Origin of the sequence: Prauserella muralis, from assembly GCF_003202285.1 — a bacterium.
GTDB lineage: Bacteria > Actinomycetota > Actinomycetes > Mycobacteriales > Pseudonocardiaceae > Prauserella_B > Prauserella_B muralis.
Window position 1 is genome coordinate 1 of the sequence record NZ_MASW01000016.1, and the last position, 48,151, is coordinate 48,151.

A 48,151-nucleotide genomic window follows, 5' to 3' on the forward strand; every position below is an offset into this window, starting at 1 on the left:
TTTTGGGACGGGCACATGTTCGTTCGAGCGGAAATGTGCTGCTGCCTGAGGTTTTCCCGTCTGGGTGATCTTCCTTGACTCTCGCGCCGCAGGGCTGATTTGTTAGGCCCCACCTTGATCATTCAGGCGTGAGGAAGGTGTGCGGGTGAGCGCTGGTCGGTTGCAGGTCATCCAGGGTCAGGCCGCGCCGACGGTGCGAACGCTCGATCCGGCCCGGTTCCAGGCCGAGTGCGTGGAGGAGTTCGTCGCGTCGTGGATGGCTCGCGGTTTCTCGGATGTGACCATCACCAAGGACGTCGGCGTGCTGGAGCGGATGCTCGCGGCGCTGGGCCGCCCGGCCTGGGAGGTCACCGCCGAGGACGTTGATCGGGTGGTCGGGTCGCTGGCCTCGCAGGGGCGGGCGTGCTCGACCCGGCGGCACTATGTGCAGGCGTTCAAGGGGTTCCATCGGTTCCTCGAGGTCCGCAAGGCCACCGAGATCGAGGCCGCCTTCGGGATCCGGTTGCGGTGCCCGGTCGATGAGTTCAACGCCGCCCGACATGTCGGCGAGGACAGCACCGCCGAGCTCGCGCCACCGACCCCGGAGCGGGTGACCGGCTTCTTCGACTTCCTCAAGCAGCGCATCGCCACCGCCCGCAAGTACGGCCCGGCCGCGCGGGACTACGCGCTGTTCCGCACCCTGTATCACGCCGGGGTGCGGTCGGAGGAGACGGTGATGCTGGACCGGCCGGACACCCACTTCCACCGCGGACCGTTCGGCAAGCTGCACATCCGTTTCGGCAAGGGCGCCCGGACCTCCGGGCCGCGGCCGAGGTGGGTGCCGATGCTGGACGGGCTGGACCTAGTGCTGCGCTGGTTCCTGACCGACGTGCGCGGCCGGTTCCCCGACTCACCGGTGCTGTTCTGCGACGAGTCCGGCGGCCGGATGGCCGCCGGCACGATCCGCAACCGGCTGCGCCACCTCATGCAGCTGGAAGGACGCCCGGAGGCGGAGTGGTTCAGCCCGCACGGACTACGGCGGGCGTGCGCGACCCACTTGTATGAGCGCGGCGTGGACCTGGTGGCCATCCAGCAGCTACTTGGGCACTGGACGGTGAGTTCAACTCTCCGGTACGTCCGTCCCTCCGAAACGTTCATCGAGGACGCCTACCAGCGCGCGATCTCGGCGACGCTGACCGAGCTGACCGAAGGGGACTGATGCGCATGCGGATCCGATGGAAGCTGCGGATGGCGGCCGCGCAGCGGGAGGTCTGGACCGGAGCCCAGCTCAAACGGCTGCTGGCCGAGAAGGCCGGGCTGGAGATGTCCTCGGCGTCGGTGTCGGCGCTGTTCACCAAGCAGCCGTCGCAGATCAAACTCTCCACGTTGATCGCGTTGTGCACCGCACTGGACTGCACCCCGAACGACCTGTTCGAGGTCGACACCACCCCGATCGAACAACCCACCACCACCGCACCCGAGGCCAAGGCCGTCGGCGACAACCCGAACGCGGGACGCGGCCGGTCGATGCCACCGCTGTGACAGCGGCACAGCCGTGACGGTGCGGGTCAGCGACTGTGTCAAGTGCGGGCGCGGTGTCGCCCGCGCTGATCGAGACCTGTGCGCGCGGTGTCACTGGGCCGCCCGCAATGCGCCGGCGAAACACCCCTGTGGCCGCTGCGGCCGGCAGCGGGTCCTCCGGCCGGAGACCGGCCGCTGTGTGCGGTGCTCGCGCAGCTGCCGCCGCTGCGACGCCCCGGTGCTGTTCAAGGGCCGTGACCTCTGCTCGCGATGTCGCCGCCGCGAGCTACGCGAGCAGGCCAAGTCCGACTGTCCGCGGTGCGGCAAACGCGGAGTTCTGCGGGATGCGACCGGCTGGTGCGGGCCCTGTTCGCGGCCCGGTCGTCCACCCAACCCGGAGGCGGCCTGCCACGACTGCGGCACGGTCACCCGGCTGACCGGCGCCGGTCGATGCCACCGCTGCTGGAGCCGCTCGCCGCACCGCGTGCAGGTGCGGGCGGCGAACCTGGCCGACACCCTCGACGACGCGCCACTCTGGCTGGACGGCTTCGCGAACTACCTCACGCCCCGCCTACACCCGCAGCGCGCCTGCGCCATGCTCACCCGGCTCGGCCGACAACTGACCGCCACGGGCGGGGTGCATCCGCAGGCGCTGCTGGACCGCGCAGCCGACACCGATGCGGCGCTGGCCGGCTGGCTGGAAGACTTCTTCACCCGCAACCGCCTGGCACTGCCGCTGGACTGGGAGGAACGCCGCGCCGCCGGACGGCGTCGCCGCCGCATCGCAGCGATCCCCGAACCGGTGCGTCCGGCCGCCGAGGCCTTCGCCGAACACCTCCTCGCCAAGCGGGAACGAGCCCGCCGGGCCGCCACCCATCCACGCAAGCACGCCACCATCGACGCCCGGCTCAACGCCGTCCGCGACTTCGCGATCTTCCTGCACACCGAGCGCGGCAAGACCGACTGGGCCACCGTCGACGTCACCGACATCGAGGCCTTCCTGCCCGACCGGCCCAGCCGACGCGCCTCGCACCTCGGCGGCCTGCGGCAGTTCTTCGGCTTCGCCGCCCGCACCCGACGGATCCTCGTCGACCCCACCCGTACCCTGACCGCGCCACAGCCCTGGGGATTCCGCGGCCCCACCCTCACCCGGGAACGCGAGCGCTCCCTGTTCCGCCGGTGGAGCACCGACCCAGCGGTGCATCCGCACGAGGCGCTCGTCGGGCTGCTCGCGCTGCTGCACGGCGCCACCACCAGCGAGATCTGCGACCTCACCGACGAAGCGATCGACCACCACGGCCGGACCGTGCGGATCGGCCGCCGCCCCCGGCCGACCCCGCTAGACCCGTGGACCTGGGCCGCGCTGCAGCGTTGCCTCGACCACCGCCAGGACCTGGGCAGCGGCAACCCCCACCTGCTGGTCACCACGCGGACCAAGGCCACCCGAGCGGCGCCATCGGACGGCTACGTCAAACACACCCTCGACCCGGTCGGGATCCAGCCCCGCATCCTGCGCTCCACCCGCCTGGCCGACCTGGTCACCACCGTCGACGCCAAACTCGTCGCCACCGCTTACGGCATGACCAGCGACGGCGTCATCGCCTACCTCGCCGACCACGTCGACACCGCCAGGCTCCCGAACCCATGACACTTCAGCCGCCACCTCGCACACGTTCGCGCGAACATGTGCGCTTCGGCGAAGTTCTGGATGTCGGTGCTCGCGGAGTTGCGTAACCGCGGGGTGCGGGACGTGTGCATCCTGTGCTGCGACGGGCTATCCGGGCTGCCGGAAGCGGCGACCACCGTGTGGCCCCAGGTGACCGTGCAGTTGTGCGTGGTGCACCTGATCCGCGCCTCGCTGCGCTACGCGTCTCGCAAGTACTGGCCGGCGTTGGCCAAGGACCTCAAGGCGATCTACACCGCCAGCGACGAGGCCGCGGCCGCCGCCGCGCTGGAGGCCTTCGCCGAGCAGTGGGAGACCCGCTACCCGGCGATCGTGCGGCTCTGGCGAACCCACTGGCAGGAGTTCACGCCATTCCTGGCGTTCCCGCCCGAGGTCAGGCGGGCGATCTATACGACGAATCTGATCGAGTCGCTCAATGCCCGACTGCGGAAGGTCACCCGCAACCGTGGCCAGTTCCCGTCCGAGCAGGCCGCGCTGAAGGTGCTCTACCTCGCCGTCCGCAACCTCGAGGACTACCGCACGCCGAACATCGGCATCCGAACATCGGGCTGGAAACAAGTACTGCAAGCGTTCACCATCTATTCGAAGGGCGGATCCCCGCCCCATGACCGCCACGATCACTTACACAGGCGGCCGGACGCTCCCGCCGCGCTGCCAACCGAAGCGGCGCAGCACATCATCGACGAGTACGTCTGTCTGGCTTATGTAGGGCCGAACACTGTTCAGAGTAGGGTGGGTCGATGCCGATCTTGGGCTGGAGAGTGCACTTCACGCGTCGGAACTTGCCCGTGCCGCAGGAGCCGCGGGAGGTGCTTCGGGGGTTGCCGCCGGTGGAGGTGCTGGACCGGTGGCTGGATGATGAGGACATTCCGGACCGGGTGCCGTGCCTGATCGCGCCGGACGGTCGCTACGACCTCGCGTTGAACCGGTACTTCCTGCAGGCGGATATGGTGGACGCCTCGGAGCACACCTTGGCGGCGATCGCCTACGACCTGGCGGATTTTCTGACTTTCCTGTGGTGCCACCGGAAACCTGTCGGCAGTCGGACGTGGACGGATGCCACGCCGGAGGATCGGGCGGCGTACAAGCGGTGGCGCCGGACCGATCCGAACGGGCCACGAGTGGCGGGGTCGACGTGGGGGCGGTGCGTGGCCACGGTGAACCAGTTCTACAAGTGGGCGGTGCGCCGGGGGCTGGTCGAGCAGAACCCCGTCGTGCAGCGTCCGGCGCGGTCGCGGCCGGGCCGAGCACGGTCTGGGCAGGAGACGCCAGCGGAGGCACCGCGCGATGGCCGCAAGGCGGAGGCGGGCTGGTTGCCGCCAGCGTCGTATCGACGCTGGCGGGATGTGGGGGTGCGCGGCTATCTGCCGACAGGAGTGCGGGACGGGTCGTTCAAGGGTCGGCTTGCCTCCCGTAATGCGACGTTCTGCGACCTGATGGTGCGCACCGGGCTGCGGTTGTCGGAACAGTCGAGCCTGTCGCTGTTCGAGGTGCCGGAGGTGGATCTGGGGCGGGCGTACGTGCCGACCCGGTTGCCGGTGGCGATCGCCAAGGGCGGGTCGGGCCGCCGGATCTACATCGCGGCTTCGGTGCTGCGGGATGTGTGGGACTACATTCGGTTCGACCGGGCTGAGGTGGTGGAGCGGGCGCGGGAACGCGGGATCTACGACCGGGTGGCCGATCCGCTGGTCGTCGAGGACCCGCAGCGGGCGTCGCTGCCGCCGCGCCGGTCCGGTGGCCGCCGGGTCGCGGTGGAGTCGCTGGGACACCGCGAGCGGCGCCGGTTGTTCATCCGAGGTGAGGACGGGCTGCTGGAACCGGCGGCGTTGTGGCTGACCGAGGACGGCCTGCCGGTCATGCCGGGCACGTGGAAGTCGATGTTCCAGGACGCCAACGACCGGTGCGTGCGGCACGGGGTGGCACTGCGGTGTCATCCGCACCTGCTGCGGCATTCGTTCGCGGTGGTCACGCTGGAGCAGTTGCAGCGAGAGCACATCCGTGAGTTGGCCAGGATGAGTCCCGCCCAGCGAACGTCCTACGAGCAGGTCTTCGGTGACCCGCAGGACTGGGTACGACGCCGGCTCGGGCACCGGTCGTTGGAGTCCACCTTCACCTACCTGCACACGTTGCAGGAGTTGGAGATGGAGACACGGCTGGCGCTGGTGCCCGACGAGTGGGAGCCGGCCGGACTGGATTCCGGCGAACTGGAACGTGAGGCCGCTGACGAGGCATACGCCCAGGCCGGGCTGGTGGTCCGGTGAGCACGAGCCGCCGGCGACCGACCACGGGCCGGAGCCGGTTTGCCGCGCGTCCGGAAGGCGCCTACGAGCCGGAGCCGTTGGTGCGCAGCGCACCCGGCTCGGGGCTGGAGGTGCTGTTCGAGGGCGAGGACGGCCGCAACGACGTGTTCCGGTTCGCCGACTGGCCAATGCCACACCTGCATCCGCCGCTGGCGGAGGCGTTCGCCGTGGTCTGTGGCCCGCAGGGAAGCTGTCGCACGCGGTCCACCGCGGAGGGAGCGTGGAGCGCGCTCAAGCAGTTTCTGCGGTCGCTGAAGCGCATGGCCCAGCCGCCCGCGGCCCTGGCCGAGCTGACCGCGCGGCACCTGGACCGCTACCGGATGGACCGGCTCGGTTCGGTCAACGAGCGGACGCTGACCTTGGAGATCTGGCAGATCCGCAAGGTGCTGCGCGAGGTGCGCCCGCCAGAGCTGATCAGCGAGGAGGTCCACGCCTGGTTGAACCGGCGTCGGCCCTTGACGACCCCGAAACCGCCACCGCCCAGCGGGTATTCCGACCGCGAGTTCGACCTGATCATGGCAACGGCCCGGTCGGACGTCGCGGCCATCCGCGAGCGCCTGGCCACCGGTCGGCGGCTGCTCACCGACTACGAGCACGATCCGGACTCGCTGGACGTCGAGCAACAGAAGCTGGCCGCCACCCTGGCGCAGATCAGGGTTACGGGCGAGGTGCCGATCATCCGGATGCCGCACCCGAATTCCGGGTTGCGGGACCGTGCGGCGATGCTGGAGCTGGCCGGGTACCTGTTCCTGCTCGACCGCGACATCCCGCCGTTGCTGACGCTGGCGGTCGGGTTGTCGGGTCGCAACGCCGAGACCATCAAGGACCTGTCGGCCGACCACGAGGTCCTGGAGGGCAAGGCGGTGCGGGTCGGGCTGGTCAAGCGGCGCCGCGGGCCCAGCCGCATGTTCGACACCGGGCACTGGGAGATCGGCAAGCCCAGCGCGCGGTTGCAGACCTCCGGCGGGCTCTATCTGTTGATCGAGGAGATGACCCGGCTGGGCCGGTCGTTTTCCGGCACCGACTCGTTGTGGTCGATCTGGGTGTGGCGCAACGGCCACATCGGCGCGTACGACCGGCGGCTGCACCGCGGCAACTCGTTCAAGAAATGGCAGGCCCGGCACCAGCACAACCTCATCGACGACAACGGCGACCGCTTGCGGATCAACCTGCCGCTGCTGAAGAAGACGGTGGACGTGCGCAACACCCGCGCCGCCGGCGGCCACCTGCCCTCCTCGACACGCAGCAACACCTTCCCGGTGCTGTTCTCCAACTACCTGCGGGGTGACGCCTCGGTGCGGGAGTGGGCCGGCGAGGTGGTCACCGCGGCGCTGGCCGACGCCGAGCGGGACGCCAGGGCCGCGCACGCCCGTGTGCTGGCCACCGCGCAGGGCCAGTTGCCCGAACCGGCCGAGGCCGCCCACCGATTGGGGGTCTCGCAGGAGACCGCCGAACACCTGCTGGCGGGGCGGCTGGACACCGTGGTCGCGGCCTGCGCGGACATCGAGCACGGCCCGTTCGACGGCGGCAAGCGGTGCTCGGTGTCGTTTCTGACCTGCCTGGCCTGTGAGAACGCGCTGGTCACTCACGCGCACATCCCCCGGCTGAAGGCACTGCTGGACTGGCTGCTGACGCGGCGCGAGGCGATGGAGTTGGCGACCTGGTGGCAGCGGCACGGCCTGACCTGGCTGGCCATCACCCAGCACATCCGCCCCAAGTTCAGCCCCGCCGAATGGGACCAGGCCCCACCCACCGTGGGCCTGGCCGCCCTGCTGGACGTCATCGACGGACCGAAGGAGAACACGTGACCAGCGCCGCAGCCGCGCCCCGTCGCGGCGGGCCGGTGCCCCCGGACGCCCCGGTCCTGGCCACCCGCCCCCTGCGCCCCGGCACCGACCTGGATGGCACGTCCCGGTTCGCCGACGACGTGTGGGACCTCGACGCGGCCAACCATCAGGTCCACACCCGACGGTGGATCCTGAACTTCCCCACTCTGCCGGCGGCGTTCCGCCCGGTCGCCAAGGAACTATTCTACGCCCTGCTGGCCGGCGAACCCCCACCGGGGGAGACCCGCAGCTCGCTGGGCTCGATCCGCGGACGGTTCACCCAGGTGAAGAAGTTCCTCTGGTGGGCCGACCGGCGCGGCATTCGGGCCTTAGCCGACGTCACGGCCGACGACCTGCTCGCCTTCCACCACTGGCTCCAGTCTCAAGACCTCGGTCCCAGCCAGCGCGGCGCGCACCGAGGCGCGGTGCGGGCGTTCTGGCTCTACCGTCATGTCCTGCACAGTGACGCTCTGCCGCTGGATCCATCGCGGATCGAGGAGTGGACCAGCGACAACTCCAAACCGGCCCGTCGCAGCGAGAACCGCACCGACCGTATCCCCGAACAGGTGATCAGCCCGCTGCTGGTGTGGGCGCTGCGGTGGGTCAGCGACTTCGCCCCGGACGTGGTGGCCGCCCGTGCCGAATGGTGGCCGCTGTACATTGAGGGGCGGCGGCGCAGCGCACTGGGACGCCGCGGACAGCCACCGATCATCGACCGGGCCAAGCGGGCCGAGACTCGGGAACGGCTGCGCACGCTGCTGGCCAACTACCGCGCCGCCGGTCGGCCGTTGCCCGGTAACGCCGACGGGCAGGTCAACGAGCACCACCTGGCCCGCCAGATCGGCCGGTACCGGTCCGCGTTTCGCTATCCCACCACCAGCGCGATGATCAGCGAGGCAGTGGCCGAACTCGGGATCGCCGACGACACCTACCTCATCACCCCGGTCCGCGCCCAGGTGCACGGTCGGCCGTGGCTGGCCCGTATCCGGTTCGCCGACGTCCCGACGCTGACCCGGATGCTGGCCGCCGCCTGCTACGTGGTGATCGCCTACCTGTCCGGGATGCGGGACAGCGAGGTCAAGCACATGCGCCGCGGCTGCCTGACCCGCAAACGCGACCGCGACGGCGCTGTCGTGCGCCGCGTGGTCACCAGCCAGGCGTTCAAGGGCGAGGGCACGCCGACCGGGGTCCGGGCGACCTGGGTGGTCTCCGAGACGGTCGAGCACGCTGTCGCCGTGCTCGAACAGCTCCAGCCACCCGAGGTGGACTTTCTGTTCGCGCCGCTGCCCGGCTCCGCCGGGTACCGCTACGGCGACGCCGGCGATCCGCAGACCACGACCGCGACCAACCGGGTGCTCAACGCGTTCGTCGACTGGATCAACACCTACTGCGGCGCCCACGACCTGCCCGACATTATCCCGTTGGTGCGCAAGCAACGGTGGATGCTGTCCACCAGCCAGTTCCGCCGCACCCTGGCGTGGTTCATCGCCCGCCGTCCCGGTGGGTCCATCGCCGGGGCGATCCAGTACCGACACCACAGCATCCAGATGTTCGAGGGCTACGCCGGAACCTCCGACTCCGGGTTCCGCGCCGAGGTCGAGGCCGAGCAGACCCTCGAACGCGGCGAGCGCCTGCTGGCCATGATCGACGGCCACGAACACCACGACCTGCGCGGCCCCGCCGCCGGAGAAGCGCAGGCCCGGCTGGCCGAGTTCGGCCGCAAGGTCGCCTACGCCGGCTCCGTGGTCACCGACCCGAAACGCCTCGCCAAGATCATGAAACGGGACGACCCGAAGATCTATTTCGGAGAGTTCGTCACGTGCGTGCACAACCCCGCCAAGGCGCTGTGCCGACGCAAGCTCGCCCTGGACGGAAGAACCGCGCTGCCGGACCTCGGTGATTGTCAGCCGTTGCGGTGCCGCAACGTCGCGTTGACGCCAGACAACCTGGCCGCCCTCGCCACCCAGTTGTCCACTCTGGACACCATCCTGGAGTCATCTGAGGTTCTGGCGCCCTACGTCGCGCACCGGCTCGAACAGCAGCGTTGCGACCTGGCCGCGCTGCTGGCCGCCGCCGGCCACGATCCCCAGCAGCACCCCGATCAGCGGTGCATTCCGGGGCAGCACAAGGCTGTCGACGCCGTCAGCGGCTCCGAGGAGGTTCGGTGAGCACCAGGTCACTGCCCAGCGAAGACCAGGTCCGCGCAGCGGCCGAGGAACTGCTCGCCGCCCAGCGCGAGGGCGGGGCCTACCCGACGGTCACCGCCCTGGCCAAACGGTTCGACCTCAACCGCACCACCTTCTACCGGCACTTCGCCGCAGCCGCGGAAGCCATGCTGGACGCCGCCCAGCAACAGCACACCGACGAGCGGAAACGACACCGGCCGGTCCGATCCGACGACGACCGAGACCGTGCACTGCGGCGCCTGCGGAACGAGAACGACAACCTGCGCAAGCACGTGGAAATCTACGAAGAGCACCTGCGGATGCTCACCACCGAGAACGCCCGCCTGCGGGACCAACTCCAGCGCCAAGCCGGGGTGACCGACCTCGCTGGCCGACGGCCGCCAACTACCAGAGGTGGAAACACCTAGCGCGGCCGTTGTCTGTTCATGACCGTGCAAATATGCACGGATGCCGACGCCCTGCGCAGAGCAGGATCGTTGCGACCGGCTCCAGCTACATCGAGCGGCGGCTCGGACGTGGGCATCGTCAGAGTCCGACGGGCTGCTGGCCTGATCACAAGGGACTTTGTGCCCTAGCCGATCGGAGCAGCACAGCCGAAAATTGTCGCGATTGCAGAATTTCGCAACTAGCAAGGCATGCAAGTGATGGGCCGCTTGTGGCGTGGCTGTCAGGACAGCGGGAGGTCTGGGTTGGGCCAGGGGATAGCGCGCGATGCCATCGTGGTGCAGACCGTGGGTGAGGTGCTGGATGGTGCGCGTGAGTACGCGCGCAGGCAGATCGCGGCCTTTGCCCGGCGCCTGCGAGAGCCGTTGACGTCCGCCAGGCTCAAGCTCACGGTGTTGACCCGTCCGAGCGTGCCGTGGCCGGCGCTCGTGCAGGCCAACCTGGTGCTGGATGGGCAACCAATCCGGGCCCAGGTGGCGGCAAGGTTTGTCCAGGAAGCGAGCCGGTATGTGCGGGCGCGGTTGGGTGCGCAGGTGGCACGGTTGGCCAGCCCAAATGTGCCGAGGGCGTGGCCTGCGGAGGGCGGGTCGCGCATCGTCCCGGTGCCGCGCCCGGTCGGGCAGCGCGAGATCGCGCGGTGCAAGTGTCATCCGCTGGAGGAGTGCACGCCGGATCGTGCGGCACTGGTGATGGACGTGATGGACTACGACTTCCACCTGTTCGTCGATGCCGAGACCGGGCAGGACAGCGTGATCTACCGGGTCGGCCCGACCGGCTACCGGCTTGCTCGCGTGTCGAGGGTGGCGCCGCCGTCGGCGCCGACGTCGGTGCCGCTGACGATCAATGTGCATCCGGTGCCGGAGTTGACGCCGGAACAGGCGGTGCAGCGACTGGATGCCACGGAGTTGCCATTCCGGTTCTTCCGTGACACCGCCACCGGCCGGGGCGCTGTGCTGTATCGGCGTTACGACGGCCACTACGGCTTGATCGCCCCGGAGCGGGACGGTGGGTAATGAGCCGCGTCAGCTGAAGGAGCTGACGAAGGAGGAGTCGCTTCGGCTGCTGGGCAGCGTGTCCTTCGGCAGGGTGGTGTTCTCACAGAACGCGCTGCCGGCCGCGAGGCCGGTGAACCATCTCGTCGACAACGGCGCGGTCATCATCCGGACGCACCTGGGCGCGGCGGTGCTGTCGGTGGTCGGGCAGGTTGTGGCCTACCAGGCCGACGCGATCGACGAGCGGGAGCATCTGGGGTGGAGCGTGATCGTGACCGGCTACGCCCGACTCATCAGGGACGCGGGCGACGTGGCGCGCTACGAGCGGCTGCTGCGTCCGTGGGTGAGCGGCGAGATGGACCAGGTCATCCGCATCCACCCCGAGCTGGTAACCGGGTACGAGCTGGTGGACGGCGCGGCGGAGTCGCCGAGCCGGGTCAGCGGAGCTGGTGGCGCTCGCAGGTCTCGCACCAGGTGAGCCGGTGCATGGCGCTGGGCGGGGAGTCGGCTTCCTCGACCACGTAGGTGACGATGGCTGCGCAGGCCGCGTCGCAAACCTCACACCAGACGTCGGCCTCGGTATGCAGGACCACGATCCGCAGGCAGATCACCGGAAGCGTCATGTGCCTCACCTCCGCCGCCCGTGCCGATCCCGACGTGCTGACTCCCATGGTGCTCGCGTTGCCGGTGGTGGGGCCTATGTCGCGGCCTGCCACCGGCGTGCGGTTCAGGCGAGACGGTGTTTGAGCGCTTCGAGTTCGTCATGCAGCGAACTGGGCAGCTTGTCACCGATCGTGGCGAACCACTGTTCGATCAGCGGGATCTCGGCCTGCCACTCGTCGTGGTCGACCTTGAGGGCGGCCTGGATGTCCTCGATCGGCGTGTCCAGTCCGTCCAGATCAAGGGCGCTCGCTCCAGGCACGTACCCGATCGCGGTGTGGAACGCGGTGCCGTGGCCTTCGATGCGTTCGATGGCCCACTTGAGCACGCGGGCGTTCTCGCTGAACCCCGGCCAAAGGAAGCGGCCGTCCTCGCCGCGGCGGAACCAGTTGACGTAGAAGATCTTCGGCAGCTTCGCGGTGTCGGCGTGTTTGCCGGTGTCGATCCAGTGCTGGAAGTAATCCCCGGCGTGGTAGCCGATGAACGGCAGCATCGCCATTGGATCCCGCCGTACGACACCGACCTGACCGGTCGCCGCGGCCGTGGTCTCCGACGAGAGGGTGGCGCCCAGGAACACGCCGTGTTGCCAGTCTCGGGACTCGACCACGAGCGGGATAGTGGTGGCCCGCCGGCCGCCGAAGAAGATCGCGGAGATCGGTACACCGTTCGGGTCGTCCCATTCGGGCGCCGTGATGGGGCATTGCGCGATCGGGGTGCAGTAGCGGGAGTTGGGGTGGGAGGTGAACTCGTCGCTGGCCAGCGTCCAGTGTTCACGTTTCCACGTGGTGAGGTGGTCGGGCGGTGCCTCGGAGTAGCCCTCCCACCAGACGTCGCCGTCGTCGGTGAGCGCCACATTGGTGAAGATCGAGTTGCCTTGGTACAGGGTGCGCATCGCGTTGGGGTTGGTCTTCCACCCGGTGCCGGGAGCGACACCGAAGAACCCGTTCTCTGGGTTGACCGCGTAGAGCCGTCCGTCCTCGCCGAAGCGCATCCAGGCGATGTCGTCGCCCAGGGTCTCGACCTTCCAGCCGGGGATGCTGGGCTCCAGCATGGCCAGGTTGGTCTTGCCGCACGAACTGGGGAACGCGGCGGCGATGTAGTGCACCCTCTGCTCGGGCGAGGTGAGTTTGAGGATCAGCATGTGCTCGGCCAGCCAGCCTTCCTGGCGGGCGATGACCGAAGCGATGCGCAGTGAGTAGCACTTCTTGCCGAGCAGGGCGTTGCCGCCGTAGCCGGAGCCGTAGCTCCAGATCATCCGTTCCTCGGGGAACTGGGTGATGTACTTCGTCGTGTCGCACGGCCACGGCACGTCTTTCTGGCCCGGCTTGAGCGGGGCGCCGACCGAGTGCAGGCAGCGCACGAACTCCGCGTCCTCACCGAACAGCGCCAGGGCCTTGGTGCCCATGCGGGTCATGATGTGCATGGACACCACGACGTACTCGGAGTCGGTGATCTCCACCCCGAGCATGGGTTTCTCGGCGGTGAGTGGTCCCATGCAGAACGGGATCACGTACATGGTGCGGCCGGCCATGCTGCCCCTGTAGTGCTCGGTCATGACGACCTTCATGTCGACCGGGTCCATCCAGTTGTTGGTCGGCCCCGCGTCGGCCTCATCGCGCGAGCATATGAACGTGCGCTCCTCGACGCGGGCGACGTCGTTGGGGTCCGAAGCGCACCAGAACGAGTTGAACTTCTTCTCCAGCCGCACGAAGGTCCCGGCATCGACCAGCTTGTCGGTCAACGTCCGCCACTCCTCGGCCGAGCCGTCACACCACACCACCTTCTCCGGGGTAGTCAGCTCGGCGACCTGGCGGACCCAGGTCAGCAGGCGCTGGTGGGTGGTGGGTGCCTGGTCCAAGCCGGGAATGGTGGCTGCGGTCATGGTCGTCTCCCTGCGGATGCTCCGGCGCTGGTGGGCCGGTCAGCCGAAACTGGTGTCGAAAGGGCGGTGAGTGGGCTGGCGGAGTGCCCGAGTCGCGGCGTCGGCGACTTGGTCGGCGAGAGCCGGGTCCGGTCCAGCCGGTAAGCGCTCGTCGGGTGGGGTGGCCATCACCAGCGCGAGCGCACAGGCGTGGTGGACCTCGACGTCCAGGCGCGCGCCAGGGATGTGGGTGAGTGCGCGGAGCAAGCCAGGCAGCGCGAGGAGCGGATCGCGTCCGCTCTCCGGTGCGAGCACCGTCGGTGTGGCATGCGCGGCGAGCGACTCCAGGTCGGCCGTACCGTCGAGGAGGTCGACGACGACATGCGCTCCCGCGGCGACGCGCCGCAACGGGAAGGCGAGCGCGTCGGCAGGGTTCCAGGTGGTGATGTCGCCGACCCCGCAGACCATCAACAGCGGGCCCAGGATCGGCAGGGTGTCCGCACCGGCGATCACGACCTTGCTGGCCCGGGGCACGCGGCTGGCGCGGCTCAGAGTGGTCAGCAGCGCCGCCGTGAGGGCGATCGCGGTGGTGTCCTGATCGGTCAGGACGGGCCGCCCACCCGTCAGCGCCCGCACCTGACACGCGAACTCGGGCCGCGCGTGCGGCAGGAAGATCGCACCGACGTCGGGCGGAAGGTCACGCAGTTCGGCCTCGACGTGCTGCGCGCCACCGGCATCCGGGCTCAGCACGCGGACCGGCAATCCGGCGAGGTGGTCGATCAGCGTCGCGTACCGGCGCACGATCGACTGCGCCGCGGCGCCGTCGGCAACGGCGCCGCCATCGCTCACCACCGCCACCATGCGATCCGATCGTGCGTGAGCGGTCACGAGGCATGCTCCAGGCGCAGTTCCGCCAGCAGCCGACCCTGCCCGAGCGTCCGATGGGCCAAGACCTGCCGTGCTGTCCGCAACAGATCGGTCACCTCGGCGGTACTCAGCGAGTACGCCACGGTGTTGCCGTCGCGTTGCGCGACGACCAGTCCGGTGCGGCGCAGGATCGCCAACTGCTGGGACAGCCGGGATGCCTCGATCGCGATCACATCCAGCAACTGCCGCACCGTCTTGGGGCCGTCGTCGAGCAGTTCGAGCACCCGGATGCGCACCGGGTGCCCCAGCGCGCGAAACAGTTCGGACTTCGCCTGCTCCAGCGGCACGCCCATAGTCAGTCCCCGAGGGTCGCGGATTCCAGCACGGCCGGATCCACCCACTCGCCGGTGTCGATGCCGTGCCGGGCGGCCATGTCGAGCAGGTCCCGGATCCGCGCACCGTGCAGATGGACCTCGTAGTCGTGGCCGGCTCGCCGAGCCTGGTCCAGCGTCTTCAGACCGTCCGCGACCTGGCCGCGCAGCACCGCTTCGAACTCGCTCATCGTCCTCACGTTCCTCGGGCGCGACACGGCACCACTCCAACTCGATGACGAATACATCATCTGCACACTTAAAGAACTTCGCAACTGCTGGATCGTGCGAGAAGGGCCACATGTGGCGGCCGTGTGTCGCTACATGTCGTTGCCGGCGTAGGAGAGGTTGAAGCTCTTGTTGGTCAGCGGGAAGTCCGGGACGATCGTGTCGGCCAGCGCGACCGGGAGCGCGGGCCAGTTGAAGAAGCTCGGGTCGACGATCTTCACGCGGGTCAGCGTGCCGTCGGGGGCGAGTTCGACGCGATGCACGATGGTGCCGCGCCAGCCCTCGACGATGCCCACCCCGGACGACTGGCCGGGACGGGGTTCGGTCGGCGTCGTCGCCGCGGTTGTCAGTTGTCCACTCACGGTCTGGACGAGGCTGGTGATCAGTCCGAGCGAGTAGGTGATCTCCTCGGCGCGGACCAGGAACCGGGCCAGCACGTCGCCGTCGGTGCGGGTGTGCTCGGTGCGGCGGAAGTCCTCGGCCAGGAACGGGTGGTCGTGGCGGGCATCAGTGGTCAGGCCGCTGGCACGGGCGACGTACCCGAGCGTGCCCAGGTCCGCGGCCTGGGTCGGGGTGAGCACCGCGGTACCGGTGAACCGGTCGGCGACCACGGTGTTGCCCAGCGCGAGGGCGACGATCTCGGCGATGTCCGCGCCGATCGCGGTCAGACGGCCCAGGTCCGGCAGGGCGGCGATGGTCACGCCGCCGGGGTGAATGGCGCCGCGCATCAGCCGGTGCCCGGTGACCTCGTCGTTGATGCGCAGCAGTTGTTCTTTGACGCGCTGGGCGTGTGCGTTGAGGATGCCGTAGCCGACGTCGTTGCACAGTGCGCCGATGTCGGTGATGTGGTTGTAGAGCCGTTCCAGCTCCAGCAGAATCGTGCGGATCCGTTGGGTGTGCCCGGACACCGGGTGCCGGCAGGCGTCCTCGATCGCCAGACACAACGCGAGCGTGTGCCCGACGGTGGTGTCGCCGCTGACGCGCTCGGCCAACTCAACCGCATCGGCAGGACGGCGGCCCTGAAACAGCTTCTCGATTCCTCTGTGGACGAACCACAGCCGGACCTTGAGGTTGAGGATGGTCTCGCCGACCACGGAGAACCGGAAATGACCGGGTCCGATCATGCCGGCATGGACCGGGCCGACCGGGATCTCATACACTCCAGGACCTTCCACTGTCCTAAAGGGATACGGACCGTCGACGTCGCCGAACTCCGGCGGATCACCCGCGTCGGCCAGCATCGGGTACCAGCCCTGGGGCCAGTGGAAGTGGCGGACCAGTCGCCTCGGCAGCGGGTGATCGACCGGCACGATGCCGAACAGGTCGCGCATCTCCCGCTCGAACCGGCCGGCGGGGAAGGACAGGGCGGCCAGGCTCGGCAGCCGCGGCGCCGCCTTGTCCAGCGGGACATGGAGTTCGACACGTCGATCCGGGTCGGCAGCGGTGAACAGGTACACCGCACGCAACCGGTCACCGTCGTCGTGGCCGGCGACCAGCGCAACCCGGTAGCCCTGATCCAGCAGGGAACGAGCGTGCTCCACCAGATCGCCGGAAGCGACGGTCAGCGCGGTGCGGTGCTCGCCGACCGGATCGCCGAGCGCGGGTGTGTGCGGCGTGGTCGGTGGTGTTGTCATCGTGCCCCCACCAAGGTGTCGGCGGCCAGGTGCAGCAGGGAAGACAACGGCCCGGCGGTGACGCCCAGCGTGGCGCACGCCAGCAGCCCGCCCACCAACGCGATTGCGGTGGGCCACGGCAGGTGCCGCGTCGTGGTGGCCGCGCCGGGGCCATCGGGTGGAGTGCCGAGCAGCATGCGGCTGGTGTGACCGACCAGCACAGCGGCGATCACCAGCACCAGGATCAGTGCGGCGGCGGTCACCCAGCCCATTCCGGCGGCGAACCCGGCGCGGGCGATGCCCAGCTCGCTGGCGAACAGGCTGAACGGGGGCAGTCCGATCAGCGCCAGCACGCCCACCCCGACACAGCCCGCCAGGACCGGGTGCCGCGCCGCCAAGCCGCGGACGCCGCCTTGGTCATCTCCGATGCGGCTGGTGCCGGTGACCTGCAGGATCCGCCCGGCACCGAGGAACAGCACCCCCTTGGCCAGGCCGTGCCCGAGGATGTGCAGCAACACCGCCGCGAGCGCGAGCGGGCCGCCGATCGCGGCACCGAGGGCGACCAGGCCGAGATGTTCGATGCTGGAATACGCCAGCATCCGCTTGTAGTCCCGCTGCGCCAGCAGCAGCGACGCGGCCACCAGCAGGGAGGCGATCGCCATCACGGCCAGGGCGGTGCGGGCGAACCCGGTCCCGAGCGCGCCGTCGGCAATCACCTTGACCCGCAGGATCGCGTAGAACGCGACCGACAGCAGCACCCCGGACATCAGCGCGGACACCGGCGCCGGGGCCTGCGAGTGAGCGTCCGGCAGCCACGCGTGCAGCGGCGCAAGCCCCGCCTTGGTGCCGAACCCCAGGATCAACAGCACGACCGCGATCCGGGTGACGCCAGAGTCCAACATGGAGGCGTTCGCGGCGAGCGCCGCGAGGTCCAGGCCGACTGCGCCGCCGGGGGCGCGGGAGGCGGCGTAGTTGAGCACGATGGTGCCCAACAAGGCCAGGGCGATCCCGGCCGAGCAGATCACCACGTATTTCCAGGCCGCCTCGACCGCGGCGCGAGTGCGGCGCTGTCCGACCAGGAAGGCGGTCACGATGGTGGTGGCCTCGATCGCCACCCACACCACGCCGAGGTTCGCGGCCAGCACGGCCAGGGCCATCGCGGCCAGGAAGAGTTGGACGAGCACGCTGTGCCGGGTGGCGGTCCGTGCGGTGGCCCGCCCGGCTGTGATCTCGGCCCGCAGGAACGCCGGGGTCGCGATCGTGGCCAGGAGGGCGACCGCCCCGATCACGATGAGCATGAACGCCGACAACGCGTCCACCCGCAGCAACCCCGCGATCGCGGTGCGCGGGCCGGACCGGGCGACATCGAGGGCGGTAGCGATCGCGGTGGCCAGCACGAGGACGGCGCTGCCGGCGCTGACCCAGGCCGTCGACCGCCGCCAGCCGGCCACGACGTAGCCGAGCGCGCCGAGGACCGGCACGATGATGGGAGCCAGCAAGGTGATCATCAGTCGCGCAACTCCCGGAGCTCATCCAGGTCGGTATCGCCGAACGTCTCCCGCATCCGGGCGGTGAGGATCTGCAGCACCAGCACCGCCAGCAGCACGTCCAGCGAGACGCCGAGCTCGACGATCAGCCCGACCCCGGAGGTGGTGAGGAACCCGACCGCGGTGATGCCGTTGTCCATCAACAGGAAACCCACCAGCTGGGACAGCGCACGGCGTCGGGTGACCAGCACGAAGAACCCGATGAGCACCACGGTCAGCCCGATCGGGATCGCTTGCGTGGCCGGTGACATCAGCCCGGATGGCGCCAGTTCCACCAGCGGCCGGGATACCGCGTAGGCCAGCAGCGTCAGCACTGCGGCCGTCAGCAACGAGGCGGCGACGTTGACCAACGGCCGGGTCTCCCGCCGTGCTTCGCCCGCACTCGCCAGAGCCCGCCGCAGCAGATACGGCAGCACACCCGCGCGCAGCACGAGCACGCCGGCCGCGACCGCGCCCAGTTCGATCGAGTCCTCGTGCACGGCCAGCACCCCGACGAGCGCGGCGAGCGCGGCGCCTTGCACCGCGAACACGTGAATGATCACCACGAGTTCCCGGCGCCAGAGCACGAGCACCGCGGTCAGCAGCAGGCCGCCGCAGGCCAGGTCGAGCAGCTGCACGAAGAGGGTCTCGTTCACCACACTTTCCCTTTCAGGCCAGGAAGAACGAGGCCGCGACGGCGAGCAGGGACAGCAGGAACGACCCGGCCAGCAGTTCGGGAACCCGGAACAGGCGCAGCTTGGCCAGGAACACCTCACCCGCCGCCAACAGCACACCCAGCAGGCCAACCTTGATGATCAACGCCAGCACGCCGACCAGTAGGGCAATGGGGGTGGCGGTGCTGGCGATGCCCCAGGGCAGGAACAGGTTGGCCAGCAGTCCGAGGAACACCGACATCCGCATCGCAGAGGCCAGCTCGACCAGCGCGAGGTCCGGGCCGGCGTACTCCAGCACCATCGCCTCGTGCACCATGGTCAGCTCCAGGTGCGTCGACGGGTTGTCCACCGGCAGCCTGCCGGTCTCGGCGACGATCACGATGATGAGCGCGACCGCGGCCAGCAGGCTGACTGGGGAGATCACCCGCACCGGGTCGTGCAGGGTCGCGGACACGATCGCGCCGAGGTTGGTCGACCCGACCCGCACCGACAACGCGAAGATCGACACCAGCAGCGTCGGCTCCACCAGCGCGAGGATGGTCATCTCCCGGCTGGAGCCCATGCCCCCGAACGCGGTCCCGGTGTCCAGCCCGGCCAGCGCGAGCGTGACCGCACCTAACGCCAGCAGCGCCACCACCGCGAACAGGTCCGCGACCGGATCGACCGCCGAATCGGTGGTCACGAACGGCGTCACTACCGCGACCACCAGGGTGGTGGCGACCAACACCAGCGGCGCGACTCGGAACACCTCGCTGGTGCCCCGCGGGCTGATGCGTTCCTTGCCGAACAACTTGCGCAGGTCTCGCCACGGCTGCCCGACGCCCGGCCCGGCGCGCCCTTCCAGCCTCGCGCGGACCTGCCGCATCACCCCCACCAGCAACGGTGACCCGGCCACGATCAGCACCGGCTGCACCACGCCGCCCACGATCCCGAGCGCGCTCACCGGGTCACCGCCACCAGGATCAACACCGCGCACAGGGTGTAAAAGCCGTAACCGAGGTAGCGGTGCACGCTCCCGGTGGCCAGCCGCCGCCCAGCCCGGCCCCACGCCGCCACAGCCGCCAGGACCGGCTCGTAGAGTCGGCGTTCGACCCGATCGGGCACCTTCCGCCGGTACTCCACGGCCTGCACCAGGTAGCGCGACTCCTCGTGGTGGGTTACGTCCACGTCCTGCTCCGGTCGCACGACATCGTCGAACACCCGCTGCAGCGGCTCGGCGAACGAGGTCGCGGTGTACTCCATCCGCGCGGACATCGGACCACCACCGCAATCCCACAACCGCGCTGCGCGCCGCGCCCGCCGCGCGGCCACGACCCGCACCGCACCCACGACCAGGACGACCGCAGCCAGCAACGCGAGAGTGAGCATCAGCGGCGACAACGCCCCAGCGACCCCGGCCAGCCGCACGGTCACCGCCCCGGACACCGCCGGATCCCCAACTCCCAACGCGACGCCGGAGACGGTCCCCACGGCCGGCAGGACCAGAGTCGGCAGCAACGCCAGCACCACGCAGGCCACGCCCGCCAGGCCCATGCCGACGAGCATGGCCGGCGGACTCTCATGGGCGTTCCCGGCGGCGGCGCTGCGAGGTTTGGCCAGGAACCCGACCCCGAACGCCTTGACGAACGTGGCCACCGCCAACCCAGCGGTCAACGCCACCGCCGCGACGGCCAACGGCATCGCGATCGCCGCGGCTGTCCCGCCCGTGGCTCCGGGAGCGGGCAGGCCATGAATCAACGCCTGCAACAGCAGCCACTCGGACACGAACGCCGTCCCCGGCGGCAACGCCGACGCGGCCAACGCGCCCAGCCCGAACGCTGCGGTGGTCTGCGGCATCCCCGCCCGCAGACCACCGAGCGCGTCCAGGTCCCGTGCACCGGTGCCGTGCAGCACCGACCCGGCCGCCAGGAACAACAACGTCTTGAACGCCGCGTGATTGATCACATGCAGCAGCGCCGCCGCCAGCGCCACACCAGCCAGCACCCGGTTACCGGACGTCGCGAACACCCCGGCCGCGCCGACCCCGACCAGCACCAAACCCATGTTCTCCGTCGTCGACTGGCCCAGCAGCCGCTTGAGGTCGGTGCTCATCGCCGCCTGCAGGATCCCGTACACCGCCGAGACCGCACCCAGCGCGAGAACCAGCAGCCACCACCACAGCGTGCCGCCGCCGAGCAGGTCGAACCCGACCCGCACCAGCCCATACACGCCCGGGTTCACCATGGCCGCCGACATCAACGCCGACACGTGACTCGGCGCCTCCGGATGCGCCCGCGGCAGCCACGCGTGCAGCGGCAGAATCCCCGCCTTCGACGCGAAACCCGCCAACGTCACCACGAACACCAGGCCGGCCGCCCCCGGCGACAGGTGCCGACCGGCCTCCCGCAACGCCGGGAACGAGTCATCGGCCGCGTGCGCCACGAACACCAACAGTCCGATCAGCACAGCCACGAACCCGAGGTGGGTCATCACCGCGTACCAGCGTCCCGCCTGCGCCACCTCGGGGCGGTGCCGGTGCTCGGCCACCACCAGCAGCAGCGAGAACAGGGCCATCAGCTCCCAGCACACCAGGAACGTGCCCACGCTCGCCGCCGCGGGCACCAGCAGCATCGCCACCACGAACAGCGGGAACACCACCTGCACACCGCGAGCGTCCAAGCCGTGCGAGCGGGTGTAGGAGATGCCGTACACGCCGGCCGCCACCGCGACGCCGCCGGTCACCGCGACGAACAACCCGCCCAGCGCGTCCAGCGTGAGCGACACCCCGGACAGCGGCAACAGCCCAGGCAGCGCCACCGACAACGACGAGCCGGTCATCGCCCCGACACCGGCCATCACGCCAGCCCCGCCGGTGACCACGGTGCCCGTGCCCGCCACCGCCGATCGCACCCGGCGCGGCACCACCACGGCCGCCAGGGCGGTCAACACCCCTGCGGCGAGCGCACCGCCGAGGCCCACTGCTACGAGACTCATCGACCGGTCAGCTTCCGCAGCCCCTCGACGATCGCCTCCGGCCGCGGCGGGCACCCGGCGATCTCCACATCCACCGGCACGACGTCCCGCACCGCCCCGGCCACCCCGTACGCCCCGGCGAACACACCGCAGTTCCGCGCACAGTCCCCGACCGCGACCACCAGCTTCGGCCCCGGCACCGCCTCGTAAGTCCGCCGTAACGGCTCGGCCATATTGCGCGTCACCGGCCCGGTCACCACCAGCGCATCCGCGTGCCGAGGCGAGGCCACCAGCCGGGCACCGTACCGCTCGGCGTCGTACACCGGCCCGAACGCCGAGCCGATCTCCACCTCGCAGCCGTTGCACGAGCCCGCGTCCACATGCCGGATCTGCACCGAACCGCCCAACTCGGCCGCGACCGCCGACCGGTCGACGACCGGCGAGGGCGGCGCCGGTTCGGCCACCCGCCCAGTCCTGCGGATCTTGCGCAACAAGCCCAGCACAATCTGCTCCCACGTCGGTTCCGAAAAGAGGACGAGGCGCGCCTCACCCCGCCGGGCAACGAGCCAGGGATCGACGGGGTGAGGCGCTGCTCTAGCCGCTCGGCGACGCGGAACCGGGCGGGCCACCGCCCAGGTTCGCCGCCGAGGAGGCCGGAGTGCGGAGGTCCTCCAGCAGTTCCACCTGCCCGGACAGCACCCCCGTCAAGATCAATCGCGCAACCGCCAGCAACTCGGCCACATGCGGGCTGGTCAGCGAGTAATAAACGTTCGAGCCTTCCTTGCGCGTGGTCACCAGCCCCGCGCGGCGCAGCACCGCCAACTGCTGCGACAGGTTCGCCGGCTCGATCCCGACCTCCGGCAGCATCTCCGCGACCGCGTGCTCCCGCTGACTGAGCAACTCCAGCACCCGGATCCGCGCCGGATGTCCCAACGTCTTGAAGAACTCCGCCTTGAGCTGATACAGGGGCCTGCTCACCAGCACCCCTCCCTACCTGCTCGCGACACGCCACCCGCGCCCTGACCATCGGTCGTCGTCATACCGCCGATCCTTCCTGGTCCGCGCCCCACAGCGAGGACAGGACACCTGGTCGCACGGTTCAACAGTTGCTAACCTTAGCAAGTCCGAAAGGGCGTGCCGCGACGCCTGCGCCACGGCCACCCACGCGCCAGGTGGGAGGCGAAAGATGCGTGAGCTGACCGTCGCCGACGTGATGACCCGGCAGGTCATCACCGCCGTTCCTGACACCACGTTCAGGGAACTCGTCGGCACGATGATCGTGCACGGCCTCGACGCTCTTCCGGTCATCGACCACTCCGGCCGGCCGATCGGCGTCGTCGCCGAAGCCGACACCCTGACCAAACTGGAGTTCCACGGCGGCGCCGACCAGGCACCCCTCTTCGCCGGCACTCGCCGCCGCAACCGGTGGTACAAGGCTCACGGGCTGACCGCCGCCGATCTGATGACCCGGCCCGCTCTCACCGTCATCGACGACAGCACGCTCGATCGGGCCGTGCACGCGATGGCCGACCACGGCGTGCGCCGCCTGTATGTCGTCGAGCACACCGGCCACCTCGTCGGCGTCCTTACCCGCCACGACGCACTGAGACTGTTCCTCCGCAGTGACAGCGCCATCCTGGCTGACATCGAACGTGCGATCCTCGGCAAGGCCACCCGCACACGCCGACTCACCGTGCGCGTCACCGACGGCATCGTGACGCTCGACGGCACGCTCGCCCTCCACAGCGCCGTCGAGCGCGCCAAAATCATCACCAGCCGCGTGCCCGGCGTCATCGCCGTGCACAACAACCTCCGCTACGACCTCGACGACCTCATGATCACCGGGCTGTAGCAGCCTCACTGAGAGGTTGAGAACAGCCCACCCTGCCAATGCCACATAGCGGACGGCAACACCCGCAGGTCCGGCTCGCCCTCGTCGCCAGCCACGTGCGATGCGGTGTTCCAGTCATACAACCTGGGTGAATACGCGGGATCTCGTCGCCAGGGCAGATGACAACTAATCCAAGAGCATTGAAGTAGAGTTCCCTGCGGCGAACGCCGAACACTTCTAAACACGCCACATAATCTGGCGCTCAACCCTCGATCGGGCTTGTTCGGGCCCGGCAAGTCACTGATCACGCGACTTCACCGTGACCAGGTGACCGAGCCCATCATCCTCGCCGTCGCACGTATGAAGACGATGCCGTGGGCGATCTACCGCGTTCGCCGGCTCTACTACGCGCCGGCCAACGCGGCCCGGTCCGTGGACAGCGTCCTGCTCGGTGGACACCGCACCGTCCACACCGCGCTGACCGAAGTCAGCCGGCTCGTCGACATCGCGGTGACGAAGAACGAGGAGATCGCCGGAGCACCGGCCCGCGATGGTGATCGAGATACCCACCGCCGGTTGTGGCTGCGCAGGCGCGGCGACGGGATCTATCCGACCCAGGAGGAGTTCTACACGGTCGCGCCCGCCCAGGCACAGGACAAGGAGCTCGACAGCTTCGCCGACGCCTGGGCCGACCACACCGACGAGGCGCTGCTCCGGCTGGAACGCCGCGTCGACACGGCCATCACCGTCGTGCAGCGAGCCCTCATCGACGGCCGGGGCCGTAGCAACGCGGCCTGAACCACTCATCGAATTTCCGTTTCTTGAAAGGATACCGCCATGTCTCGGTTCGACCTGAACCCTGCGCACATCGACGGACTCGTCAACGCCGGACTGCAATTTGGCCTGATCGGTGTCTTCGACGATCTCACCCCGGTCGGCCAGATGCTGCTTCAGCAGCACCGGCCTCACCGCGACGGCGAGCCGTGGGACTACGTCGCGACGGTGACCGATCGCGCGCTGCATCCGATCGCCGTGCTGTGCCTGTTGGACTGCTACGAGTACCAGACCAGCGGCACGATCGGCTGGCATACCAGCGAAGCGCACGATTGGACAGGCCGCCTGCGTGAGACGGTGCTGACCCGGCTGCCCGCCGATGCCAAAGCCACTGTGCGCCATGGTGCCGACTACGTCCCGGCCTACCGGCTTCTGGCTGCCTACGCCGAAACACCGTGGGGCATCACGGAACTCGACCAGATCCCCGAACTCGGGGACGGCGTCATCGAGGTCCCGGTCGTCCGGAAAGGACTGCGCGCGGAGATCCTGACCGGCCCGATCCACTGCCCCAACAAGGGCCTGTCCTCCCGCGTCCGCTACGTGACGATCCTCGGGGTCGGCGAAGACCGGACGCTGCCCGCCTTCGCCCGGATCTCCGAACCCTCCGACGACGCGCCCGGTGTCTACCTGCTGTTCCAGTACGGCCGCTACGTCGCCCGCCCGGCCGACGCTCCGCCCGGCAAGTGGTTCATGGCTTCCGGCGCTCACCTCCACACCGGTGACGGGCGCTGGCGCGAGCTGATCGGACACAGCCTGCCCATCCCGCTGCACGACCGCACCGAGCCCTAGGCGTACCCCCGCCAACCGCACCTGCGAAGCCCACGGACCCCGAGCACGCCCTACCCATCGAGGAGTTGAACCATGCCTTCACACGACAAACTGCACGCCCGGCTGTTTCTCCTGCGCGCGGCCGAACCGCCCGCACCCGCCCTTCACCACTACGTCGCCGTCCACGGGCCGGTCGACGCCGTCGCGCAGATCCGGCACGGCACCGCCCCTGCCGCCGTGCTCAGCGAGGTCACCCGGCCCGATGCCCGGATCGATGACGACCTGCGGGCGCTCGACAGGCGCACGGCGCGCCTGCTCGCGCCCGAAGACGGCGACTGGCCGCTCGGACGGCTGACCGGCCTGGCCGGTCTCGGCGTTCCGCTCGCGCTTTGGGTGCGCGGCAGCGGCTCGTTGGCCGAGCTCGCCAGCCTCGCCGTCACCGTCACGGGCGCCCGCGCGTCGACGGAGTACGGAAACACAGTCGCGGGGGACGTCAGTTACGAACTCGCCCGTGCCGGGGTGACCGTCCTCAGCGGCGGCAGCCTCGGCGTTGACGAAGCGGCGCACCGCGGCGCACTGGCCGCAGACGGCAGGACGATCGTCGTGCTCGCCAACGGGGTCGACCGGACCCATCCGCACCAGCACGCCCGGCTCTACCAGGCGGTGATCGAGCAGGGTGGGTTGCTGGTCAGCGAGTACCCGATCGGCACACGACCGACCCGCATCCGGTTCCACGCGCGGTGCCGACTGTTGGCTGCACTCGCCGCGGCGACCCTGATCGTCGAGGCAGGACAGCGCAGCAGCTCCCTCGCCGTCGCCCGAGCCGCTGGAGAACTCGGCCGCCGGGTCTACGGCGTACCGGGACCGATCCATTCCGTCACGTCGAAGGGCGTCAACGAACTGCTGCGCACCGGCGCCGCCACCGTGGCCAGCTCAGTCGAGCACATCAACTACCAGGAGGGAGTGCGATGAGCGGCCCTGACGCCTTCCGGGCCGCTCTGGCCGCCCTCGACCTGCCGCCCGAGTGGCAGGTCGAGGTGGCCATCCGTCCACGACGGCGCAAGACCGGCATCCAGGTCAATCCGGGAGGCGGTGTCGCCGTGCTGATCCCGCCGACGGCCGCCCCGGAACAGGTTGCGCGGTTTGTCGGCAGCCATCGTCGATGGATCACCGAGAAGGTGGACACCGCCACGCGGTTGGCCCCGGATCACGCGGTCAAGGAATTCGTCGACGGCGAAGAGTTCGACCTGCTCGGCCAGCGCTACCGGCTCCAGCTCGTCGACGCCTCGCCCGCGGGAGCCGCACAGCTGCCTCTGATCACGTCCGACGGCGTCCTGTCCGCGCGGACACAGCGGCCAGAACTGGTCCGCCGAGCGGTGATCGGGCTGTACCGGCAAGTCGGGCTCGCCTGGTTGCGTCGCGAGGGACGCCAGTACGAACTGGATGGCCACATCACCGGCCTGAACTACGCAGTTCGCGATCTCGGACGGCGCCGCTGGGGCATCTACGAGGGACCGCCGAAGCACACGACGACGCTGCACTGGGCCGTGTTCGGCCTACCGCTCCGGTTGATCGAGTATGTGCTCGTCCACGAACAGGCCCATGCCACCCAGCCCAGCAGGGCAGCACATGGCCACGCCTGGAAGCGGCGGATGTACCTGTGGATGCCCGACTGGCAGCACCGCAAGGCCGAACTCGCGGAGGTCGGCCGGCACGCCTGGCTCGGAGACCCCAAGTCAGGCGTGCCGTCAACCTAGCCCCGAGCAGGCAACCGGCGGGCGACTCCGGGTGGGACCGGAGGTCGCCCGCCAGCCCCAGATGTCCTAGACACAGGAATGATAGACATGTGTGATAGACACAACGAGACGACGAAGGCTCACCGAAAGCAAGACGGTGACCCCCTGCGAGAGAGGGCTCCTGATGAGCGATCCCGAGGAAGTCCTTCAGCTTCGCGCCTGCCGAGCCGAGGTCGAGGGGATCAAGAAGGAACTGGACGACGCCCGCACCCAACAGGCCGAACTCGAAGCGAAGATCAACAGCCTCCTCGCCAAGCAACGAGAAGCGCGGAAGAAACGGCGTGAAGCCGTGCTGGCCGCGGACGCCGCAGGAGTGCCCCGGTTGAGGATCTCCAAGGAAGTCGGGATGCAGCGCAGCAACGTGTACAAGCTCCTCGAAGGCGACACCGCCGACGAATCGTAACAACCTTCAGCAGCCTGACGGGCGAGATTGAATATGCTTAGTCTCTTCATTGACACGTCGACAGGCGTCATAGTTACCCAGTTGGGGGCGGAGCTTGGGTACGGAAATCACACTCGATGTGGCTGGCGTGTCGGTCACGTACAGCAAGAACCACCGCGGAACTGATCACGGATCGATTTTTCAGGAACAAGATCGAAAGGCGATCAAGAGCGATCAGATCAACTACGATTGGTACGAGGAGAACGACGAGGACCCCACGCCCTCCGAGGCGGCGTTCACGCGACCGCTCAAATACGTCGTTCCACGCCTCGAACTCCTCGGCTTCAATCTAGAACACGTCCGGCGTGAGTACGACGCCGTCGCGCAAAACTGGCTGGAGGAGAGGAAGTATCTTCAGATCGGCGACGAAGAGCTCGTTCCTGACCTGATGAACTTTGTGGAATTCGTCGCATTTGCCGCCGCGTACCCGCTCGACAGTCTCGACGACACCTTTGTTCCGTATGCGGACGATGCAGGCAAAGCGAGGATACAAGCTCGCTTCAAAGAGGTACAGGTCGAGCGGATCCCTGCAGATCGACCCTCTGGCATTCAAGTCCACTCGGAGCAAAATTTCTTCGGCTCTTTGGTGAATATCCTTCACCCGTATTCCGTGTTGCGACTCTTGGCGGAGATCGAAGCGAACAAGGATGCGCCTGTCGTCTGGCAATATGGACCGTTGGTGCAAGCCGGGTGGGCCACAGAGCGGGAATTTATGCCCGATGCCCGGCGAACCGAGACGTTCCTGATTGCGACTGAAGGCAGTTCGGACGTCCATATTTTGACGCATGCGCTCGCGCTGCTGCGGCCAGGGATAGCGGATTTCTTCCGCTTCATCGACGTGAGCAAGCGTCACCCCTTCTCCGGTACGGGAAGCCTCGTGAAATTCGCAGAAGGACTCGCAAAAATAGACGTTCACAACCAGGTTCTTTTCGTGTTCGACAATGACGCGGAGGGTCTCGATGCGCATCAGCGTCTGTCGAATCTCACCCTTCCCGTGAACATGCGCGGAATCATGTTGCCTGAGCTTGAGGTGTTCCGCTCGTTTCCGGCTCAAGGTCCCGAGGGGCTCCACCACTCGGACATCAATCGGCGCGCCGCGGCAATCGAGTGTTATCTCGATCTTGACGTCGGCGGTTATCTGCCGGCGAAAGTGCGCTGGACCAATCACAAGGAGAGCCTAGATACCTATCATGGGGCGCTGGAATTTAAAGAGGTCTACAGCAAAGAATTTCTTAAGCAGACGGCCGAGACTTTGACTGAAGGGATGTATGACGTTCGCAAGATTGAGGTCGTCCTAGACTCCCTTGTCGCGGCATGTGTAGCGATCGCGGCCGATCAATGGGACGCCCGGCGGGATCAAATTGAGACATAGCTTCTGATAGCTGAAAGTGCGCCTGGGCCGAAGGTGCCGATCAGGTCGACCCGGAGGCCGGCGATCGGGCCAAGAGTGCCGGTGGGTTGATGAGGACGCCACGGCCAGCCGTGGACGCTAAGTCCGAGGTTTGCGGCAGACTGGCCCCATGACCGAACTCGCGTACATGGTCCGAGAAGATTGGGGACAGCACGGCACTGCGATGCGGCAGCAGAGTGCCGTGATCCAAGACTGGCTCGGAAGTCCGCCATACGTTTTCGCTACGGCCGATCGGAAGACGTACGAGTCGGACCACAGCGCTGACCGTGAGTTCATGACCTTCGTCGCCCACGACGCCGACGAACGGCACGTCATCGACCTGTCAGACCTCAATGAGCTCCGACGCACCGACAAGACGATCAGCCGTCCGCTCATCGTCCTGCATCCCTACAAGGAACGGGATTGCGACTTGCTGCGCGAGATCGTCACGACGGAGTCCGTCGCGAGACTGTTCGTCATCGTTTGGTCGCCGCACGATATGGTCCGCACCTGGCTCGACGGGGTCGGCGCCACGAACCTGCACACCGGGTCCGCACTCGAAGCACCAGACGCCGTGCAACTTGAGGCCGCGAAGTGCTGGGTAGGTGAGCAGTACAACGGGCTGTCGGGTGGCAACGGCAAGGATGCCGTCGTGCAGCTACTGCGCGTGTTTACCGCAGCCGGCTATCCGCTTGACGCTGACACCTGGCTGCGTGCCTTCTTCGCAGCAGGCGGTGAGTTCGACGAAGCCACAAAGGTCGCGAAGCTCATCAAGGAGATGCAGGGGGGCACCCAGCACCGCATCAAGGCGCGCTACCGGCCCGACATTCTGAGCGTGCTACGCGAGCGCGCCACTGAAACTGCATGATCGCCCGAGTTGAAGCGGAGCCCGACAGGGGAAACCGCTGGGCTGTCACCCTGAACGTCCGACGGAAGGAGGCCAGCCTAGCTATGTCCACTTTAGACGCGAGCATCGCCGGTGGGGCGGCTGGCCGCGAGGTAGTCGTCCCCGTTCCAGCGGTAGTTGCTGACCTGGACCGGCTCGCCGAATGTCGGGGCGTGCACCATCTTGCCGGCGCCGATGTACAGGCCGACGTGGTGGACGTTGCCGGGTGTGCCGTAGAAGACCAGGTCACCTGGGAGCAGCGGTTGGCCGGCGGGCACTAGCGGGCCCGCGTTGTACTGGGTTTGCGCCGTGCGCGGTAGGGCGATGCCGGCGGCGTTGTAGGCCGCTTTGGTGAGGCCGGAGCAGTCGAAGCCGGCGTGTCCACCGGCTGGTCCGTTGCCACCCCAGACGTAGGGCAGGCCGAGCTGACCGCAGGCGAAGTTGATCGCCATGATCGCGGCCGGGTTGGGTGCCTGGATCTTGTTGCAGTCGCCGGTTCCGACGGTGGCGGTGCCGTACCGTTTTGCTTGTGCCAGAACGCCGTTGACGTACTCCTCGTCATGGTTGTAGGCGAACAGGGCCTTGCGGATGTCTTTCTGTGCCCCGGAATCGCACAGGTAGAACGCGGCGGCGTAGATGGCGTCGTGCGGGTTGTAGCGTGACGGTGGGTTCGAGCCGCCGGGCGGGATCGTGTGCCGCGCGATCACGCCATCGAAGGTGGGCTTGAGGAACTGCATGGGACCGCCGGCCCCCATGTAGTTCTCGCCTTCCTTGATGCCCTCGCCGGAGCCGCGGCCGTGCTTGGATTCGGCGTCGCCGATGGCGGCGAGGATTGTCCAGTCCAGCCCTGGGCACACGGAGGCTGCGGCTCGGTAGAGCGACAGGTAGTCGTTGGGGATCTCGGCGATCGCGGCCTGGCTCGGCTCGGTGCCACCGGTGCCGAACAGCGCACTGACGATGGCTTTGCCGACACCCCCGATGAGGATGGGGACGGCGATGATGGCCGCGACAGCGGCAACGGCGATCTTCATGGAGTCACCTCCGGAAGCGGCTGGTGGGGAGGGGTGGCGGGAGCGGGTCCGGCGCGGCCAGTTCCGCGGGCGCCTGCTGCGCCTGGGCCGCGGTCGACGACGGCACCGCGGAGGGCGGCTCGACGTGGGGCCAGAGCCGCGCGAGCTCGACAAGGCGCAGCCGGCCCGGCCGTCGCGATGCCGGCCCGGAGATCGGCAACCAGCGCGCGGCGGCGGGGTTGTCCTCGCCGGCTACGCCCGCGACATCTGCGGCGCTGGTGGCTACGGGCACGAGCGCGGGGCGGTCCAACTGAGACAGGGCGTCGGCGAGTGCCCTGCGCGCGGTGGTTTCGCGGCGGTTGGTGGGCAGCCACACCAGGACTGGTGTGGTGATTCCTGTTGCGGTGGCGAGCTTTTCGTAGCCGTGCAGCTTGCGGCCGAGTTTGCCGAGGTCCTCGGTGCCGAAGTCGAATTCGAGGAAGAACTCGATCTGGTGGCCGTCTTCGCGCCAGCGGCCGTAGGCGTCGGGGCGGACCATGTCGCCGAAGAGCCGGCCGCAGCGCAGCTCGGACCACCACGCGGTCAGGCGTCCGCGGGCACCGGACTGTCGGCTGAGTGCGACGAGGTCGGTGAAGAAGCCGTTGACGCCCACGGTGTGTGCGAGGCGCAGGGAGTGGGCGATGCCGATGGCGTCTTCGTGGCGGTAGCCGAGTTGCTTGGGGTCGAGGCCGTCCTCGTAGGCCAGGGCGACTGCTCCGGCGATGTCGAGCACGTAGTGCATCGGCGCGGTGCCGGTGCTGACGAACGGCTGGAAGCGGTCGACGACGCGCCACTTGAACAGGTCGAGCAGGCGGTGGTTGGCCGCGCGCATGGTCGGGTAGCAGAGCTCGACGATCTGCTGGGTGGTGAAGACCTTGTGCTCGTGCAGCATCCGGGCCAGCCACCGGTCCCGGAGGGTCAGCCGCCCGGCGAGCTGGGCGTGGTGCTCCCCGGTGGTGGCCGCCCGCGGCGTGGGGCGCTGGGGCATGTGCCCGCGCAATGCCCTCTGTGGCGTGGGATTCGAAATCATGGGTCGGCACCTCCCAGGCGTTGGCCGGAATGGGGGAAGGCGAAGGCAACGCATGCGGGATCACCGGAGCGGAACGGGCGCGATAGGTGAGCCCGCATGCGTTGCGGGAGAACGAGATCCGTCGGGTCAGGCCGCGCGGCGTGGGTCCACAGTGGGCTGACCGGATCCGCCCGCGACGGTGTCGGCGTCGGTGACGGGCGGGCGGGTGTTGATCCTGGCTGCTTTGCGGATTGCCTTGGCGCGTCCGGGAATCGCGGGCGGGAGCTTCTCGGTGACCGCGGTGAACGGCGGTGCTTCCTCGCCGCCCAGGACGAGGCGGGCGGCGACGTGGTACACGCCGAGGTTGGACAGGTCGTGATCAGAAAGCCGCGGCATGGTGTGCCGGGCCAGTCGCTTCGCGTCCTCGGGTGAGGCGTTGAAGAAGATCTTGCTGCGGGCGTTGGTGCTGATGCCCTCTTCGAGCTCCTTCGGTAGCTGTCCGAGGTACTGGTGCGCCAACGCCATGGAGAGCCGGTATCCGCGGGCCTCGGCGAGCATGTCCTCCAACGGGTAGGCCAAGTTCAAGAAGTTGTGGCACTCGTCCACGTACAGCCCGCAGTCGCGACGTTGGCGCTGCGGGACGCGGGCGCGGCGGGTGGCGGCCTGCCAGGTGCGTGCCACGACGATGGAGCCGACCAGCCGGGCGGTTTCCATCCCCAGGGCGTCGCGAGCGATGCGCACCAGGCAGATGCCGCCGGTGTTGAGCACCTCGTCCATGTCCACTGTGGACGTGCCACCGGCGATGGCGGCGCGGACGAACGGGCGCAGCAGGAAGCCGCGGATTTTGTTCATCAGCGGCGCGATCACTTGTGCGCGGCTGGCTTCGGACAGATCGTCGTACCAGGACCAGAAGCCCTTGAGGACCTCGTCGTCGATCTGGTCGCAGGCCCGTTGCCGGAACGCCGGCACGGTCAACAGCTTGGGCAGGTCGACCAGGGTCGGGGTGCCGGGCATCGCGGTCAGGGTGAGCAGCCCGGCGCGCAGGATGTCGTCGGTGCGCGGTCCCCACGAGGAGGCGTAGATCCGGGAGAAGATCGATACCAGGTTGTCGACGGCGCGGGCCTTGTCCGCGCCCTCCAGGGGGTTGAGCACCGGCGGGCGGGCGCGGGAGTCGGCGTCGAACAGCACGACCTTCTCGCCGAGCTCCTCGGGCAGCCGCATCAGGATGTCCGACACGAGGTCGCCCTTCGGGTCGACCACGACCACGCCGCGGCCGGCCTCGGCGTCGGCCAGGATCATCCGGGCCATCAGCTCGGACTTGCCGGAGCCGGTGGCTCCGAGGATGTGCAGGTGGTGGCGGGCGTCGGCGACGTGCAGGCCGACCGGGCGGGAGTGCCCGGAGTCCGACAGCCCGAGCGGCTTGATCTGCTCGCCGGTCGTGGCGATGCCCGGCGGTGGCGGCACGGCCTTCGCGCCGGCCCGCTGCAGGCCGGGGGTGGACTCGTCGATCGGCAGGTGCGCGATCGCGGCCAGCTCCGGGATCGAGAGCAGGTCACCCTTGCCCAGGCGGCGTTCGGCCAACACGGCGACCGGGTCGCGGCGGATCCGAACTCGGCGGTAGTAGTTGTGCTCGGAGTAGGCGGCGAACGCCGAGGCGATCGCGTGCCCGCGGCCCCGCAGCACCTCCCGCACCGCCTGGACCTCGCCCGAGGTGGCGTCCTCGGGGACGGTGGTGGCCACGGCGTAGCGGATGCGGGTCTCGAACTGGTTCGCCCGCAGCTTCTCGACCACGGCGCGGTCTTGGGCGGCGTACTCCAGGCTGGTCTGGCGATCCAGCTGCGGTGTCCGTGTGCTGGTCGACGGCTTCGGGGTCTTGCCGGGCGTGATGGCGTCGAGCAGCCGGCCGACCAGGTGGACCGAGCCGCCCGCGTGCACCCGCCGGGCGGCGCGGCGGGCTTTGGTCACGCGGTGGCCGGCGACGGGGCGGGCGAGGATCTGCACGCAGGCGCGCTCGTGCGGGCCGAGCCCGACCGGTGCGCCGAGCATGGCCCGGATCGGGTCGGCCGGGTGCTCGGTGCGGATCGGCAGTGCCTCCGAGCGCGCCAGCCGCAGCTCGCCGCCGACCGCTTCGACTCGTCGGCCTGCTGCCGCCGTGGTCGGGATCGGGGGCTTGGCGGGTGTGGTGCGGGTGTGCGCGCCGGGCCACGCGGCCTCGATCGCGCGCTCGACCATGCCGGGCGGCGCCAGGCCCGGCACCCACAGCCGGATCTGCACGCCGTCGTCGGTGAACGTCAGCTCGAAGCTCAGGTGCGGCTGCCCGCCGAACCGGCGCAGCCAGCCTGGCCGCAGCAATCCAACGAGGTTGGACCACACGGTGATCGCTCCGGACGGGTCGACCGTCGGTGGCGCGAGCACCGTGACCACTCGGGCATCGGTCATCAGGCGCTGGTGGTAGCGGCGGCGCCACCGACGGCGCGCGACGACCGCGGCGGTGACAGCGACAACGAGCACCGGCCCGACGATCGGGCCCCACGTGAGGGCGAGGTCGCGCAGGTGAGCCAGCACGTTCTGGAACGCGCCGAGCGGGTCACGCAGGTAGTCGCCGACCGGTGAGGCAAGCACGACGGCGGTCTGCTCGACCCGCGGAGGAACGAGGGCGGACAGGGGTGTGGCAGTGATTGGCCAGGACATCGGGAACCTCCCCACGCAAAGCGGTCGGCGAGACGGGCGCGAGCTGCGGTCACGCAGCCCGTGGCTGGTCGCCCCGCACCGGGCTGGGCTCGGCCGTGGGCTGCTGGCTGTGGTCGGGGCGGGTGTTGTCGACGACGAGCCGCAGGTGCCGGCGGCCTCGGCGGGCGGCGCGGTCGGCGTCGACCTCGGCTTGCCACTCGGAGAACCGACGGCCGGCTAGCCGCTTGAGGTAGGCGGGAATGCGGTTGGCCGGCACACCGACCAGCCGCGGGCCCAGGACCGCGAGCAGGTCGCTGGCTTCCTGCGAGGCCCAGCCCGCCTCGGCGATCGCGGACTCGTCGGGAAACACATCCGCGACCCGGTCGACGGCGGGATTCAGCGCGGCATCCTGTGTCCCGCCATACGAATAGACCCACAGAAAATTCGGCGGCGGATCAGGTTCGACAAGCGTCCGGAATCGGGACACCTCTTGGTGTAGGCGTAGAAATTCGTGTCGGGCCGAGCCCGGCAAATATCCAGCCATGCCTGAAGGTAGGCGTCGGAGAAGAAATCACCACTGTCGTGAATTCTGATCCAGGCGCCGCAGAACTTGGCCGCGCCGAGTTCTGCGACCATGGCGGCCTGCCAGCCGGCCAGATTGTCGAGGACGTACATCAGGTTGGCCTGGTGCTTGGCGCGGACGACCGGCCAGGTGTAGGTGCCGTGTCGGGCGTAGCACGCCTGTGCGCAGATTCCGGCCGACGGACAGGTGTTGTAGGTACGGCCGTCGGCCAAGCGGCCGGCCCAGGCCGGCAGCGACCAGTTCCACACGCCGATCTGGCGCATTTCGCTGTTTTGCGTGAGCAGCCGCGCGGGCCGGTTAACGGTGACGGAAATGGACAATGACGTAGACATGGCTATCCCCTGGATGCGATTCGGTGTGAACGGATTGGTGCCTGCGATTAGGCGGCGTCGAGTTCGATCTGCGATGCGTTGCCGTCGTCGAACGAGTCCGCGATTCCCGCGGGGTCGTCCGCGCCGAGTTCGACGAAGGAGTTCTCGATTCCCGACGACGTGTCGGAATACCCGGCGATTTCGGCGGGGTTGGACGTGACCAATTGATGCTCGACCGGTGAGGCGATGGACTGGAATGCCACTCGCTGCGTCCCGGTCGACAGGAGGCCCTGGCCACGGTCCGCGGAGAGCAGGAACTGGCGCTCACCCATGGACAGGTCGAAGGTGCGGGTGATCTCGTCGATCGCCTGGGAGGCTTGCCGCAGCAGGATCTGCGTCGCGGCGTTGGCTACCACGGCCTTACCGAGATCCGAGCCCAGGACGTCCGCGGTGTCCTGGGTGGCCACCGTGAGACCGGCCCACTGTTTCCGGGACGCCTTGGCCATCCGGAACAAGAACTCCGCGCCCGCGGGCTCCTTCATCAACAGCCACGCCTCGTCGACCACGACCAGCCTGGGCTTGCGGATAGCCGGGTTGGAGACCTGCCGCCAGACCGCGTCGAGCGTCAGCAACGTGCCGATCGGCTTGAGCTCGTCGGCGAGATCCCGCAGCGAGAACACCACCAGGTGCCCCTCCGGGCGGGTCGAGGTCGGACCGGAGAACAACCCGGAGAACGCGCCGGTGACATACGGGTGCAGCCGCGCCGCGAGCTCGACCCCGGCGGGGTCACCGGCGTCGGCGAGGACCTCGGCGAGGTCGGCCAGCAGTGGCGCCGGGCGGGTCCAGGTTCGCGGGTCCGAGGTGATGCCGACGCGTTGGTAGGTCGCGGTGATGGCGCGGTCCAGTGCCGCCCGTTCGGTCGCTTCGAGCTCGCTGCCCAGCAGCACCGAGATCACGGTGTGCAGGAACAGCGAACGGCGGATCAGCGCGTCGCGGGGCGCGGTGCGACGCCCGTCCGGGCGGGTGTGGATCGGCAGGTCCATCGGGTTGAGGCGGACCTGCTCGGCGCCGAGGTGCACATAGGTCCCGCCGACCGCGGCGGCCAGCCGGGCGTACTCGTCCTCGGGGTCGATGACGTGGATCTCGATCCCGCGGTACAGCGACCGCAACAACTCCAGCTTCACCAAGTAGCTCTTGCCCGCGCCGGAGCGGCCGAGGATCACGCTGTTGTGGTTGTCCAGGGCGAACCGGTCGTGGTGGACGAGTCCCTGGCTGCCGACGTTGAAGCCGTAGAGCACGCCGCTCGGTGCGCCGACCGACGTCGGGTCTGGCGGCGGCAGGTCCGGCGACGTGAACGGAAACGCCGCGGACAGCGCCGAGGTGTCGAACGTCCTCCTCATGCCCACGAGGTCGAGGCCCATGGGCAGGCTGGTGATCCAGCCCTGCAGGCTCCTGTAGGTGGTTGGTTTGCAGTCCAGCAGCAGCGACGCCGCCAGCGACCGGATGGCCGCGACCTCGTCGCTGAGGGCCTCTTCGGTCGGGGCGTGCACGGTCAGGTACAGCCCGAGCCGGTAAAGCTTGCCCTCGCCACGGGCGACCCGTGCGGACAAGTCGTAGGCGTCCTCGGTGGCGGCTTCGACGTGCGGGTCGACCAGCCGGCCCTTCTCGCTCGTGTGTCGCCTGCCGGACTCCAGTTTCGACAGCTGCTTCTTGAGTCGGTTCGCGGCGGTAACGCGATCGATCGGCTCGATGTGCAGGGAGACGTCGACGCGTCCGGGGTAGGTCAGCAGAGGCTGAAGCCACCCGTTGTGCACTTCGCGCGGGTAGCCGACGACGGCAAAACTCGCGACCCATTCGCCACCGACTTCCAGCGCACGAGGACGGACGGAGATGGCGTCCGGGGTGAACGCGCTGGCACGCCCGAGCGGCGGCTGCACGCTCTGGGGCTTCCGGCCGCGGCGCTTGTCCTTGGTCTTCATCAGCGGTACCTCCCCGCGGAGTTGGCGTAGTCGTCGGGGTCCTCGGCGTCGTCGTCCCAGGCGTCCTCGGCGTCGCCGAACTCGTCGTCGGTGGGGAACGCGGCGCGGCCGAACGCGCCTGTGTCCCAGCCCTCGTCCGGGGCGGTGGTGATGACCTCGTCCGAGGCGGCGAGACCGGAGTTCGGCGGGATCAAGCTGTCGGGGTTGCAGGCCGCGGCGAGCACCGCGGTGGCCTGGCCGGCGTCCAGCGGGGTGACCACGATCCCCGAGGGGGACAGCAGCTCGACCGCCTCGCCGAGCCGGCGGACGAGCCGGGCTTCGGCGGCCCGCCGGGTGGCGTCGTCGACCAGGGCGGCTTGCTTGGCGGCCTTGCGTTTCGCGGTCAACGCTGCCAGCGGCGAGACGCCGCCGAGCCCGTCGGTCGGGCCCGTGGTGAGCAGCGGTTCGCGCAGGATCAGCAGGACCTGGCGGCGCAGAAGGTCGGTGGCGCGGCCGAGCTGGTCGAGGTACTCGGCGTGCTCGCGCGCCGCCCGTTCCAGCGCCGGGTGCGGCAGCCCGCCAGCCTGTTCGCGAAGCTCGGCGATCTGCCCGGACAGGTCCAGTCGTTCCGCGCGCACCAGCACCTGCACCGGCGCGGTCAGCGAGTGCAGATACCGACCGAAGGAGGCGACGAGGGACTCCTGCTCGGCCGGGGTACGCAACCCGAAGTTGATCGTGCTGCACACCGCGACAACGGCGACGCCGTCCTTACCGAGGTCGATGACACCGGTGTCGGTGACCGCTTCAGCGGGCAGCCGCAGCGCGGCCGCCGAGACCGCCGATGCGGCGGCGTCCCCGCCGTCCTTCCCCTTGGCGCGGCCTTTGCTGCTGGAGTTCGCGACCTGGCTGCCCAGCCACTCGGGCGCCGGGCGGATGCCTTCCGGCGCGGCCACTCGGTGCTGCGGACTCATCCGCTGCCGCAACGCCGCCAGCACCAACCGGTCAAGGGTGATGCCGTCGCGCTGACCCAGCGCGAGGAACGCGGCAGTCACCCCGATCGGGATGGCGACGATCAGGAACGCCACCAACGGCACGAACTCGCGGGTGATCGTGTACGTCCCGTACAGCACGATCCCGGTGACGGCGAGGATGAGCAGCTGCCGCGCGGTCAGCGGCCCGATCACCCGGTCCTCGCGATCGACGTCAGCGGGAATCCTTACCGGCTGACTCATTTCCCTTCACCTCCTGGAGCGGGTTTCGGCGCGCGGAACACCGGCGGCGGAACCGACTGGGTGCGCCGGTAGGCGTCGCCGATGCGCGGCTCGGGCTGCGCCTGCCGGAACACCGGCGCGGCAGGCGCGGACGCCGACCTGGGTGGCGACGACGGCCGCGGCGCGGGCGGCGTCGCGGGCCGGAACTGCAACTGCGGCGGCACCGACGCGGTGCGGATCGGGCGGGCCGGCGGCGGGGTGGCGCCGCGTCGACGCGGCCCTCCAGCGGCTTGGAACTGGGGTGCCGATCCCGGACGCGGCCCCCGCCGAGGCGGGGAGACCGGAGTGGCGGGCGTGGGTGCGGAACTGAACTCAGGAGGCATGGCTGGTCCCTGGTTCGCCGGAGTGACGGCGGGGTCGTGGGTGGTGTCTTGGGGTGAGGGCTGCAAGAACTGCGGCGCCTGCGAGGGCAGCCGCGACCGACGAGCCGCGCGAGCACGCTCGGCGTCATGAGCCGCCTTGAGCCGCTTGTTGACCATCTCCGGGGTCGGCGCGAGGCGCGGCTGCGCGGGCCACGGCGGATCAGCCGAGCCGCCACCGCGGCCACCTCCGCCGCCTCCACCTCCGCCGCCGCTCTTCGCGCCGACAGCGCCGCCGACCTTGCCGAGCGCGCCGGTCTTCCCGGCGACCATGCCGAAGGTCTTCGCCGCGATGTAGGCGCGAGCCAAGCCACCGAGGAACGAGCGACCCGAGCTGACCTTGACCGCCTTCAACAGCCAGAACGGGATCTTGAACAGGATGAAGAACAAGGCGATCGCGGCCACCAGCGTGCCGAGCGCGGACAGCGTCGAACCGAACAGATTCACGCCACCGGACAAGAACGTGCGCACCGCGGTAATCAGCACCAGCGCCTGAGCGACCTGGATCGACAACGTCGCGGTGAGCGCCTTCCACCACCAGCGAGCCAGCGGGTCGGTGTGCGGCAGCGCGTGGAACATCAGGAACAAAGGGCCCGAGATGATCAAGACGAGGGTGATGACGATCCGGACCACGTAGACGACCAGCAGGCCCAGGCCGACCACGACGAGCACCAGGCCGACCAGGATGATGAACAGTCCGCCGGTCTGGATGCCGGCGACGGCGTCCTTGAGGGTGTTGCCCAGCGAGGGCGCGTTGACCCCGTCGCCGAGGATGCCCAGGGTCAGGCCGTTGGCCAGTCGGATGAGCTTGTCGGTGAAGAACAAGCTCAGCGCCGAGGCCATGAACGCGATCGGGATCCGGGGCCCGATCTCCTTGATCGAGTAGCGCGCCTGGACGCTCTCGTGGCCCATCACGACGATGCCGCCGAGGAGGATGAGCAGGCCGTAGGCGGCGACCACGAGCTCCCACGAGTTGTTCCACAACTCGCCGATGCCGGGCAGGTCGCTGATCGTCGGCGTGGACAGAGCGGTGTGCCCGATCAGCTCCAGGATCGGCGAGAGCGCGGCGTCGACGATGCTGCGGAACGCCGAGTTGATGGCCTCGGTGATGCACGCGCCGATGTCGGTGATCCCACAGTCCGAGTCGCCCTCGCCACTGCCCGTGCCCGGCTGCTGCGGGCCAGTGCTCGGTGGTGGCGTGGTCGGCTGCGGGATGCAGTCCTCACCCGTGCACGGCTGGCTCGGCGTCGTGGTCGGCGTGGACGAGGTGCAGCCGACCTGGCCGGGGAAGCTGCATGTCGTCGGCGCGGGCACCCCGGTCGGGAGTGGCAGCGGCGCGGTGGGCAGCGGCTTGGTGGTGGTCGGCGCGGGCAGTTGGCAGACCGGCAGCGGCGAACCCGGCGTGCACGGATCCACCGTCGGGATCGGCAGCGGTGGTTGCGGCGGGGGCTGCTGCGGCGCAGTGGGCGAGGCCCACGCGCTGACCGCGAGGACGCCGACCAGGAGCACGACGATGCTCAGCGCCAGCATCCAGCCCGCGCGCCAACGCCGCGACCGACCAGCCGGCGGCCGGTCGGCGCTGGCGTCGGAGACCGGGGAGAGCATCGCTCGGTCCCCGTCGATTCGTCCGGCGGCAGCGGTCGCGACCAGGCCGCCGGACCGGCGGTACGGGCGAACCGTGGGCGGGGTGCCGGCCATCGGTCAGGCCCCCACGATCCCTTTGAGGATCTCCACGACCAGCGGCGCGAGCGCCGCAAGGCCGTAGCCCCACCCGGCGGACTTGAACGCGGTCTTGGCCTTCTCGACCTCGCCGGGGTCGCCGCCGCCCATCACGTAGCGGACACCGCCGATGGACAGGAACACCGTGGCCAGACCGGCCAAGATGCCCATGATCCAGTTGCGGACGTTGTTCAGGACCGTGGTCACCGAGTCCGCGAGGGCGACGACCATCGTGTCGGCGTGCGCCGCCGACGCCGACGCCAACAGCGCGAGGATCGCCAGCTCGACGATCAGCACCACGTGCGACCAGCGGCGGGGACGGACCGGAGTCCAGTCCTCCGGCGTAATGATCGGAGCATTGGTCGGCTCGCTGCCGGTGACCTCGTCCGGCGTGCTCGACGCTGGGACCTCGGCCGGCGGCTGCGGATTGCCGTCGAGGCGGGCGCTGCGCGGTCCGCTCGCGGCGGGGAAGAAACGATCGATCAGGCGCATTGGGGCACCTCCGAAGGTCGGGCTGAGCGCGGGTGTGTCCCGCAGCCCTGAACTCCGGATTTCGCGTCCGTTTTGGACACGCGACCCTGAACTTTCTGCCCCGCTTCCGCGCCAACGACAGACACGGACAGTGACGAACGCGGCAAGTCACGGACCGGTGACGCCGGGCGCGCGAGGGCCACCGCGGTGGCGACCTGGTCCGTCAGCGGGTCCGTCGGATCGGTCTCGGCGGCACCGTCGCGCAGGTACGCGGCGAGCCGGAGCTCGGCGCGTTTGCGCGTCTTGTAGACCGCCCACTCGCCGGTCTGGTGCGCCGCGGCCCAGTCCGCGACAGGCACCTCTTCCAACCGGGTCGCCCCGATGAGTGCGGCCTCGGTCTGGGTCAGGACTCCGTCCGCGACCGCGCGAGCGAGGACCAGATCCGGGTGTCCCCACGGCGTGTGTGGCGGGGTGGATCGGAAGCCCGGCGCGACCGGAGTCGGACCCGCCAGCGCCTCGGCGAGCGCGTCGTAGCCGGACCGGTAGGCGGCCCACCGCAGTCGCAGCATGATCCGCGGCGGACGCAGATCGATGGTCGACAACGCGGTCAGGAAGCCGCGCAACACCTCGGCGTGAACATCGGCCGGATCGCCGGCGAACCGATCGGACAGGGTGGCCGCGACCGAGGTCAGCGCGGGCAGTGCGACCCCGACCGCGGCGACCGTCCAGGTCGCTCCTTCAGTACGGGAGCGCAGCACCAGATGCGCCCACACCGCGTCCCGCGTCGCCTGCGGGCACCGGCGCGCCAGCAGCCGGTCGCGGACCTCGTCCAGCGGGATGTACCGGTCCGGCAAACCCGAAAAGAGCCGGCCGTTCAGCGACACCGGATGCGGCCCGGTCACCAGCCAGGTAAACGTGTCCCGCGCGATATCCAACGAGTTCGGAACAGCCTCGTCGCCACCGCGACGAAAAACAGATTGTGCTGCCATGTCGTGACTCCCACGGCGTCGATGCGAACAACAACGACGTCAGGAAGCCACGACCGATACCACGGAAATACCACGCCATTACTAGGCGCCAACTAGCGAACCGTGCCGACGCTACTAGCGAACTACTATTTCATCCCGCGAACACCACGAAGCAAGATCAACAAAGCGACCTCGCGGCCCGCGTGTTCAGATCGACACTAGTAGCCGATGAGCTGCGGTTATAGTTGATCGCTAGTACGACGCTAGTAGCCGCAGCGTGCCTGGACGCAGTCTGCATTCAAGATCAATCTGGCGCCCGCCGAAAAATCTTGAAAAATCTGACCGCAGAGTGGTCCAGAAACGGCGAACGGCGACCTGAGTCGACGGAACAGGCGGCTCCGCGTCGATGCTTTGGCAGAACTGTTCGAGTCACGTCGAGTCGCTATTTACGCGCGCCTTTGTCATCTCAAAGAAGTTTGGCGAGGCGTGTCCAAAACGGGGTCGAAATACGGAGTTAAGGGGCGTCAGAACGCACAGCACCCATCCGTCGGAGGAGACCCGCGATGACCCCGACACACCGCAACGACTCCCCAGGAGACGGCTCCCAGGAGCACGGCCACACCGACCCCCCGACCGTCCCGATCCCGCTCCCGCACAGGCGGCGACCACCACGCCGACGCACCCTGCGCCTCACGCTGCGCCACCCTCGCCCCGACCGGCCGAGCACCGTCTGGCCGTGCGCGCAAGACGACCTCCGTGAAGGCACCGGGCTACTCGCCAACTGGCTGCTGACCGCGGTCATCAAGATCGTCACCACCTACACCCAGCCCGGCCAGCGGGTGCTCCTGCTCGACCCCGCGCCCTACCTCGCCCCACCCGCATCGTGGTCACCAACGGCGGGCCGCAACCAGTCCCGGCCCGGCCCGTACGCCGGACTACACGAAGCGGGCTGGACCGTGGTCCGACTCGGCCGCGGCATCCAGACCCAGACCACCGTCGCGCACCCCGACCCGGCCGACGAACACCCCGGCGACGCGTCGGCCGAGTCCGAGTCCGGACCCCGACCGCGCACCGACAGTCCAACCACCGACCAGCCCGCCGGACCGTCGACACACCGCCGTCCCGGACCGGACTCGACCGCGACCGGCGCCGGTCCGGACCGCTACGACCTCGTCATCACCGCGGCCGAACCACGCACCCTCGACTGGTTCCGCCCGGCCGACTGGGCCGGTCTGCTCACCCCGACCGGCACCCTCGCCGTCATCACTCACGGTGACCACTCCCGTGATCGGCTCACCGACCCCGCCGGCTCGCTGGTGCGCGCCGCGCACCACGCCGGACTGCGCTACCTCGATCGCATCGCCCTGCTGCGCGTCCCCGTCCGCGACGGCGCGCTCGCCGTCGCGACCCCGGCCGCGCACGCCCGTTCCCAGGCTCCGGCGCGACCGCTCGCGACGCCCGCTCGGCACACCCAGGTGCACGACGACCTCTTCGTGTTCACCCGCCAGCCGGCCCCGACCGACACCGCCGACGGCGAGGAGACCTCCGATGACTGACCGCCCCACGTCGCCCTGGCCACTCCCCCTGCCACCGGGGGAGGAGCCCTCAATGCCGCCGCTGTCGGTCTGGCCGACCGGCCAGCGCGACCCGCTCGCGCAACTGCGCGACACCGGCTGTGTGCCCGGCACCGAGACCGACACCGACCGGATTCCGCCCGCCGTCGCCGCCCACGCGATCGCCACCTACACCCGCCCCGGCGACCTCGTTCTCGACCCGGACTGCGGCACCGGCACCGTCCTCGTTGAGGCACTGCGCGCCGGCCGTCACGCGCTCGGACTCACCTCCCGCACCCGGTGGTGGACCCTCGCTCGCGCCAACGTCACCGCCGCCAAAACCGCGGGCGCCTGGCGCGACGGCTCGGTCCTCGACGCCCGACCGAAGGTGCTCGCGACCGTCCGGGCCGCCGGGCTGATCGGGCGAATCGGACTCGTCCTGACCACCCTGCGCACCGCGCCGGACCGCGCGAACGGTCCGGACCGCGACCCGGTCGAGTCCGCCCTCGCCGACCTCGCCACGACACTGCTCTACTGCGAGCCGCTGCTGCGCTCCGGCGGACACGTCGCCATCGTCGCGCGGCCCCTCCGGCACCCGGACGGCACGTTGGTCGACCTGACCACCCCGCTCATCGCCGCCGGAACTTCGGCAGGGCTGGCGCCGGTCGAGCAGTGCATCGCACTGACCGCCCGACTGCGCGGCAGCCGGCTGGTCACCCGAGCCTCACTGGCCGAACGCCGCGCTGCCGCCCGAGCACGCGCCGCCGGTACGCCGACCGCACTTTCCGCGCACCACGAGGTGCTTGTCTTCCAACTCGCCCACGACGCCGAACTCGCCGCCGCCGCGGCAGCCGGCATCCCGTGGTCGACCGAGGACGAGGTCATCCGGCCCCCCGTCAACGGCGTCACCTACCCCGGCTGGGGGCGAGCGGCATGACGACGCGCCTGTACTGCCGCGAGTGCGGCTGGCATCCCGAGTACCGACGCAAGCGCGCTGCGCTTCGCGCCGCCGCCCGCCACCAGTGCACCGGCACACCGGTGGCCGAGACGCGTCCACCGTGGTGGTCCCGCCTGTGGACAACCCTGTGGACAACCCAGTCAGATACCTCCGCCGTCGACACCGAAGCAAACGCGGACGACCCGACCGGTGACAGCGAACTGGTCGACGCCCGCGGCAACCGCATCCAGTGGGTCGCGCTCGCCGCGCACCACGCCGAAACCACCCGCCGCGCCCGCCAAGCCATGGTCGAACTCGTCCGCGCCGGCTACCAGATCGGGCCACCGCCCTACGGCTACCGCGCCCTGCGCATCCGCGTCACCGACCCCAGCGGACACAGCAAACTACGCGCGGTCCTCGTCCCACACTGGCAGACCGCCGCCGCCGTCCGGCAGATCTTCATCTGGCGCGCCGACCACGGCCTGGGCTTCGCCGTCATCGCCGCACGACTCAACAGCGACCACCACCAGTACCCCGCCCCTGTGCCCAACGGGCGCTGGACACCCAAGGCCGTCCGGCGGATCGTCACCAACGTCAAGTACACCGGACGCCAGGTCTGGGCCCGCACCATCGCCGGCCGCCCGACGCCCATCGAGCAATGGGTCACCTCGGCACCGAAAGTGCACGAGCCGCTGGTCGACGAGCGCACCTTCCACCAAGCGCAGCCCAAGCGCGTGGCCGAGGGAGGTGGCCATGACACTGCTGCGTGACCGCTTCCCTGGACACCTCGGAGCGAAGCCCGACCTCACATTCGGCTCGCTCTGCACGGGATACGGCGGCCTGGACCTCGGCGTGGCGACCGCCTTTGGCGGCGGACGATTGCTGTGGGTGGCAGATCCGGACCCACATGTGAGCAAGGTCCTTGCAGCCCGGATGCCGGACGTGCCCAACCTCGGCGACATCACCACCATCGACTGGCAACAGGTTGAGCCCGTCGATGTCCTCACCGCCGGATTCCCATGTCAGGACATCAGCGCAGCCGGCCGTCGAGCCGGCATCAGGAAAGGAACCCGAAGTGGAATCTGGCACCAAGTCGTCGCAGCCGTTCGCCATCTACGACCGACGCTCCTCATCGTGGAGAACGTCGCCGCTCTCCGCTGGCGCCAAGGCGGCCTCGACATCGTTCTCGGCGACTTGGCCGAAGTCGGGTATGACGCGCAGTGGACAAGCGTTCGAGCGTCCGACATCGGCGCGCCCCACCGACGCGAGCGGGTGTTTCTGCTCGCCTACCCAGCCGGAACCGTCGTCGCCGCGCGGCCGGTCATCCAAGAAGGCGATCGCGACGGCAGTCCGGCCGAGCCGGAATCCGTGCGAGTCCGTCAGGCTGCTCCCGACACCGCAAGCACGGGACGACACGCGCGGCGGATGCTCGCCGGAGTCGCGTCTGGCAGGGGGACACCAGGTGAACCTCACCGACACGGTGACGACCTTCCTGCCGACACCGGCAAGCAGCAACCCCAACGATGGCGAGGACCCCGCAGGGTGGTTGCAGCGGCAGGCGCGACACCGTGCGCGCGGGATCAACGGCAACGGAATGGGCATGCCCCTGTCGATTGCGGTAAGGCTGCTGCCGACGCCACGAGCGAGCGACACGGGCACATCCGGCAGGAGAGCCGGGGCAGGTTTCCGTCCTCCCCTGTCCCAGGAGGTTCTCCCGCTGTTCCCCACGCCGCCCGAACCGTAGACGCCCGTCAGGCCAAGCCCGAGACCGAGCACGTCAGCTGGGGACCGTATGCGCCAGCCATCCGGCGATGGGAACTCACCCGTGGCATAGCAGCCCCGCATCCAACGGAACCTGGCACGAGGGGTCGTCCCCGCCTGTCACCACTTTTCGTTGAGTGGCTCATGGGCCTGGACCCAGGCTGGATAACCTCCGTCGAGATACCTCGGGCCGCCCAGCTGAGAGCACTGGGCAACGGCGTTGTTCCCCAACAGGCAGCGTTCGCCGTCCAACTCATGCTGGACGATCTTCTACGTCTCGGCGTGCGCGACGACGAGGCGCAAGCCGCATGAACGGCCCACCGCAGCCCTCAGTGCGTGCTTGTCATCGGCTGGCCGGAGAATCGCTCGCGCCCGGCTCGTCGGCGATCGATACCTCCTGCGGAGTGTCGATTCCGAACAGCTCGTTGGGCGTGCACTGCAGCGTCGTGCACAGCGCCTGCAGGGTCACCACCTTCACCTGGACCGGCGGCTTCTTGATCAGCACGTCGACCGACTGGAGGGACAGTTCGAACCCGGCGCGCTGGATGAGGAGTTCGCGCAGCTGGGTCGCCGTCCAGACGTCGCGGGAGGCCATGACCTTCCGCAGCCGCCACTCGATCTGCACCCGCTGCCGTCCCGTGTTCGTCGCTCCGCAGCGCTTCGCGCCGTCGCCAACCGACGCTCAGTGTCCCCGATGGCGACCGCCTCCGGCCGCCGCATGTCCGGCGTGTTCAGCAGACACACACCCACAAACAGGCAACACTTGAGATACACAGGCTGTACTAGATATATTCAGGTGTTACCTTAGTTGAGTGGCACACCTGTCCCCGGTTCAACAGAGAGGAGGTGCTTCGGCACCCATCACGTTCATCGCCATGCCGACGCGCCGCCGTTCGCGGTCAGCGCCGGTAATGCTCTTCTGGACTCGCGTCGACCGCCCATTTCGCGCTGACGAGGTGACCCAGCACCAGTTCGGCAAGGCACACAGTCCTGCCGAACGGCAAGAGTCCAGCACGGCCACGAGCGCCGGCCCCGCACAGACGGATGCGGAGAGTAGAGGCCCGTTGGTCGTGGCAGCTTCGGTGGTCCCAGCTCATTCAACGCACGTCATGGTGCGTGCCCGCATCGCCGCGAAACCCGCTTCTCGCGGATCGGCGACCGCAGGTGTCGGCAGCTGGGAGTGCCCGCTGTGTCGACGGTTCCTGTCGCCGACCAGCAGTCCCGTGAACCTCCGCCAGCCGCGGGCTTCACGGGCACGAAAGGGGCGCTCATGTGCGCTCAACCTCGCAACCCCGACCAGACCAACGACAACTACGCCGACGTCCCTGCTCCGGCCGACCAGGAGCAGCAAGGAAGCCCCATCACCGCGCCGAGCAGGCAACCCCGACGGCGCGTTGGCGCGAGCAGAGCTGTGCGCAACGTGGTGGTGCGCGGCGCTCGCCGCGATCCACCCGACATGCACAAGCTCGCGCGGGTGGTCGCCAGCCTCGCGGCAGACCTGGCCCAGGCCGAAGCCAGCGAGCAAACACTGCCCGCCGAGCCAGGCACCGCGGACGCCAGCCACCCCGATCACCGCCGCGACGCGGCATGACATCGCGCGTTCGCGCTCGCGCAACGAACGCAGCGGATCGAAGCCACTCGCCAATGACTCGAAAGGAAGGTTCACCACAATGCCGCCTGCCACTCGCAATCCCCGCAGCCGTCGGGCCGCACACCCACGGACTCAACGGCCGGTACGCGTCGGCCTCTACCAGCGGTGGCCCACTCTCCTCGAAAGCGACCACCTGCAGACCTACGTCGCGTCCCAACCCGGTTGGCACATCGCTCTCCGCAGCAGCGACTACGCATCAGGCGGCACGCTGAAGCGTGTCAACGCTTCGCGAATTTTGACCCCGTGTGGT

At 69.2% G+C, this 48,151-nt stretch carries 43 protein-coding genes and 2 pseudogenes; 23 read left to right on the forward strand and 22 right to left on the reverse strand.

What is annotated here, in order from left to right; translation table 11 throughout:
• Nucleotides 1-145 precede the first annotated feature (145 nt).
• From BAY60_RS36050 to BAY60_RS36095, 10 genes and pseudogenes are all read left to right on the forward strand, one after another.
• Entirely contained in the window at nucleotides 146-1,198 is a 1,053-nt protein-coding gene (locus tag BAY60_RS36050; protein ID WP_112285741.1) for a tyrosine-type recombinase/integrase, read from the forward strand.
• A 5-nt stretch (nucleotides 1,199-1,203) separates the two neighbouring features.
• Complete coding sequence (locus BAY60_RS36055; RefSeq protein WP_112285747.1) at nucleotides 1,204-1,521, forward strand: helix-turn-helix domain-containing protein; 318 nt, start codon at nucleotides 1,204-1,206, stop codon at nucleotides 1,519-1,521.
• 469 nt (nucleotides 1,522-1,990) lie between these two features.
• A complete protein-coding gene (locus BAY60_RS36060; protein ID WP_211330579.1) occupies nucleotides 1,991-3,148 on the forward strand; it encodes a tyrosine-type recombinase/integrase in 1,158 nt (385 codons plus the stop codon).
• A 21-nt stretch (nucleotides 3,149-3,169) separates the two neighbouring features.
• Nucleotides 3,170-4,075 (forward strand): annotated as a pseudogene (locus BAY60_RS37710) (IS256 family transposase); the annotation flags it as partial.
• Nucleotides 3,994-5,445 (forward strand): tyrosine-type recombinase/integrase, encoded by a 1,452-nt coding sequence (locus BAY60_RS36070; RefSeq protein ID WP_211330584.1) that lies wholly within the window; start codon nucleotides 3,994-3,996, stop codon nucleotides 5,443-5,445. The pseudogene BAY60_RS37710 and the gene BAY60_RS36070, both read left to right, overlap by 82 nt.
• On the forward strand, nucleotides 5,442-7,292 hold the full coding sequence (locus tag BAY60_RS36075; RefSeq protein WP_112285750.1) for a hypothetical protein: 1,851 nt from the start codon (nucleotides 5,442-5,444) through the stop codon (nucleotides 7,290-7,292). Before BAY60_RS36070 ends, BAY60_RS36075 begins: the two co-directional genes overlap by 4 nt.
• A complete protein-coding gene (locus BAY60_RS36080) occupies nucleotides 7,289-9,478 on the forward strand; it encodes a hypothetical protein (RefSeq protein ID WP_112285751.1) in 2,190 nt (729 codons plus the stop codon). Before BAY60_RS36075 ends, BAY60_RS36080 begins: the two co-directional genes overlap by 4 nt.
• Nucleotides 9,475-9,903 (forward strand): hypothetical protein, encoded by a 429-nt coding sequence (locus BAY60_RS36085; protein WP_112285752.1) that lies wholly within the window; start codon nucleotides 9,475-9,477, stop codon nucleotides 9,901-9,903. The genes BAY60_RS36080 and BAY60_RS36085 overlap by 4 nt, the downstream gene beginning before the upstream one ends.
• A 324-nt stretch (nucleotides 9,904-10,227) precedes the next feature.
• Nucleotides 10,228-10,953: a sigma 54 modulation/S30EA ribosomal C-terminal domain-containing protein gene (locus BAY60_RS36090; protein ID WP_245992977.1), complete on the forward strand. Its 726-nt coding sequence runs from the start codon at nucleotides 10,228-10,230 to the stop codon at nucleotides 10,951-10,953.
• Entirely contained in the window at nucleotides 10,946-11,410 is a 465-nt protein-coding gene (locus tag BAY60_RS36095) for a pyridoxamine 5'-phosphate oxidase family protein (RefSeq protein ID WP_112285753.1), read from the forward strand. Before BAY60_RS36090 ends, BAY60_RS36095 begins: the two co-directional genes overlap by 8 nt.
• On the opposite strand, the gene BAY60_RS36100 is transcribed toward BAY60_RS36095, so the two are convergent.
• From BAY60_RS36100 to BAY60_RS36155, 12 genes are all read right to left on the reverse strand, one after another.
• Nucleotides 11,370-11,555 carry a hypothetical protein gene (locus tag BAY60_RS36100; RefSeq protein WP_112285754.1) on the reverse strand — a complete coding sequence of 62 codons (186 nt, stop codon included), beginning with the start codon at nucleotides 11,553-11,555 and terminating at the stop codon, nucleotides 11,370-11,372. The genes BAY60_RS36095 and BAY60_RS36100 overlap by 41 nt on opposite strands.
• A gap of 104 nt (nucleotides 11,556-11,659) precedes the next feature.
• A complete protein-coding gene (locus tag BAY60_RS36105; protein ID WP_112285755.1) occupies nucleotides 11,660-13,474 on the reverse strand; it encodes a phosphoenolpyruvate carboxykinase (GTP) in 1,815 nt (604 codons plus the stop codon).
• A 39-nt stretch (nucleotides 13,475-13,513) separates the two neighbouring features.
• Complete coding sequence (locus BAY60_RS36110) at nucleotides 13,514-14,314, reverse strand: hypothetical protein (RefSeq protein ID WP_112285756.1); 801 nt, start codon at nucleotides 14,312-14,314, stop codon at nucleotides 13,514-13,516.
• Between the two features lie 23 nt (nucleotides 14,315-14,337).
• Nucleotides 14,338-14,673, reverse strand: coding sequence for an ArsR/SmtB family transcription factor (locus BAY60_RS36115; RefSeq protein ID WP_112285757.1), 336 nt, complete (start codon nucleotides 14,671-14,673; stop codon nucleotides 14,338-14,340).
• 2 nt (nucleotides 14,674-14,675) lie between these two features.
• Nucleotides 14,676-14,882 carry a hypothetical protein gene (locus tag BAY60_RS36120; protein WP_112285758.1) on the reverse strand — a complete coding sequence of 69 codons (207 nt, stop codon included), beginning with the start codon at nucleotides 14,880-14,882 and terminating at the stop codon, nucleotides 14,676-14,678.
• A gap of 129 nt (nucleotides 14,883-15,011) precedes the next feature.
• Nucleotides 15,012-16,553 carry a hydrogenase large subunit gene (locus BAY60_RS36125; protein ID WP_112285759.1) on the reverse strand — a complete coding sequence of 514 codons (1,542 nt, stop codon included), beginning with the start codon at nucleotides 16,551-16,553 and terminating at the stop codon, nucleotides 15,012-15,014.
• Entirely contained in the window at nucleotides 16,550-18,040 is a 1,491-nt protein-coding gene (locus BAY60_RS36130) for a proton-conducting transporter transmembrane domain-containing protein (RefSeq protein WP_112285760.1), read from the reverse strand. Before BAY60_RS36130 ends, BAY60_RS36125 begins: the two co-directional genes overlap by 4 nt.
• Nucleotides 18,040-18,714 (reverse strand): hypothetical protein, encoded by a 675-nt coding sequence (locus BAY60_RS36135; protein ID WP_112285761.1) that lies wholly within the window; start codon nucleotides 18,712-18,714, stop codon nucleotides 18,040-18,042. The genes BAY60_RS36130 and BAY60_RS36135 overlap by 1 nt, the downstream gene beginning before the upstream one ends.
• Nucleotides 18,715-18,727: 13 nt before the next feature.
• Nucleotides 18,728-19,675, reverse strand: a complete 948-nt coding sequence (locus BAY60_RS36140; RefSeq protein ID WP_112285762.1) for a respiratory chain complex I subunit 1 family protein — start codon at nucleotides 19,673-19,675, stop codon at nucleotides 18,728-18,730.
• Nucleotides 19,672-21,705 (reverse strand): proton-conducting transporter transmembrane domain-containing protein, encoded by a 2,034-nt coding sequence (locus tag BAY60_RS36145; RefSeq protein ID WP_112285763.1) that lies wholly within the window; start codon nucleotides 21,703-21,705, stop codon nucleotides 19,672-19,674. The genes BAY60_RS36140 and BAY60_RS36145 overlap by 4 nt, the downstream gene beginning before the upstream one ends.
• Nucleotides 21,702-22,187 (reverse strand): NADH-quinone oxidoreductase subunit B family protein, encoded by a 486-nt coding sequence (locus BAY60_RS36150; protein ID WP_211330586.1) that lies wholly within the window; start codon nucleotides 22,185-22,187, stop codon nucleotides 21,702-21,704. Before BAY60_RS36150 ends, BAY60_RS36145 begins: the two co-directional genes overlap by 4 nt.
• Nucleotides 22,188-22,278: 91 nt before the next feature.
• Complete coding sequence (locus BAY60_RS36155) at nucleotides 22,279-22,662, reverse strand: ArsR/SmtB family transcription factor (protein WP_112285786.1); 384 nt, start codon at nucleotides 22,660-22,662, stop codon at nucleotides 22,279-22,281.
• A 208-nt stretch (nucleotides 22,663-22,870) separates the two neighbouring features.
• On the opposite strand from BAY60_RS36155, the gene BAY60_RS36160 reads away from it, so the two are divergent.
• The 8 genes from BAY60_RS36160 (at nucleotide 22,871) to BAY60_RS36195 (ending at nucleotide 29,613) form a co-directional block, all read left to right on the forward strand.
• Nucleotides 22,871-23,536 (forward strand): CBS domain-containing protein, encoded by a 666-nt coding sequence (locus BAY60_RS36160; protein WP_112285764.1) that lies wholly within the window; start codon nucleotides 22,871-22,873, stop codon nucleotides 23,534-23,536.
• 306 nt (nucleotides 23,537-23,842) lie between these two features.
• Nucleotides 23,843-24,313, forward strand: coding sequence for a hypothetical protein (locus tag BAY60_RS36165; RefSeq protein ID WP_146771143.1), 471 nt, complete (start codon nucleotides 23,843-23,845; stop codon nucleotides 24,311-24,313).
• A 39-nt stretch (nucleotides 24,314-24,352) separates the two neighbouring features.
• Entirely contained in the window at nucleotides 24,353-25,138 is a 786-nt protein-coding gene (locus BAY60_RS36170; RefSeq protein ID WP_112285766.1) for a hypothetical protein, read from the forward strand.
• A 72-nt stretch (nucleotides 25,139-25,210) separates the two neighbouring features.
• Complete coding sequence (locus BAY60_RS36175; protein ID WP_112285767.1) at nucleotides 25,211-26,089, forward strand: DNA-processing protein DprA; 879 nt, start codon at nucleotides 25,211-25,213, stop codon at nucleotides 26,087-26,089.
• Entirely contained in the window at nucleotides 26,086-26,874 is a 789-nt protein-coding gene (locus BAY60_RS36180; protein ID WP_112285768.1) for a M48 family metallopeptidase, read from the forward strand. Before BAY60_RS36175 ends, BAY60_RS36180 begins: the two co-directional genes overlap by 4 nt.
• A 163-nt stretch (nucleotides 26,875-27,037) precedes the next feature.
• A complete protein-coding gene (locus BAY60_RS36185; RefSeq protein ID WP_112285769.1) occupies nucleotides 27,038-27,316 on the forward strand; it encodes a hypothetical protein in 279 nt (92 codons plus the stop codon).
• 94 nt (nucleotides 27,317-27,410) lie between these two features.
• Nucleotides 27,411-28,727 (forward strand): HEPN/Toprim-associated domain-containing protein, encoded by a 1,317-nt coding sequence (locus BAY60_RS36190; RefSeq protein ID WP_112285770.1) that lies wholly within the window; start codon nucleotides 27,411-27,413, stop codon nucleotides 28,725-28,727.
• Nucleotides 28,728-28,875: 148 nt separating this feature from the next.
• The gene (locus BAY60_RS36195) at nucleotides 28,876-29,613 is read left to right on the forward strand and encodes a hypothetical protein (protein WP_112285771.1); all 738 of its coding nucleotides are present in this window, start codon (nucleotides 28,876-28,878) and stop codon (nucleotides 29,611-29,613) included.
• A gap of 92 nt (nucleotides 29,614-29,705) precedes the next feature.
• Here the strand turns inward: BAY60_RS36195 and BAY60_RS36200 are convergent, their stop codons facing one another.
• From BAY60_RS36200 to BAY60_RS36240, 9 genes and pseudogenes are all read right to left on the reverse strand, one after another.
• Nucleotides 29,706-30,662, reverse strand: coding sequence for a C40 family peptidase (locus tag BAY60_RS36200; RefSeq protein ID WP_112285772.1), 957 nt, complete (start codon nucleotides 30,660-30,662; stop codon nucleotides 29,706-29,708).
• Nucleotides 30,663-30,666: 4 nt separating this feature from the next.
• Nucleotides 30,667-31,710, reverse strand: a complete 1,044-nt coding sequence (locus BAY60_RS36205; protein WP_112285773.1) for a replication-relaxation family protein — start codon at nucleotides 31,708-31,710, stop codon at nucleotides 30,667-30,669.
• Nucleotides 31,711-31,836: 126 nt separating this feature from the next.
• Complete coding sequence (locus BAY60_RS36210; protein WP_112285774.1) at nucleotides 31,837-34,380, reverse strand: helicase HerA domain-containing protein; 2,544 nt, start codon at nucleotides 34,378-34,380, stop codon at nucleotides 31,837-31,839.
• A gap of 49 nt (nucleotides 34,381-34,429) precedes the next feature.
• Nucleotides 34,430-35,274, reverse strand: a pseudogene (locus BAY60_RS38710) (GP88 family protein).
• A gap of 47 nt (nucleotides 35,275-35,321) precedes the next feature.
• Nucleotides 35,322-37,232 (reverse strand): VirB4 family type IV secretion system protein, encoded by a 1,911-nt coding sequence (locus BAY60_RS36220; protein ID WP_112285775.1) that lies wholly within the window; start codon nucleotides 37,230-37,232, stop codon nucleotides 35,322-35,324.
• Nucleotides 37,232-38,443 carry a PrgI family protein gene (locus BAY60_RS36225; protein WP_112285776.1) on the reverse strand — a complete coding sequence of 404 codons (1,212 nt, stop codon included), beginning with the start codon at nucleotides 38,441-38,443 and terminating at the stop codon, nucleotides 37,232-37,234. Before BAY60_RS36225 ends, BAY60_RS36220 begins: the two co-directional genes overlap by 1 nt.
• Nucleotides 38,440-40,446, reverse strand: coding sequence for a TrbL/VirB6 family protein (locus tag BAY60_RS36230; RefSeq protein WP_245992980.1), 2,007 nt, complete (start codon nucleotides 40,444-40,446; stop codon nucleotides 38,440-38,442). The genes BAY60_RS36225 and BAY60_RS36230 overlap by 4 nt, the downstream gene beginning before the upstream one ends.
• 96 nt (nucleotides 40,447-40,542) lie before the next feature.
• The gene (locus BAY60_RS36235; protein WP_110341604.1) at nucleotides 40,543-40,860 is read right to left on the reverse strand and encodes a pilin; all 318 of its coding nucleotides are present in this window, start codon (nucleotides 40,858-40,860) and stop codon (nucleotides 40,543-40,545) included.
• A 182-nt stretch (nucleotides 40,861-41,042) separates the two neighbouring features.
• Complete coding sequence (locus BAY60_RS36240) at nucleotides 41,043-41,933, reverse strand: serine/threonine-protein kinase (RefSeq protein WP_245992981.1); 891 nt, start codon at nucleotides 41,931-41,933, stop codon at nucleotides 41,043-41,045.
• 629 nt (nucleotides 41,934-42,562) lie between these two features.
• On the opposite strand from BAY60_RS36240, the gene BAY60_RS36245 reads away from it, so the two are divergent.
• From BAY60_RS36245 to BAY60_RS37715, 4 genes are read left to right on the forward strand one after another with little or no spacing between them, the layout of a single operon-like run.
• Nucleotides 42,563-43,555: a hypothetical protein gene (locus tag BAY60_RS36245; RefSeq protein ID WP_112285779.1), complete on the forward strand. Its 993-nt coding sequence runs from the start codon at nucleotides 42,563-42,565 to the stop codon at nucleotides 43,553-43,555.
• 52 nt (nucleotides 43,556-43,607) lie between these two features.
• Nucleotides 43,608-44,489, forward strand: a complete 882-nt coding sequence (locus BAY60_RS38460; RefSeq protein ID WP_170160673.1) for a DNA methyltransferase — start codon at nucleotides 43,608-43,610, stop codon at nucleotides 44,487-44,489.
• On the forward strand, nucleotides 44,486-45,259 hold the full coding sequence (locus BAY60_RS36255; RefSeq protein WP_112285781.1) for a recombinase family protein: 774 nt from the start codon (nucleotides 44,486-44,488) through the stop codon (nucleotides 45,257-45,259). The genes BAY60_RS38460 and BAY60_RS36255 overlap by 4 nt, the downstream gene beginning before the upstream one ends.
• The gene (locus BAY60_RS37715; RefSeq protein WP_211330587.1) at nucleotides 45,243-46,562 is read left to right on the forward strand and encodes a DNA cytosine methyltransferase; all 1,320 of its coding nucleotides are present in this window, start codon (nucleotides 45,243-45,245) and stop codon (nucleotides 46,560-46,562) included. Before BAY60_RS36255 ends, BAY60_RS37715 begins: the two co-directional genes overlap by 17 nt.
• A 31-nt stretch (nucleotides 46,563-46,593) precedes the next feature.
• Here BAY60_RS37715 and BAY60_RS36265 read toward each other — a convergent pair whose 3' ends face one another.
• Nucleotides 46,594-46,875, reverse strand: coding sequence for a helix-turn-helix domain-containing protein (locus BAY60_RS36265; RefSeq protein WP_112285782.1), 282 nt, complete (start codon nucleotides 46,873-46,875; stop codon nucleotides 46,594-46,596).
• Nucleotides 46,876-47,520: 645 nt separating this feature from the next.
• Between BAY60_RS36265 and BAY60_RS36930 the strand changes: the two genes are divergently transcribed.
• The gene (locus BAY60_RS36930) at nucleotides 47,521-47,841 is read left to right on the forward strand and encodes a hypothetical protein (protein WP_146771144.1); all 321 of its coding nucleotides are present in this window, start codon (nucleotides 47,521-47,523) and stop codon (nucleotides 47,839-47,841) included.
• Nucleotides 47,842-48,151: the final 310 nt, after the last annotated feature.

Excerpts from the sequence above, each read along its gene's own strand:
- BAY60_RS36055 (WP_112285747.1), top strand. The coding sequence starts at position 1,204 with ATGCGGATCCGATGGAAGCTGCGGATGGCGGCCGCGCAGCGGGAGGTC.
- BAY60_RS36100 (WP_112285754.1), bottom strand. The coding sequence starts at position 11,555 with ATGACGCTTCCGGTGATCTGCCTGCGGATCGTGGTCCTGCATACCGAG.
- BAY60_RS36105 (WP_112285755.1), bottom strand. The coding sequence starts at position 13,474 with ATGACCGCAGCCACCATTCCCGGCTTGGACCAGGCACCCACCACCCAC.
- BAY60_RS36110 (WP_112285756.1), bottom strand. The coding sequence starts at position 14,314 with ATGGTGGCGGTGGTGAGCGATGGCGGCGCCGTTGCCGACGGCGCCGCG.
- BAY60_RS36115 (WP_112285757.1), bottom strand. The coding sequence starts at position 14,673 with ATGGGCGTGCCGCTGGAGCAGGCGAAGTCCGAACTGTTTCGCGCGCTG.
- BAY60_RS36120 (WP_112285758.1), bottom strand. The coding sequence starts at position 14,882 with ATGAGCGAGTTCGAAGCGGTGCTGCGCGGCCAGGTCGCGGACGGTCTG.
- BAY60_RS36125 (WP_112285759.1), bottom strand. The coding sequence starts at position 16,553 with ATGACAACACCACCGACCACGCCGCACACACCCGCGCTCGGCGATCCG.
- BAY60_RS36130 (WP_112285760.1), bottom strand. The coding sequence starts at position 18,040 with ATGATCACCTTGCTGGCTCCCATCATCGTGCCGGTCCTCGGCGCGCTC.
- BAY60_RS36145 (WP_112285763.1), bottom strand. The coding sequence starts at position 21,705 with ATGAGTCTCGTAGCAGTGGGCCTCGGCGGTGCGCTCGCCGCAGGGGTG.
- BAY60_RS36160 (WP_112285764.1), top strand. The coding sequence starts at position 22,871 with ATGCGTGAGCTGACCGTCGCCGACGTGATGACCCGGCAGGTCATCACC.
- BAY60_RS36170 (WP_112285766.1), top strand. The coding sequence starts at position 24,353 with ATGTCTCGGTTCGACCTGAACCCTGCGCACATCGACGGACTCGTCAAC.
- BAY60_RS36175 (WP_112285767.1), top strand. The coding sequence starts at position 25,211 with ATGCCTTCACACGACAAACTGCACGCCCGGCTGTTTCTCCTGCGCGCG.
- BAY60_RS36180 (WP_112285768.1), top strand. The coding sequence starts at position 26,086 with ATGAGCGGCCCTGACGCCTTCCGGGCCGCTCTGGCCGCCCTCGACCTG.
- BAY60_RS36185 (WP_112285769.1), top strand. The coding sequence starts at position 27,038 with ATGAGCGATCCCGAGGAAGTCCTTCAGCTTCGCGCCTGCCGAGCCGAG.
- BAY60_RS36195 (WP_112285771.1), top strand. The coding sequence starts at position 28,876 with ATGACCGAACTCGCGTACATGGTCCGAGAAGATTGGGGACAGCACGGC.
- BAY60_RS36200 (WP_112285772.1), bottom strand. The coding sequence starts at position 30,662 with ATGAAGATCGCCGTTGCCGCTGTCGCGGCCATCATCGCCGTCCCCATC.
- BAY60_RS36205 (WP_112285773.1), bottom strand. The coding sequence starts at position 31,710 with ATGATTTCGAATCCCACGCCACAGAGGGCATTGCGCGGGCACATGCCC.
- BAY60_RS36210 (WP_112285774.1), bottom strand. The coding sequence starts at position 34,380 with ATGTCCTGGCCAATCACTGCCACACCCCTGTCCGCCCTCGTTCCTCCG.
- BAY60_RS36220 (WP_112285775.1), bottom strand. The coding sequence starts at position 37,232 with ATGAAGACCAAGGACAAGCGCCGCGGCCGGAAGCCCCAGAGCGTGCAG.
- BAY60_RS36225 (WP_112285776.1), bottom strand. The coding sequence starts at position 38,443 with ATGAGTCAGCCGGTAAGGATTCCCGCTGACGTCGATCGCGAGGACCGG.
- BAY60_RS36230 (WP_245992980.1), bottom strand. The coding sequence starts at position 40,446 with ATGCTCTCCCCGGTCTCCGACGCCAGCGCCGACCGGCCGCCGGCTGGT.
- BAY60_RS36245 (WP_112285779.1), top strand. The coding sequence starts at position 42,563 with ATGACCCCGACACACCGCAACGACTCCCCAGGAGACGGCTCCCAGGAG.
- BAY60_RS38460 (WP_170160673.1), top strand. The coding sequence starts at position 43,608 with ATGCCGCCGCTGTCGGTCTGGCCGACCGGCCAGCGCGACCCGCTCGCG.
- BAY60_RS36255 (WP_112285781.1), top strand. The coding sequence starts at position 44,486 with ATGACGACGCGCCTGTACTGCCGCGAGTGCGGCTGGCATCCCGAGTAC.
- BAY60_RS37715 (WP_211330587.1), top strand. The coding sequence starts at position 45,243 with ATGACACTGCTGCGTGACCGCTTCCCTGGACACCTCGGAGCGAAGCCC.
- BAY60_RS36930 (WP_146771144.1), top strand. The coding sequence starts at position 47,521 with ATGTGCGCTCAACCTCGCAACCCCGACCAGACCAACGACAACTACGCC.